Annotated in this window: 46 protein-coding genes and 2 pseudogenes; 15 read left to right on the top strand and 33 right to left on the bottom strand. The window is 74.1% G+C overall.

Annotated features, from left to right (window positions below; translation table 11 throughout):
• From AB0K92_RS28890 to AB0K92_RS28850, 9 genes are all read right to left on the bottom strand, one after another.
• Window positions 1-690: isochorismatase family protein (locus AB0K92_RS28890; RefSeq protein ID WP_365927666.1), on the bottom strand; the 690-nt coding region annotated here is incomplete at its 3' end.
• Window positions 691-751: 61 nt separating this feature from the next.
• A complete protein-coding gene (locus AB0K92_RS28885; protein WP_365927664.1) occupies window positions 752-1,522 on the bottom strand; it encodes a 2,3-dihydro-2,3-dihydroxybenzoate dehydrogenase in 771 nt (256 codons plus the stop codon).
• Entirely contained in the window at window positions 1,519-2,949 is a 1,431-nt protein-coding gene (locus AB0K92_RS28880; protein ID WP_365927662.1) for an FAD-dependent oxidoreductase, read from the bottom strand. Before AB0K92_RS28880 ends, AB0K92_RS28885 begins: the two co-directional genes overlap by 4 nt.
• Window positions 2,946-4,925 (bottom strand): squalene--hopene cyclase, encoded by a 1,980-nt coding sequence (shc, locus tag AB0K92_RS28875; protein ID WP_365927659.1) that lies wholly within the window; start codon window positions 4,923-4,925, stop codon window positions 2,946-2,948. The genes AB0K92_RS28880 and shc overlap by 4 nt, the downstream gene beginning before the upstream one ends.
• Window positions 4,922-5,368, bottom strand: a complete 447-nt coding sequence (locus tag AB0K92_RS28870; protein ID WP_365927656.1) for a DUF2834 domain-containing protein — start codon at window positions 5,366-5,368, stop codon at window positions 4,922-4,924. The genes shc and AB0K92_RS28870 overlap by 4 nt, the downstream gene beginning before the upstream one ends.
• Window positions 5,352-7,025, bottom strand: a complete 1,674-nt coding sequence (locus AB0K92_RS28865) for an NAD(P)/FAD-dependent oxidoreductase (RefSeq protein WP_365927654.1) — start codon at window positions 7,023-7,025, stop codon at window positions 5,352-5,354. The genes AB0K92_RS28870 and AB0K92_RS28865 overlap by 17 nt, the downstream gene beginning before the upstream one ends.
• Window positions 7,022-7,945 carry a 1,4-dihydroxy-2-naphthoate polyprenyltransferase gene (locus AB0K92_RS28860; RefSeq protein WP_365927652.1) on the bottom strand — a complete coding sequence of 308 codons (924 nt, stop codon included), beginning with the start codon at window positions 7,943-7,945 and terminating at the stop codon, window positions 7,022-7,024. The genes AB0K92_RS28865 and AB0K92_RS28860 overlap by 4 nt, the downstream gene beginning before the upstream one ends.
• Window positions 7,942-8,652: a methyltransferase domain-containing protein gene (locus AB0K92_RS28855; RefSeq protein WP_365927650.1), complete on the bottom strand. Its 711-nt coding sequence runs from the start codon at window positions 8,650-8,652 to the stop codon at window positions 7,942-7,944. Before AB0K92_RS28855 ends, AB0K92_RS28860 begins: the two co-directional genes overlap by 4 nt.
• A 131-nt stretch (window positions 8,653-8,783) precedes the next feature.
• Complete coding sequence (locus AB0K92_RS28850) at window positions 8,784-9,995, bottom strand: polyprenyl synthetase family protein (RefSeq protein WP_365927648.1); 1,212 nt, start codon at window positions 9,993-9,995, stop codon at window positions 8,784-8,786.
• A 460-nt stretch (window positions 9,996-10,455) separates the two neighbouring features.
• On the opposite strand from AB0K92_RS28850, the gene AB0K92_RS28845 reads away from it, so the two are divergent.
• Window positions 10,456-11,829, top strand: a complete 1,374-nt coding sequence (locus AB0K92_RS28845) for a cytochrome P450 (protein ID WP_365927646.1) — start codon at window positions 10,456-10,458, stop codon at window positions 11,827-11,829.
• Between the two features lie 162 nt (window positions 11,830-11,991).
• Here the strand turns inward: AB0K92_RS28845 and AB0K92_RS28840 are convergent, their stop codons facing one another.
• The 3 genes from AB0K92_RS28840 to AB0K92_RS28830 all read right to left on the bottom strand — a co-directional run bounded on the left by AB0K92_RS28840 (window position 11,992) and on the right by AB0K92_RS28830 (window position 15,590).
• A complete protein-coding gene (locus AB0K92_RS28840) occupies window positions 11,992-13,554 on the bottom strand; it encodes an FAD-dependent oxidoreductase (protein WP_365927644.1) in 1,563 nt (520 codons plus the stop codon).
• Window positions 13,551-14,282, bottom strand: coding sequence for a class I SAM-dependent methyltransferase (locus AB0K92_RS28835; RefSeq protein ID WP_365927642.1), 732 nt, complete (start codon window positions 14,280-14,282; stop codon window positions 13,551-13,553). Before AB0K92_RS28835 ends, AB0K92_RS28840 begins: the two co-directional genes overlap by 4 nt.
• A 120-nt stretch (window positions 14,283-14,402) precedes the next feature.
• Entirely contained in the window at window positions 14,403-15,590 is a 1,188-nt protein-coding gene (locus AB0K92_RS28830; RefSeq protein ID WP_365927640.1) for a lycopene cyclase family protein, read from the bottom strand.
• Between the two features lie 258 nt (window positions 15,591-15,848).
• Between AB0K92_RS28830 and AB0K92_RS28825 the strand changes: the two genes are divergently transcribed.
• The 5 genes from AB0K92_RS28825 to AB0K92_RS28805 all read left to right on the top strand — a co-directional run bounded on the left by AB0K92_RS28825 (window position 15,849) and on the right by AB0K92_RS28805 (window position 21,728).
• Entirely contained in the window at window positions 15,849-17,408 is a 1,560-nt protein-coding gene (locus AB0K92_RS28825) for a polyprenyl synthetase family protein (protein ID WP_365927638.1), read from the top strand.
• Window positions 17,405-18,931, top strand: a complete 1,527-nt coding sequence (locus tag AB0K92_RS28820) for a phytoene desaturase (RefSeq protein ID WP_365927636.1) — start codon at window positions 17,405-17,407, stop codon at window positions 18,929-18,931. Before AB0K92_RS28825 ends, AB0K92_RS28820 begins: the two co-directional genes overlap by 4 nt.
• The gene (locus AB0K92_RS28815) at window positions 18,928-19,980 is read left to right on the top strand and encodes a phytoene/squalene synthase family protein (protein WP_365927631.1); all 1,053 of its coding nucleotides are present in this window, start codon (window positions 18,928-18,930) and stop codon (window positions 19,978-19,980) included. The genes AB0K92_RS28820 and AB0K92_RS28815 overlap by 4 nt, the downstream gene beginning before the upstream one ends.
• Window positions 19,977-20,990 carry a DUF5914 domain-containing protein gene (locus tag AB0K92_RS28810; protein WP_365927629.1) on the top strand — a complete coding sequence of 338 codons (1,014 nt, stop codon included), beginning with the start codon at window positions 19,977-19,979 and terminating at the stop codon, window positions 20,988-20,990. Before AB0K92_RS28815 ends, AB0K92_RS28810 begins: the two co-directional genes overlap by 4 nt.
• Window positions 20,991-21,251: 261 nt before the next feature.
• Complete coding sequence (locus AB0K92_RS28805) at window positions 21,252-21,728, top strand: SRPBCC family protein (protein ID WP_365927627.1); 477 nt, start codon at window positions 21,252-21,254, stop codon at window positions 21,726-21,728.
• Between the two features lie 99 nt (window positions 21,729-21,827).
• On the opposite strand, the pseudogene AB0K92_RS28800 reads toward AB0K92_RS28805, so the two are convergent.
• Window positions 21,828-22,067, bottom strand: a pseudogene (locus AB0K92_RS28800) (hypothetical protein); the annotation flags it as partial.
• Window positions 22,068-22,139: 72 nt separating this feature from the next.
• Here AB0K92_RS28800 and AB0K92_RS28795 point away from each other — a divergent pair.
• Window positions 22,140-22,943 (top strand): hypothetical protein, encoded by an 804-nt coding sequence (locus AB0K92_RS28795; protein ID WP_365927625.1) that lies wholly within the window; start codon window positions 22,140-22,142, stop codon window positions 22,941-22,943.
• Window positions 22,944-23,139: 196 nt separating this feature from the next.
• Here AB0K92_RS28795 and AB0K92_RS28790 read toward each other — a convergent pair whose 3' ends face one another.
• The gene (locus AB0K92_RS28790) at window positions 23,140-23,343 is read right to left on the bottom strand and encodes a hypothetical protein (protein WP_365927623.1); all 204 of its coding nucleotides are present in this window, start codon (window positions 23,341-23,343) and stop codon (window positions 23,140-23,142) included.
• Window positions 23,344-23,470: 127 nt separating this feature from the next.
• Between AB0K92_RS28790 and AB0K92_RS28785 the strand changes: the two genes are divergently transcribed.
• A complete protein-coding gene (locus AB0K92_RS28785; protein WP_365927620.1) occupies window positions 23,471-24,091 on the top strand; it encodes an MBL fold metallo-hydrolase in 621 nt (206 codons plus the stop codon).
• A gap of 18 nt (window positions 24,092-24,109) precedes the next feature.
• Here AB0K92_RS28785 and AB0K92_RS28780 read toward each other — a convergent pair whose 3' ends face one another.
• Window positions 24,110-25,126 (bottom strand): winged helix-turn-helix domain-containing protein, encoded by a 1,017-nt coding sequence (locus tag AB0K92_RS28780; protein ID WP_365927618.1) that lies wholly within the window; start codon window positions 25,124-25,126, stop codon window positions 24,110-24,112.
• An 83-nt stretch (window positions 25,127-25,209) separates the two neighbouring features.
• Between AB0K92_RS28780 and AB0K92_RS28775 the strand changes: the two genes are divergently transcribed.
• Window positions 25,210-26,361: an alpha/beta fold hydrolase gene (locus tag AB0K92_RS28775; protein ID WP_365927616.1), complete on the top strand. Its 1,152-nt coding sequence runs from the start codon at window positions 25,210-25,212 to the stop codon at window positions 26,359-26,361.
• A gap of 17 nt (window positions 26,362-26,378) precedes the next feature.
• Here AB0K92_RS28775 and AB0K92_RS28770 read toward each other — a convergent pair whose 3' ends face one another.
• The gene (locus AB0K92_RS28770; protein ID WP_365927614.1) at window positions 26,379-27,086 is read right to left on the bottom strand and encodes a hypothetical protein; all 708 of its coding nucleotides are present in this window, start codon (window positions 27,084-27,086) and stop codon (window positions 26,379-26,381) included.
• A gap of 214 nt (window positions 27,087-27,300) precedes the next feature.
• On the opposite strand from AB0K92_RS28770, the gene AB0K92_RS28765 reads away from it, so the two are divergent.
• Entirely contained in the window at window positions 27,301-27,561 is a 261-nt protein-coding gene (locus AB0K92_RS28765) for a hypothetical protein (RefSeq protein WP_365927612.1), read from the top strand.
• A gap of 73 nt (window positions 27,562-27,634) precedes the next feature.
• On the opposite strand, the gene AB0K92_RS28760 is transcribed toward AB0K92_RS28765, so the two are convergent.
• The 12 genes from AB0K92_RS28760 to AB0K92_RS28705 all read right to left on the bottom strand — a co-directional run bounded on the left by AB0K92_RS28760 (window position 27,635) and on the right by AB0K92_RS28705 (window position 39,901).
• On the bottom strand, window positions 27,635-28,318 hold the full coding sequence (locus AB0K92_RS28760; RefSeq protein WP_365927610.1) for a LysE family translocator: 684 nt from the start codon (window positions 28,316-28,318) through the stop codon (window positions 27,635-27,637).
• Window positions 28,319-28,487: 169 nt separating this feature from the next.
• On the bottom strand, window positions 28,488-29,747 hold the full coding sequence (locus tag AB0K92_RS28755) for an aspartate aminotransferase family protein (protein ID WP_365927608.1): 1,260 nt from the start codon (window positions 29,745-29,747) through the stop codon (window positions 28,488-28,490).
• Window positions 29,748-29,814: 67 nt separating this feature from the next.
• Complete coding sequence (locus AB0K92_RS28750) at window positions 29,815-30,315, bottom strand: flavin reductase family protein (protein ID WP_365927606.1); 501 nt, start codon at window positions 30,313-30,315, stop codon at window positions 29,815-29,817.
• 1 nt (window position 30,316) lies between these two features.
• On the bottom strand, window positions 30,317-31,939 hold the full coding sequence (locus tag AB0K92_RS28745; protein WP_365927604.1) for an amino acid adenylation domain-containing protein: 1,623 nt from the start codon (window positions 31,937-31,939) through the stop codon (window positions 30,317-30,319).
• A 5-nt stretch (window positions 31,940-31,944) separates the two neighbouring features.
• Window positions 31,945-32,958: a hypothetical protein gene (locus AB0K92_RS28740; protein WP_365927602.1), complete on the bottom strand. Its 1,014-nt coding sequence runs from the start codon at window positions 32,956-32,958 to the stop codon at window positions 31,945-31,947.
• A 62-nt stretch (window positions 32,959-33,020) separates the two neighbouring features.
• Window positions 33,021-33,818, bottom strand: a complete 798-nt coding sequence (locus AB0K92_RS28735; protein ID WP_365927600.1) for a 4'-phosphopantetheinyl transferase superfamily protein — start codon at window positions 33,816-33,818, stop codon at window positions 33,021-33,023.
• Complete coding sequence (locus tag AB0K92_RS28730) at window positions 33,811-34,980, bottom strand: acyl-CoA dehydrogenase family protein (RefSeq protein ID WP_365927598.1); 1,170 nt, start codon at window positions 34,978-34,980, stop codon at window positions 33,811-33,813. The genes AB0K92_RS28735 and AB0K92_RS28730 overlap by 8 nt, the downstream gene beginning before the upstream one ends.
• Window positions 34,977-35,234, bottom strand: coding sequence for an acyl carrier protein (locus AB0K92_RS28725; protein WP_165995020.1), 258 nt, complete (start codon window positions 35,232-35,234; stop codon window positions 34,977-34,979). Before AB0K92_RS28725 ends, AB0K92_RS28730 begins: the two co-directional genes overlap by 4 nt.
• An 81-nt stretch (window positions 35,235-35,315) precedes the next feature.
• Window positions 35,316-36,710 (bottom strand): type III PLP-dependent enzyme, encoded by a 1,395-nt coding sequence (locus AB0K92_RS28720; protein ID WP_365927596.1) that lies wholly within the window; start codon window positions 36,708-36,710, stop codon window positions 35,316-35,318.
• The gene (locus AB0K92_RS28715; protein WP_365927594.1) at window positions 36,703-38,373 is read right to left on the bottom strand and encodes a class I adenylate-forming enzyme family protein; all 1,671 of its coding nucleotides are present in this window, start codon (window positions 38,371-38,373) and stop codon (window positions 36,703-36,705) included. The genes AB0K92_RS28720 and AB0K92_RS28715 overlap by 8 nt, the downstream gene beginning before the upstream one ends.
• Window positions 38,370-39,632, bottom strand: a complete 1,263-nt coding sequence (locus tag AB0K92_RS28710) for an acyl carrier protein (protein ID WP_365927592.1) — start codon at window positions 39,630-39,632, stop codon at window positions 38,370-38,372. Before AB0K92_RS28710 ends, AB0K92_RS28715 begins: the two co-directional genes overlap by 4 nt.
• Window positions 39,629-39,901, bottom strand: coding sequence for a phosphopantetheine-binding protein (locus tag AB0K92_RS28705; RefSeq protein WP_365927590.1), 273 nt, complete (start codon window positions 39,899-39,901; stop codon window positions 39,629-39,631). The genes AB0K92_RS28710 and AB0K92_RS28705 overlap by 4 nt, the downstream gene beginning before the upstream one ends.
• A gap of 1,003 nt (window positions 39,902-40,904) precedes the next feature.
• On the opposite strand from AB0K92_RS28705, the gene ectA reads away from it, so the two are divergent.
• From ectA to AB0K92_RS28690, 3 genes are all read left to right on the top strand, one after another.
• The gene (gene ectA / locus AB0K92_RS28700) at window positions 40,905-41,525 is read left to right on the top strand and encodes a diaminobutyrate acetyltransferase (RefSeq protein WP_365927588.1); all 621 of its coding nucleotides are present in this window, start codon (window positions 40,905-40,907) and stop codon (window positions 41,523-41,525) included.
• Window positions 41,522-42,352, top strand: a complete 831-nt coding sequence (locus AB0K92_RS28695) for an enoyl-CoA hydratase-related protein (protein ID WP_365927586.1) — start codon at window positions 41,522-41,524, stop codon at window positions 42,350-42,352. The genes ectA and AB0K92_RS28695 overlap by 4 nt, the downstream gene beginning before the upstream one ends.
• A gap of 98 nt (window positions 42,353-42,450) precedes the next feature.
• Entirely contained in the window at window positions 42,451-42,888 is a 438-nt protein-coding gene (locus AB0K92_RS28690) for a hypothetical protein (RefSeq protein ID WP_365927584.1), read from the top strand.
• Between the two features lie 213 nt (window positions 42,889-43,101).
• Here the strand turns inward: AB0K92_RS28690 and AB0K92_RS28685 are convergent.
• From AB0K92_RS28685 to AB0K92_RS28670, 4 genes and pseudogenes are all read right to left on the bottom strand, one after another.
• A pseudogene (locus tag AB0K92_RS28685) lies at window positions 43,102-43,221 on the bottom strand (hypothetical protein); the annotation flags it as partial.
• Between the two features lie 385 nt (window positions 43,222-43,606).
• Window positions 43,607-43,927, bottom strand: coding sequence for an STAS domain-containing protein (locus tag AB0K92_RS28680; protein ID WP_365927582.1), 321 nt, complete (start codon window positions 43,925-43,927; stop codon window positions 43,607-43,609).
• A gap of 466 nt (window positions 43,928-44,393) precedes the next feature.
• Window positions 44,394-44,570, bottom strand: coding sequence for a hypothetical protein (locus AB0K92_RS28675; protein WP_365927580.1), 177 nt, complete (start codon window positions 44,568-44,570; stop codon window positions 44,394-44,396).
• A 258-nt stretch (window positions 44,571-44,828) separates the two neighbouring features.
• Window positions 44,829-45,185: an STAS domain-containing protein gene (locus tag AB0K92_RS28670; RefSeq protein WP_365927578.1), complete on the bottom strand. Its 357-nt coding sequence runs from the start codon at window positions 45,183-45,185 to the stop codon at window positions 44,829-44,831.
• Between the two features lie 201 nt (window positions 45,186-45,386).
• Here AB0K92_RS28670 and AB0K92_RS28665 point away from each other — a divergent pair, with 201 nt between their 5' ends.
• Entirely contained in the window at window positions 45,387-45,860 is a 474-nt protein-coding gene (locus AB0K92_RS28665; RefSeq protein ID WP_365927576.1) for an ATP-binding protein, read from the top strand.
• Window positions 45,861-45,906: 46 nt separating this feature from the next.
• Here AB0K92_RS28665 and AB0K92_RS28660 read toward each other — a convergent pair whose 3' ends face one another.
• The gene (locus AB0K92_RS28660) at window positions 45,907-46,392 is read right to left on the bottom strand and encodes a hypothetical protein (RefSeq protein ID WP_365927574.1); all 486 of its coding nucleotides are present in this window, start codon (window positions 46,390-46,392) and stop codon (window positions 45,907-45,909) included.
• 290 nt (window positions 46,393-46,682) lie between these two features.
• Between AB0K92_RS28660 and AB0K92_RS28655 the strand changes: the two genes are divergently transcribed.
• Window positions 46,683-46,910 carry a DUF5133 domain-containing protein gene (locus AB0K92_RS28655; protein WP_165994965.1) on the top strand — a complete coding sequence of 76 codons (228 nt, stop codon included), beginning with the start codon at window positions 46,683-46,685 and terminating at the stop codon, window positions 46,908-46,910.
• Window positions 46,911-47,228 lie beyond the last annotated feature (318 nt).

Genomic DNA, 47,228 nt, shown 5'->3' with positions numbered 1-47,228 from the left:
GGTCGCCTCCGCCGCGGCCGCCTCCGCCGCGCGGCTACCGCCGCGACCCGCGGCTGCCAGCGTCTCGCACACCGTGTCCGTGGTGACGACCGCGGCACAGCGGGCCGCGGCGTAGGCCAGCGCCCCCCGGTGGTGGGCGGCGGAGAAGTCGGCCACGGCGTCGGCCACGAGGAAGGGCCGGATGTCGTGGCTGAAGGCGTCCACCGCCGTCGCGAGGACGCCGACATGGGCGTACACCCCGCAGACGACGAGCTGGTCCCGGCCGGCCGCGCGCATCCGGTCCAGCAGATCGGTGCGGTGGAACGCGCTGTACCGCCACTTGACCAGCTGCCAGTCGTCCGGCCCGGGGGCGAGGGGAGCGACGATCCGGCGGTGCTCGGGGCGGGTGCGCATGCCCGGCCCCCAGAAGTCGGCGAGCAGCCCCCGCTCCGCCGGGGACATCCCGCCGGGCTGCGCGGTGTACGCCACGGGGACACCCAGGGAGGCGCACTGCCGGCGGAGCCGGGCCGCGTTGCGGACCAGGCCGGTCACGGGATCGGTGCCGGGCGGGAACGCGGATAGGAAGAACTCCTGCATGTCGTGGACGAGGAGCACGGCGCGTTCCGGGTCGACCCGCCAGTCGACGACGGGGGCCGGCAGCTCGCCGGGCTCGGGGAGCCGGTGCGGTGCGATGGGAGGTATACCGGCCATGCCGGAACGGTCCTTTCGTGCGAGCGGGCTCGGCGGGCGGCCGGCGCGCGCGGCGTGGGGATCAGACGCCGAGGGTGGCGCCGCCGTCGACGGTGAGGTTGTGCAGCGTGATGTGCCCCGCTTCCTCGGACAGCAGGAACCGGACGGCCAGGGCGACGTCCGCCGGCTGCGCCACCTTGCCCAGCGGGATGCCGACCCGGTAGGCGCCGGGGTCCCCGGCCACCGAGGCGTCCGCCGCCGCGCCGGCGGGGTGCATGCCGTGCAGCATCGGCGTGTCCGTGGAACCGGGCGCGACCACGTTGCAGCGGACGCCGTACGGGGCGACCTCCAGCCCGAGGCACTTGGTGAAGGCGACCGCCGCCGCCTTGGAGGCGGCGTAGGCGGCCATCCCCGCGCGGGCGGTGCCGGCGGCGTTGGAGGCAACGGTGACCAGGGCACCCCGGCGGCGCGTCACCATCCGGTCGACGACCGTGCGGGACACGTGGAACACGCCCGTGGCGTTGACGGCGAGCGTGTCCGACCAGTCCCGGGCGGACAGCGACAGGGCCTGCGCCATCCTGAGCACGCCCGCCGCGTTCACCACCCGCTCGATCGGGCCCTCGGTCTCCTCCACCGCGTCGACCAGGGCGGTCACCTCGGCGGCGCGGGTGACGTCGGCGTGCCGTCCGTGGACGGCGAGTCCGTCGGCCCGCAGCGAGCCGACGAGGCCGGCGAGCCGGGCCCGGTCGGCGTCCACGGCCACGACCGTGTCCCCGCACTCGGCGAGCAGCCGGGTGACGGCGGCGCCGATCCCGCCGGCCGCGCCCGTCACCAGGGCGACCCCGGCGCTCATCGGGCCCGCTCCGCACGCCGGGCGGTCGGCCGGGCCGCGGCGGCCACCGGGGTGAGCACGGCCCGGACCACGCGGGCGAGGGTGGGGGCGACCGTGCGAATACGGCGGATGGGGACCGGGGGACCGCCGGGCCGCAGGACACGCCGGACGGACTCCGCCGCGGCCAGACCCGACCGCACCGCGCTCTCCATGCCGGCGACACCCGGCGGGGCGGCACAGAAGTCCCCGGCGATGTGCAGGTTGGCGAGCGCGGTCCCGGCGTGCGGGCGCAGCCGGTGGTGGCCGGGGCCCGGGGCGTAGAACGGGGCGGTGGTGTGGCGCTGGAGGCAGACGTGCTCGATGTCCTCGGGGGTGAGCGCCGGGAGGTAGTCGCGCAGTTCCTCGACGAGGACCTCGACGGCCTTCTCGTCGGACAGATGGGCCAGTCGGGAGACCCGGCCGACCACGCAGTTGAGGACGGACGAACGGCCCTCGTCCCAGGCCCGGCCGACGTCGACGAGGGTGAGGGCGTGCGGCGAGCCGACCAGCCTCATGTGCTCCTCGGGCAGGCCGGGAAGCCGGCGCCGCAGCCACAGGTGCAGGGCGCCCAGGGGGCGGGACGTGAGGCCGAGCACCCCGTCGGCGGGACGCAGCGCCGCGGTGACGGCCGGTCCGAGGGCGGCGAGCCGGCCGTGCGGGACGGCCAGGACCACATGGCCGGCGACCTCCTCGTGGACGGTGACGCGCTCGCCGTCGCCGCGCGTGCGGCGCAGCGTCAGACCGGTCAGCCGGTCGCCGGTCACGGTGACGTCCACAAGCTCGGTGCCGGTGCCGATCTCCACCCCGGCCGCCTCCAGCCGGCGGCGGAACGGCCCGATGAACCAGGTGTGCAGGTCACCGCGGGGCATCCGGACCCGGCCCGGATGCCGGGCGAACGCCGCGACACTGCCGCGGAATCCGGCCGCGGAGACGGCGGTGCTCTCCGCCGCGCTCGACGCCACGAACAGGTGCTCGATGTCGGCGGTCGCGGCCCGGGTGAGGTACCACCGGTCGCCGAGGAAGTCGTGCAGTGACCGGTCATCGTGGCCGAACCGCTGCGCGAGCAGGTCCACCACGCCGTACAGCAGGAGCAGCCGGTCGGCGAGGGACGGCCCGGCCGGGCGCACCCGGGTGCCGTCGGCGCTGGGCAGCAGCTGGGTGAACTCGCGTGTCTCCCGCAGGTTTCCGGCGATCCCCAGCTCGTCCACGAGCCGCAGCGTGTTGCGGTACCAGGCGGGGAAGATGTGTACGCCGTGGTCCTCGAGGCGGCCGTCGACGACCCGGGCGCCGGCCATGCCGCCGAGTTCCTCCGTCGCCTCCAGCAGCCGCACCCGCATGCCGCGGGAGCGCAGGGTCCAGGCGGCGGTCATGCCGGCCAGGCCGCCGCCGATCACGGTCACGTCGGTCATCGCGCACCCGTCCCTTCGGCGTCGCCATGGGCATCGTCATGGGCGGCGGTGTCGGCGCCGGTTGCGCCTGCGGCGCGGGCCGTCCACGCGGCCATGGCCATGGCGGGGTAGATCAGCCGGAGCAGGCTGTCGCGCCAGTACAGGCCGTCGTGATGGACCACCCAGGTGTGCTGCGGCTCGTCCCAGTCGCCGTCCTCGCGCTGGGTACGGACCAGGTACTCCAGCCCGCGCCGGACCGCCGGGGTGCCGGTGTGCCCCGCCGCGACCAGCGCGAGCAGTGCCCACCCGGTCTGCGAGGGGGTGCTCTCGCCGCGCCCGGCCCAGTCGGGGTCGCTCAGGGCGCGGATGTCCTCGCCCCAGCCGCCGTCGGGCTGCTGGTGGGCGGTGATCCAGTCGCAGGCCCGGACCACCGCGGGGTCGGAGCCGGGGACGCCGCAGGCGGTGAGTCCGGTGACGGCGGCGCTGGTCCCGTGCAGGTGGTAGCAGGCCCACCAGCCGGGCCAGGACCCGTCGGCCCGCTGGGTGCGGCGCAGCCAGGCGATGCCCCGGCGGGCGGCGGGCGTGTCCGCCCGCCCGTCGAGCCCGAGCGCTTCCAGGACGTGCCCGGTGATGTCGGCGGAGGGCGCCTCCAGGAAGCCGATACGGGCCAGGGCGTCACGGCCGGGCAGGTTCCAGCGCAGCGGCTCGAAGGCGGCCCAGCCGCCGTCCGCGCACTGCTGGGACTCCATCCAGCGCACGGCCTTGGCGATGGCCTCGTCGACGGTGGGGTCGGCGCCGCGCGGATGGAGCCGGCGCAGCGCGGCGACGGCCCAGGAGGTGTCGTCGCAGTCGGGGTTGGCGTTGTTGGTGAACTCGTACGGCCAGCCGCCGGGTTCGGGTTTCTCGGTGAGCACGGCCCAGTCGCCCGGCTCGGTGACCTGGTGGTCCAGCAGCCAGCGGACGGCCGGCCCGGTGGCGGACTCCGCGGCGGGCCCGCCCGCCATGACGGTGGCCGTCAGGGCCAGCGCGGTGTCCATGACCACGGAGGTCCACATCTCGATGCGGCGGTGCCCGCGCGCGTCCCGCTCCACCACGTACCGGTCCAGGCCGGCCAGCGCCGCCCGCACGACGGGGTGGTCGCGGCCCAGTCCGATGGCGTCGAGGCCCATGACCACGTTGGCGGTCTGCGGCCAGTTGCCGCCCCAGCTGCCGTCCGTCTCCTGGGTGCGCTCCAGCCAGCTCGCGGCCTTGTCCAGGGCGCGGCGGCGCAGGAACCCGACCGGGTGGCGGCCGTACCAGTGGCTGAGCGTGGTCGCGGCGCGGACCGCGCGAGAGCGGGGGAGCCGGCGGCGGGCCCGCGGGTCGGCGAACAGCTCCCGGATGTCGAAACCGGCCGGGACCACGGGACGCGTCGCCATGAAGAGGCTGTTGGCGACCACGATGCCGCGCGCGGCCGCGCCGAACTGGAAGATGTTGCCGGGGAAACGGCTGGGCAGCAGCACGATCTCGGCCGGGACGAGCGGGATGTCCCGCCACGGCCACAGCCCGATGACGGCCAGCCAGGCCAGCATGAGCAGGTTGTCGACGGACTCGACGCCGCCGAGCCGCCGGACGGCCGCGGCGGCGGCGAGCAGTTCGGGTTCGTCCTTGTCGTGTCCGGCCAGGCGCAGGGCGACGTAACAGAAGACGGAGAGCAGCAGTTCGTCGGGCCCGCCGTGGTACGAGGCCCAGCCGCCGTCCGGGGACTGCTCGGCGAGGATGGTCCGGGCCGCCTCGGCCCGCCGGCCGTCGTCCGGCAGCCGCAGGAAGTGGTGCAGGATGACCTCGCCGGACTCGCCGATCAGGCTGGTCTCGAATTCCCCCTTCCAGTGACCGGAGGGGTCCTGGCGGTCGCGCAGCGCGGCGGCGGCCAGGGCCAGGGAGCGGCGGACGGACGCCGGGAGCGCGTCGGCGGCCTCCGCGGTGGTTCCGGCGGGGTCGATGGCCTCGGTGGTCATGCCCGGCTGCCTTTCGTCGGGATGTGGTCGAAGGAGGGGACGGGTGCCGTGCGTTCCAGGTCCTCGCCCCGGGCGCGGGCGGCCACGATGTGCAGTTGGCGTACGTACATGAAGACGGCGAAGCTCACGCACAGGGCGAGCGCCGGGGCGCCGACGATGTACGCCCAGACGTGCCGGATCCCCCAGCGGCGGGACTCGGTCACCATCCACACGCCCAGGCCGGCCCAGATCAGGAAGAGGTCGGCGTAGACGAAGCGGCCGGCGAGGGTGTCCAGGGAGTCGTCGAGGAAGTTCCCGACGAGTCCGAGCGGTCCGGCGTCGGCGTTGCGGACGACGAAGGTGACCGCCATGGCCCCCATGACGAGGAAGCCGCCGAGGGCGAACAGGGCGTGGAACAGGCACAGCGACCGGTCGCGGCCGCGCAGTTCAGAGAAGGTCGGCACGGTGGTCTCCCGCCCGTCGGTACCGGTAGTCGTCGAGGTCGAAGGTGCGGGCCCGCCGCCCCGCGGTGCGGGTGCTGGCGGGCCGGACGGCCGGGGCGTCCCCGTGCTCGTCGAGGTAGTAGCTGTTGGTGCCCCGGCAGCTGGGGTCGAGGAAGACGGTGTCGCCCTGGCGGCGCAGGGTCCGCCGGAAGGACCGGTCGTGGCGGGCCGGGCGGACGGCCGCCTCGGTGGCCCCGCGGCGCCGGGCCTCGCCGATGACCCGCAGGATGTGGGTCAGCTGGTAGTCGATCATCCCGAACCAGGAACCGCCGGTGAACGAGTACGGGCCCACGATGAACCACAGGTTCGGATAGCCCTTCACGGCCGTGCCCTCGTACGTCTGGAAGCGCTCGGTACGCCAGAACTCCCGCAGGTCCCGGCCGCCCGCCCCGTGCGTGGGGAAGGGCGGCAGGTTGTCCAGCACGTGGAAGCCGGTGGCCAGCACCAGCACGTCCAGGTCGTGATGGACGCCGTCGGCGGTGCGCACGCCGGTCTCGGTGACCTCCGTGACGGACTCGGTGACCAGCTCGACGTTCGGGCGGGTGAACGCACGCCAGTAGCCGCTGCCGAACGACGGCCGCTTGCAGCCCAGCCGGTAACGGGGCGTCAGCCGGCGGATCAGATCCCGGTCGCCGCGGACCTGACGGCGCAGGTACAGACGGGACACCGCCTCGCCCGCCCGCACCAGGAAGGGGAACCTGCGGTAGTGGATCATGGCGAGGACGAAGCTCAGCTCGGTGACGGCGTCGGTGGCCCGGCTGATCGACCGCTGGGTCCACGGGGCGGCGGCGAAGACGCGGCGCACCGCCCGGGGGATGGGCACGTCCGGCTTGGGGAACACCCAGATCGGGGTGCGCTGGAACACGTCGAGCCGTGCGGCCTCGGGCGCGAGCCGGGGCACCAGCTGGACCGCGGAGGCACCCGTGCCGATCACCCCGACCCGCCGCCCGGCCGTTTCGACCCGCGGGTCCCAGCGCGCGGTGTGCACGACCGGGCCCCGGAACCGGTCCAGGCCGGGCAGGTCCGGCGTCTTCGGCTTGGTGAGCCAGCCGGTGGCGCAGACCACGAACCGGGCGGTCAGCGTGGCACCGCCGGCGAACCGCACCCTCCACAGGTGGGCGGTCTCGTCCCAGTCGGCCCGGGTCACCCGCGCGCCCGTCCGCAGCCGCGCCCGCAGGCCGTACGTGTCGACGCAGTGGTCCGCGTACGCCTTCAGCTCGGCTCCGGGCGGGAAGGCCCGCGACCAGTGCGGGTAGGGCTCGAAGGCGAAGGAGTAGGAGAAGGAGGTGATGTCGACGGCGATGCCGGGATACCGGTTGGCGTGCCAGCTCCCGCCGACGTCGTCCTGCTCGTCGACCACCAGGAAGTCCGTCACGCCCGCCTTCCGCAGCGCGATGGCGGTGCCGATGCCGGCGAAGCCCGCCCCGATGACCAGGACCTCATGGTCCGGGGCGGGGCCCGGGGTGGCGGGGTCTCCGCCGCCCTCGGGGGCGCGGTTCGGCAGGGCGCCGCTCTCGGGGGTGTCGCTCGGTAGGACGCCGCGGGCGGGGGCGGCCCGGTGGCCGGCGGGCGAGGGTCCGGCGCCCGGGTGGCCGGCGGCCCGCCGGGCGGCGCTCACAGCGCCACCCCGGCGGTGAGCAGGGCACCGAACACCAGCAGCAGCAGGCAGGTGTGCTCCAGTACGGGGATCAGGTCCCGGCCGCGTGCGCCGCGCACGACCCGGGCCACGGGCAGCACGGCGAACGGAAGCGCGCCCACGACCAGCCAGGCCCACGGCCGTACGGGGAGCAGCGCGGCGGCGGACGCGAACGCGGCGACCACGGTCGCGGTGTAGTACACGCGGGTACGCCGGTCGCCCAGCCGCACCGCCACGGTGATCTTGCCACCGGCCGCGTCGGTCGGCAGGTCCCGCAGGTTGTTCGTGGTGAGCAGGGCCACGGAGAGCAGGCCCACCGGCAGGGAGGCGGGCACCGCCGTCGCCGGGATCTCGCCGCACTGGATGAAGACCGTCGCGCACACCGCGATCACCCCGTGGAAGAGGAAGATGCCGAGGTCGCCGAGCCCCCGGTAGCCGTACGGGCGGCGGCCGCCGGTGTAGTACCAGCCGCCCAGGGCGCAGACGACGGCCAGGGCGAGCAGCCACCACGAGACAGTCGCGCCGAGCACCACGCCGCTCACGCCGCCGACGCCGTACAGGACCACACCGGAGCGGAAGACCCACCGCGGCGCGGCCTGGCCCGAGGCCACCAGGCGGGTCGGGCCGACCCGGCCCTCGTCCACCCCGCGGACCCCGTCGCTGTAGTCGTTGAAGAAGTTGGTGCCGAGCACGAAGCCCAGGGCGAACAGGACGGTCAGAACCGAACGCCAGAAGGAGACGGGCCCCAGGGAGGCGGCCACGCCGGTGCCGACGGCGATCGGGGCGGCGGTCACGGGCAGCGTCTTCGGCCGCGCCCCGACGATCCACGTGCGGACCGAGGGGCGCGCGCCGGCCGGCCGGAGCCGGGAGACGGGGCGCGCGGTCGTGGGCTGACTGGTCACGATTTCCTTCCGGCTGCGAGGAAGAGGACGGCGGTGGAGGACGTGGTCACCATGCGGACGTCGGCGCGGCGGCCCAACAGGTAGCCGAACCCGTCGCGGAGACCGGGCCGGAGGCCGGTCAGCCGCAGCGGCACCCCGTGGTCACGGGCGACCCCGACCAGGCGGGTCCGGTCGACGAACAGCCGGTGGTCGTGGGTGCCGCGCTCCGGCCGCCCCGGCAGCGGAAGGTTCTCGGCGAGCGTGATCGCGACGAACCGGGCCAGCCGGGTGTTCGCGACGGTGTCGACGACGAGCGTGCCGCCGGGGCGCAGGACCCGGCACAGCTCGGCGGTGACCGCGTACGGGTCCGGAACGTGTTCCAGGCACTGCCCGGCGGTGACCACGTCGAAGGAGGCGTCGGCGAGGGGAAGCCGGGAGATGTCGGCGCGCACCACGCTGTCGAAGCCGTGCCGCAGCGCCTCCCGCAGGGACAGCGCGGACAGATCCACGCCGTGCACCCGGTACCCCAGCTCCTTCAGGTACGGGCCGAACAGCCCGCCGCCGCAGGCCACATCGAGCGCCTGGCCGCCGCCCGGCCCGGCCGGGGGCACGAAGCGGGCGCGGGCCCGGGCGATCCAGCCAAGCGGGGCGAGGGGGCCGCGGGGGTCCCACCAGCGGTCGGCGAGACCGTCGTAGTCGGAGATGAACTGTGCTCGCAGCGCCGTCATGATCGCCTTCCGGTGCGGTGCGGTGCGGTGCGGTGCGGTGCGGTGCGGTGCGCGTGGGTGACGGGTCGGGCGGACCGGGGTCCGGGCAGGGTCTGAACGAGGACGGGCCGGCCGGGGCCACCGGACGGTGATCAGGTGCGGGCCATCGCCTCGAAGGCGTCCGGGGCGGTCGCGGCGGGGTCCGGGAGGGCGGCGGTGATCGCGGAGTCCGGGACGGCGGCGCTGACCACCGGGTCCGGGACGGCGGCGCTGACCGCCGAGTCCGGGACGGCGGCGCCGACCGTCGCCGCGTCGAGCACCCGCAGAGCCGGGTGCTGGGAGGCGAACGTGCCGACCAGGGAACGGAGTTGCTGCCGGATCGCGGGGGCGCGGCCGGCGAACGCGGCATGGGACTCGACCGCCCGCAGGGCATCCGCCATATGCCGTCGGGCCACCTCCGCGGCGCGGCCCACGGCTCCGCATTCCCACACCACCGCGATCAGTTCACGGCATGCCTCGGGTGTCGGTGGACCGTCGTCCAGCAGAGGCAGAAGACGCTCGGGACAGGCCCGGATCGCATCGATGACCGGAAGGGTGTAGACGCCGTTGGCGATATCCTGCCCCGGCTGTTTCCCGGTGCCCTGACCGGTGATGTCGAGAATGTCGTCCCAGATCTGGAACGCCATGCCGAGTTTTTCCCCGAAATACTCCAGGACCGCTGCGCTCTCGTCTGTCGCGCCGGGCGCCAACGCCCCCGTGGTGCACGCAGCTTTCAGCAGTCGGGCGGTCTTTCCCGCGATGGCGTCGAAGTAGTCCTCTTCGGTGCGCCGCGGATCGAACAATTGACGAGTCTCGATCATCTGGCCCGCGCATATGTCGATCAGCGTCTGCGCCATCTCGCTCAGCCGGTCCGCGCCCAGCGAGGCGGCTATGTGCATACAGCGGGCCAGCAGGTAATCGCCGCCGAGCAGTGCCAGGGAGTCCCCGTACCGCGCGTTGACGGTGGGCCGGCCGCGGCGCAGGGGGGCCCGGTCGATCACGTCGTCGTGGAACAGCGTGGCCAGATGCAGGATCTCCACCGCCGCCGCACCGTCGATCACCCGCTGCGAGGTGACGCCCGGCCGCTCCTCCAGCAGATACGAGGAGAGCAGGGCCAGGGCCGGCCGCAGCATCCGGCCGGAACGCTCCAGTCCGTGCGCGACGGGCGGGCGGATCCTTCGGTCCGGCGGCAGGGCGAGGGCCCGCATCCGTTCCCGGACGCGTTCCAGATCCGTTCGGAGCCGATTTCCCACCGTCGTCGCGGAATCGAGTTCCGGCGGCGAGGGCGGGGATTCGTTTTCGATCGGAGCAGAAGTCTCCGTCATCCGTACTTCCTCCCTCCGTGATCCCAGGCGGGACCGAGACGAGGATAGGAGCAGGCACCTGCAATATCGCCTGAACAACGGTCCAGGGATGGTGGAGGAGAGGTGCACCGGCACGGGAATGCGCCGAATAATGCGCGAACATCGGCGAGTTCGGCCCGGATGGCGGAAAAGGACGGTGGACGCCTTGTGAGGCGGTCCCTAGAGTGAGGAGCTCCCGAGCGCCGTGCCGAACCCTTTCGCTCCAGGCGTGCTCGCCGGTTCCCTCGCCACGCGGTCGCACTGCCCACTCCCGTCGACCGGCTTTGCCCCGTGAGCGCGCCCGCCGTCGCCGCCCGGTCACCCGTCCGCGCCCTGCCCGGCCGGTGCGGCGCCCGCCCGGCGCGCCACCACCCGACCACGCAGCCCGGTGCCGGCCGTTCGGCCCCGTCTCCCTGTGTCTCCCCGAGGAGGAACGATCACCGTGCCGACCCCGCAGCGAGTGTCCACCATCCCGGTGGCGCCCGGCGCGCTGCCCGTCCTGGGCCACCTGCCCGCCTTCCTGCGCGACCCGCTCGCCTTCCTGCGCACCCTGCCCGCCCACGGTTCCCTGGTGACGATCCGGCTCGGGTCCGTGCCCGTCGTCCTGGTCTGCGACCCCGAGCTGGTCCGCACGATGCTCGTCCACGACCGGGTCTTCGACAAGGGCGGCCCGCTCTTCGACCGGCTGCGCGAGGCCGGCGGCCAGGGCCTCGCCACCTGCCCCGCCCACGAGCACCGCCGGCAGCGCCGGCTCGTCCAGCCGGCGTTCCGCGCCGGCAGGTTCCCGGACTACGCGCGGATCATGAGCGAGCGCATGGACGCGATCATCAGCGGCTGGCGGGCCGGACAGACCCTCGACGTCACCACCGCCATCCGCGGCATCGCCGCCGACGTCGTGGTCTCCGCGATCTTCGGCTCCCGGCTCGACCCGGCCGACCACCACCGCCTGGTGACGGACTTCGACACCCTGCTGGCCGGTTTCAGCATGCACACCCTGCTGCCCAGAGCCCTGCGCGGTATCCGCACGCCCGGCAACGTCCGCTACCTGGAGGCCACCGACCGGGTCCGCCGGACCATGACCCGGCTGACCGCCGAGTACCGGCGACGCGGTACCCCCGACGGCGAGACCAACCTGCTGTCCCTGCTGATGGCCGCCCGCGACCCCGACAGCGACGCCCCCGCCCTGTCGGACGACGAACTGGTCGACCAGGCCGTCACCATGTACTCCGCCGGGACGGAGACCACCGCCGGCGCCATCAGCTGGGCCCTGTACCTGGCCGACGCACACCCCGAGGTGCGCGCCCGGCTCACCGAGGAGGCCCGCACCGTGCTGCCCGGGCGCGCGGCCGGCTGGGACGATGTGCCGCGGCTCCCGTACACCCGGCAGGTCCTCCTGGAGGCGATCCGGATGTACCCGCCGGGCTGGTTCCTCACCCGCCGCACGGAGACCGACACCCACCTGGGCCGGCACGCCGTCCACCAGGGCACCACCATCGCCTACAGCCCGTACCTCATCGGACGCCTGCCCGGACTGTACGAGCGCCCGGACCACTTCGACCCCGAGCGCTGGCGAACGGAGGACGGCCGCAAACCCCGCGTCCCCGCCACCGTGTTCGGCGGCGGCGCCCGCAAGTGCGTGGGCGACGAGTTCTCCCTGCTGGAGGGGACGCTCCTGCTGTCGACCCTCGTCGCCCGCTGGGACATGGAACTCGACCGCGACACCGTCACGGTCCCCAAGATCCCCCAGCTCACCCTCTCGCCAGGACGGTTGCGGGCCACCCTGCGGACTCCGGCCCGCCGGCCGGTCGCCGGCTGACACGGCACCACCACGGACTCACGGACTCCCCGCGCCGCTCAACGGGGCGGCACGGGGAGCCCGGCATCCGTCAGACCGGTGAAGGCGACGCTGACCCGGGAGCAGCCCGACACGACCGTTCTGCTCGACACCCCGCCGCAGCCCACCGGTTCGCGCCCGGACTCACCGTCCCGCCCACCCGGCCAGTCTCCGCAGCGCCGCCACGCGTCCGCGGTCCGGCACCGTCCACAGCGCCGGGCCCCGCACGCCCCACCGCTCCAGCAGCGCGTCGGCGGCCAGCAGCCCGGTCGTCGCCGCGCGTTCCATCAGTGCCACCGGCAGGTCGGTGCGCACCAGGTCGCCGGCCACCACCAGCCCGGGATCCGGGGTGCGGACCGTCGGCCGGTCGGCGTAGCCGCCCACCGGGAAGAGCGGACAGTCGTCGTGCCACACATGGCGGGCGTCGACGACCGAGGCCGCTCGCGTCTCCGGATACACCCGGTGCAGTTGGCCGGTCAGAAGCTTCTCCTCGACGTCCCGGGCCGCCTCCGGCCGTACCGCGTACGCGTGCAGCTCCACGACCGAACCCCCGGTGCGCGCGGCCCAGCGGGCCGCCTCGTCCTCCCAGCGCTCCAGCACGCTGACGTTGTCGAGGGTGCCGAATCCGCTGGTGCCGAGGAAGCCCGGCCGGTCGGCGGCGACGGGCCGGTCCAGCCACAGCCGGCTGACCAGGAACGGCGGGGCGGTGCGCAGCCGCCCGATCCGCTCGCGCCACGGGCCGTCGCCCAGCCGCCCGGAGCGGGCGACGAGAGAGCGCAGCCCCGCCGCGTCCAGGGCCAGTACGACGGTGTCGTGGCGCCGTTCCTCCCGGTCGGTGGCCACCTCGTAGCCGCCGTCCGGCCGCGGGGTGATCCCCTCGACGGCCGTACCGGTGCGCACCTCGGCCCCGTGCCGTCCCAGATAGGCGGCCAGCGGGTCCCACAATGCGGCCGGGAACGGGGAGCGGGGCACGTCGAACGGCAGGCCCTCGGCGGACCCGAGGAAGTAGATGTGGAACATCAGCGCCATCTCCGCCGCGGACAGGTGCCGCGGGTCGGCGAAGAAGCTCCGGGAGAACACCTCGAACGCCAGATGGCGGGCGCTCGCGGGGAACCGCACGGCGTCCAGGAAGTCGTACGCGCTGGTGCCGTCGAGGCGTTCGTACACCTCCGGGACGCGGACGTCGAGCAGCGGCAGCGCCGCGACCGGGTCCATGGCCCGCAGGTCCCGCAGGCGGAACGAGGGGCTGAGCGCGACGAAACCGAGCGCGCTCCACGGCGGGGTGCGCGGGACGTGCCGGAAACCGTCGCGCAGTCCGCCGGCGTGCAGCAGCGGATAGTCCGGCAGCGCGGTGAGCCGCTCCAGGCCCGGATCCGTACGGCGCAGCAGCCCCCGCAGGTTGTAGTACTGGCGGAAGAAGGCGTGGAAGCCCCGGCTCATCGTCACCGGGCTGCCGTCGCGCAGCCGGGTGGGCCAGCCGCCGACCCGGCCGCCGAGGTACGGCTGCCGCTCGTACAGCGTGACGGCCACCCCCCGCTCGGCGAGCGCGGTCGCGGCGGCGAGCCCGGCGATTCCGCCGCCGACCACGGCGGTGGTGGGACGGACGCCCTCGACGCGCGGGCTTCCCGGCCGGGCGGGCAGCACGCGGGCCCTCCGGTCCCGGCCTCTGCGGGCGTTGCCGGCGCGGTCCGTGCGGGTGCCGCTCATCGCGCCTCCCGCGGGCCGGTGTCCGCCCGGCGGGCCACGAACGTGTGGGCGATGCCCGTCTGCCAGCCCGGCAGCGGCAGGGCCCGCACCCGGTCGAAGCCGGCCGCGCGCAGCCGGCCCGCGAAGCGCGGGGCGGTGTCGAACTCCGCGACGCTGCGCCACAGGTGGCGGTAGAGCGCGGCGTCCCCGAGGAGGCCCGCGACGGGCTGGACGACACCGCGGCACACCAGCGTCCACACCACGCGGTCCACGCGGCGCCCGCCGAGCGTGTACTCGTGCACGCCCAGCCGTCCCCCCGGCCGCAGCAGCCCGCGCACGGTGGCCAGCACGGCGTCGGGGTCGGTGACGTTGCGGAAGAGGTAGGCCGCGAACACGGCGTCGAACGGTCCGCGCACCCCGGCCCGCGCCAGCCGTTCCACGGGCGCGTGCACGAAGGTCACCTCCCGCGCCCAAGGCTTGGCGGCGGCCCGTGCCAGCATGCCGGACGAGGCGTCCACGGCCGTGATGTCCGCGCCCGGCAGCACCGAGCGCAGGGCGGCGGTCGAGGCGCCGGTGCCGCAGCCGAGGTCCAGCAGGCGCAGTCCCGTGCCGTGCCCGGGCAGGCCGAGCCGGCGCACCGAGCGGCGCAGGTGCGCGTGGTAGCCGGGGTTGACGGCCACCAGCGCGTCGTAGGTGCGGGAGGCGTGGTCGAAGGCGGCGGCGAGGTCCTCGTCGCGCAGCAGGGTCATGCGGACTCCGTCGGGGGAAGGGGCGGGCGGACAGGGCGGGAAGGGCGGGTCGAGGTCGGGCGGACAGGACAGGAAGGGCAGGTCGAGGAGGACGGGTAGGCCGGGGCGGGGGAGGGCGGATCAGTCGAAGGGGCGACGCGGCAGCCAGAACAGCTCCGCCGCGGAACGCAGCATCGGCCCGGCCGGGGTGCGCAGGCCGACGGAGAGGTCCTCGTGCAGCCGGGTGCGGCCGTCGAGGAAACGCAGCAGCCGCTCCATGGGGACGCGCGCGAACAGCCGGGAGAACAGGGCCGGGCCGTCGACGCGGCCGCTGTCCAGGGCCCGCAGCAGGACGGCGTCCATGGCCCGCGCCCGCGCGGAGTGCGGGACGGGCGGCACCGGCCGCCGCCCGTGGCGCAGGGCCGCGGCGACGGCCCGGGTCTGGCGCTGCACACCGGCGAAGGTGTAGCCGGAGGCGGGCCGGGTGGCGCCACCGGCGGCACCGATCCGGAACACCGACGCGCCCACCTGACGCGGCATCGGCGCGTCCGTCATCGGGATGACCCCCGTCTCCGTCGCGACGATCCGTGCCTCGCCGAGCCGCAGCACCTCGTCGGCGTACTGCCGCACCGCCGACTCGTAACCGTCCCGCGTGAGGGTGCGCGGCGAGAACTCGGTGTACTCCACCAGCGCCTCGTGCGGGCCGAGCGGCAGGACGTAACCGAAGGACAGGCCGTCGGACGGCTGCGGCGTGCGGAAGTCCATCAGCTCCACGGCGCGGGCGTCGAAGACCGGCCGGGCCGTGCGGACGAACCAGCCGTGGAAGTGCTGCAGCAGGGTGGTCCGCGCGGCCGGCAGACTGCCGGGCGGGCGGGAGTCGAACACCCAGCGGGCGCGCACCACCTCGGTGCCGCCGCCGGCGGTCCGCACCCGGACGTGGGCACCCCCCGGCACGTCCTCCACCGTCTCGGCGGCCGCCTCCAGCCGCCGTACGTTCGGACTGCGCGCCAGGTCCCGCCCGACCAGGTACTCGAAGTCGTCGGAACGGATCATCTTGTAGCGCAGCGGGGTGATGTCCCCCTCGACCGGGGTGCCCGTGGGCGGACGCACCCGCAGCCGCCGCCAGTCGGCGCGCAGCGCCGCGTCGAACCGGCCACGGCCGCACTCCCAGAAGCACCAGGTGCGCGGCGGCGGCCGCAGCGGCCCCGGCGGCGCGTCCACCAGCAGCACGGAGGGCGTCCGGGCGCCCGGCACGTGCCCGGCCAGCCGGTGGGCGAGGGACAGCCCCGCGGCGCCCGCCCCCAGGACGGCGACGTCCGTCTCCAGCACGCCGGTCTCCTCCGTTCCGCTCGCTGCGCACGTTCCCGCCTCCACCCGTCACTTCCCGCATCCGGGCCCTGATGGATGCGTGGCGGGCGAGGACACGGCCGACACGCCACCCCGCAGGGCACGCGGCGCCGCCGAACGGAGGCATGGACAGGGAGCCGTACGGCCGGAACGGGCACGTCTGTGCCGCATCCGCAGCCGCCGCCCGGGCGGAAGGACGTGGGTGACGGAGCAACGACGAGCACGACGAGAGGAACCGGGATGCGCCCCACACAGGCGAAGGGTCACCACGCGGCCCCGCCGCCGCCCGTGCCACGCCTGGTCGCCCCGCCGGGATCCCCCGTCCGGACGCGGCCGGACGCCACGGCAGCGGCCGTCGGGGCCGGCGTGTCCCTCCTGGACAGCGCGGGGGACGCCAGTGGCGCGGGGGACGCCGACGGCGCGGGAGCAGCCAGCGGCGTGGGAGACGCGGGTCGTACGGGGAGCGCACCCGCACCGGACCAGGCCGCTGCCGACGCGGACGTGCCCGCCGATGCCGACGTGTCCGCCGATGTCGACGCGGACGTGTCCGCCGCCGTCGCCCGGACGCTCGACCGCGTGCTGGCCGACCGCCTCGCCCGTGCCCGTGCCGCCGACCCGCTGTTCGCGAAGGACCTGGCCGAACGGGTGGCGCGCTTCACCCGCGAAGGCGGCAAACGGACCCGGGCCCGGCTGCTCTGGTGGTCCCTGCGCGCGTGCGGCGCGTCCGACCCGGCAACCGCCGAGGCCGGGTTGCGGATCGGTGCCGCGCTCGAACTGCTGCAGACCTGCGCCCTCGTCCACGACGACGTCATGGACGGCGCGGTACGGCGCCGCGGACGGCCCGCCCTTCACGCGGACGTACGCGCCCAGTACGCCGGCCGAGCGGCGCCCGCCCGGGTCGGCCGCCTGGGGGAGTGCGCCGCGATCCTGGCCGGCGACCTGGCGCTCGTCTGGGCCGACGACCTGGTGGCCGAGACCCCGCTGCCCGCGTGGACCGCGACCGCGGTGCGCCGCCTGTGGAGCGACATGCGCACGGAGATGGTCGCCGGCCAGTACCTGGACGTCCACGGGCAGACCACGGCGGCACGGTCCCTGCCACGGGCACTGCGCGCCGCCTGCCTCAAGAGCGCCCTGTACTCGGTGGAACGGCCGCTCGCCCTGGGCGCCACCCTCGCGGGCGCGGACGACACCACCCTGCTCGCCCTGTGCTCGGCCGGCCGCCGGATCGGCATGGCGTTCCAGCTGCGGGACGACCTGAACGACGTCTTCGGCGACCCGCTGCGCACCGGCAAGCCCGGCGGCGGGGACATCCGCGAGGGCAAGGCGACCTACCTGACCGCCCTCGCCCGGGCCCGCGCCGAGGCCACCGGGGACCACGCCGCCCTGGCCGTGCTCGAACGGTCCCTGGGAGACGCGGAGCTGACCCCGGCAGGCCTCGACGAGGTGCGGGAGGTCCTCGTCGCGACGGGCGCCCGGGCCGCGGTCGAAACCAAGATCACCCGGCTCGTCACCCAGGGTCTGCGCCACTTCGACTGCGCTTTCCTGGTGCCGCAGAGCGCCCACCGGCTGCGGAGCCTGCTGCGCTCGGCGGCCGACGGGACGCCCTGCGACGCGCCGCCAGACGCGCCCTCCGCGCCCGCCGCGCCCAACGAGCCCAACGCGCCCGTCGCGCCCGACGCGCCCTCCGCGCCCGAAAACGCCGCGCCCTCGCCCACCCCGCTCCGGCCGCCCGCCCCCGCCCCGGGCCCCGACGGCACCGGAACCCCGACCACCTCCGGCACGAAGGAGACCGCCCGATGACGCGCCGCACCCTGCCCGGACGCACGGACCACGTCGTCGTGGTCGGCGCCGGACTCGCCGGACTCTCGGCCGCCCTGCACCTGCTCGGCGCCGGACGCCGCGTCACCCTCGTCGAACGCGACGCACAGCCCGGCGGCCGGGCCGGCCGTCACACCCTCGGCGGCTACCGGATCGACACCGGCCCCACCGTGCTGACCATGCCCGACCTCGCGGACGAGGCCTTCGCGGCCGTCGGCGACAGCCTGCGCCGCCGCGTCGACCTCATCCCCCTCCACCCCGCCTACCGGGCCCGCTTCGCCGACGGCAGCAGTCTCGACGTGCACACCGACGCGGACGCGATGGCCGACGAGGTCGAGCGGTTCGCCGGGCCCGCCGAGGCCATGGGCTACCGGCGGCTGCGCGACTGGCTGACCAGCCTCTACCGGGCCCAGATGCGCCACTTCATCGACGCCCACTTCGACTCCCCGCTCGACCTGCTCACCCCCGACCTCGCCCGGCTGGCCGCCCTCGGCGGCTTCGGCCGCCTCGACGCCCGGATCGGCCGCTTCCTCAAGGACGAACGGCTGCGCCGGGTGTTCTCCTTCCAGGCCCTGTACGCGGGCGTGCCACCGGCCCGGACCCTCGCCGCGTACGCCGTCATCGCCTACATGGACACCGTCGCCGGCGTGTACTTCCCCCGAGGCGGCATGCACGCCCTGCCCCGGGCCATGGCGGACGCCGCCGCCGAAGCCGGAGCCGAGCTGCGGTTCGGCCGGCGGGTCACCCGCCTCGAACGGTCCGGCGGCCGTGTCACCGCCGTCGTCACCGATCAGGACCGCATCCCGTGCGACGCGGTCGTCCTCACCCCCGACCTGCCCGTCGCCTACCGGCTGCTCGGCCACCGGCCGCGCAGACCGCTGCCGCTGCGGCACTCCCCGTCCGCCGTCGTGCTGCACGCCGGCACCGACCGCACCTGGGACCACCTCGCCCATCACACCCTGTCGTTCGGGGCGGCCTGGCACTCCACCTTCGACGAACTCACCCGCACCGGACGGTTGATGAGCGACCCCTCCCTGCTCATCACCCGGCCCACCGCCACCGACCCCTCGCTCGCACCCCCCGGCCGCCACCTGCACTACATCCTCGCCCCCTGCCCCAACACCGACATCGGGCCCGGCGCCGCCGCCTGGACCGACCTGGGCCCGCGCTACCGGGACACGCTGCTGCGCGAGCTGGAGCGGCGTGGCCTCGACGGCATCGAGGCCGCCGTCCAGGAGGAGTGCCTGGTCACCCCCGCCGACTGGCAGGCCCGCGGACACGCCGCCGGAACGCCCTTCTCGGTGGCCCACACCTTCACCCAGACCGGCCCCTTCCGGCCCCGCGACCTGGTCCGGGGCACCGAGAACGCCGTACTCGCCGGCTGCGGCACCACCCCCGGTGTCGGCGTCCCGACCGTGCTGCTGTCGGGGAAACTGGCCGCCGCGCGGATCACCGGCGGACGCACCACCCCGAAGTCGTCCGTCGTGAAGGAGAGCCTGGCATGACCGACCGAGAACTCGACGCGGCCGCAATCCACGACCCGGCGCTGCGCGCGGCGTACCGCCACTGCCGCGCGCTCAACGCCCGGCACGGCAGGACGTACTTCCTCGCCACCCGGCTGCTGCCGATCGAACGCAGGCCCGCCGTGCACGCCCTGTACGGCTTCGCCCGCTGGGCCGACGACATCGTCGACCGCCCGGCCCCCGGCGACGGCGCCGCCCGCCCCGGCGCGGCACTCGCCGAACTGCGGGAGAACCTCGCCCGAGGACTGCGGCAGGAGCACAGCGAGGAACCCGTGGTGCGGGCCGTCGCCGACACCGCGCGCCGCTACGCCATCGACCACGCGCACTTCCACGACTTCATGGCCGCGATGCACCAGGACCTGGTGGTGACCGACTATCCGACCTACGCGCACCTGAGGGGCTACACGCACGGCTCGGCGGCGGTCATCGGCCTGCAGATGCTGCCGGTGCTCGGCACGGTCGTCCCGCGCGCGCAGGCCGCACCGCACGCGGCCGCCCTGGGCGTGGCCTTCCAGCTGACCAACTTCCTGCGGGACGTCGGCGAGGACCTCGACCGCGGCCGGGTCTACCTGCCCGCCGACCTGCTGGCCGGCCACGGCGTCGACCGCGGCCTGCTGCGCTGGAGCAGGGACACCGGCCGCCACGACCGCCGCGTCACCGCCGCCCTCCGGGAGTTCGAGGCGCTCACCCGCGGCGTCTACCGCGAGGCGGCACCGGGCATCGCCATGCTGGACCCGGTCTCGCGGCCCTGCATCCGCACCGCGTACGTCCTGTACGGCGGCATCCTCGACGCCGTGGCCCGCGACGGCTACGCCGTGCTGCAGCGCCGCGCCGTCGTGCCCCGCCGCCGGCGGGCGACGGTCGCCGCCGACGGACTCGTCCGGGTGATCGCGGCCCGCCTCCGCCACCGCGCCGCCTCCGGACCACCCGACCCCGGCTCGGCCCGTGCAGCCCCTGCCCCCACCCCCGCCGCCCCCACGACCGCCGAGTCCGCCGCCACCCGCCCCACCGTCTCCGAGGAGATCGCGTGACCCCCGCGCCGTCCGCCCGACGGGGCCGCCTGCCCCTCTCCCTGCGCCGGCGCCCCGTCCCCTGGGAGCGCCAGCGCCCCACCTGGCGGGAGGCCAGGCCAGCGGTGATCGCCCAGGCACTGAAACGCGCCCAGGCCCGCCCGTCCGGCAACTGGTACGTCGTCGGCGCCTCCCACGCCCTGCGCGGCGACCGCCCGCTGGCCCGGACCGTGGCGGGACAGGAGGTGGTCGTCTGGCGCGGCGCCGACGGCCGCCCGCACGCCGGACCGGGGATCTGCCCCCACCTGGGCGCCCCGCTCGCCGACAGCCCCGTGCGCTGCGGCACCCTCGTCTGCCACTGGCACGGCCTCGCCCTGGACGGCGGCCCCTTCGCCGGCTGGGAGCCGCTGCCCGTCCACGACGACGGCGTCCTCGTGTGGGTACGGCTCGACGCGGCCGGTGGCGAACCACCACTGGACGCGCCCGTCGTGCCACGCCGGCCACCGACGGCGCGGGCCCTGACGGCCGTGTACGAGGGCACCGGGACCTGCGAGCCCGAGGACGTCGTGGCCAACCGCCTGGACCCCTGGCACGGGGCCTGGTACCACCCGTACTCCTTCGTCGACCTGACGGTGGCCGGCGCGCCCGGCGGGCGCGGGGACACGGACGACGGCTTCACCGTCGACGTGTCCTTCAAGGTGGCCGGGCGGCTCGTCGTCCCGGTCCGGGCCGTCTTCACCGCACCCGAACCCCGCACCGTCGTCATGCACATCACCGAGGGAGAGGGCGTGGGCTCGGTCGTCGAAACCCACGCCACCCCCCTGGGCCCGGACGAGCGGGGCCGCCCGCGCACCGCCGTGACCGAAGCGGTCGTGGCCGCCTCGGACCGCCCCGGCTTCGCCGCCGCCCGCCGCGCCGCACCCCTGCTGCGCCCGCTCATGCGCACCGCCGCGGCCCGCCTCTGGCGCGACGACCTCACCTACGCCGAACGCAGATGGCTGCTGCGCTCCACAGGCCGCTTCCCCGGCTGACACCGTCCGCTTCCCGTGCCGCCCGGCCCGTCGCCAGGCGACCGCCGCGGTGCTCTTCTCACCGGCCGAAGACCCGCGCCACGCGCGCGTCACCGTCCGTTACGTTCGGCAGGCGATGCGTGATCGACGGCCTGCTCTGCGCTGACCGGCTCCTGATCGAACTCTTTCACCCGCGGATATTCCGGGTACCCGATGCCTCGCACACCGGAGGCGGGTGCGTCGGCCCCGGCCGCGCCCCGCCAGGATCGGAGGAGGGTTCAGATGAGCACGGTGAAGGAATCGGTTGACGTAGAGGTTCCCCTGCGCCGCGCCTACGATCAGTGGACCCAGTTCGAGGAGTTCCCGAACTTCATGGAAGGGGTCGACGAGGTCACGCAGCTCGACGACCGGCACAACCACTGGTCCACGAGCATCGGTGGTGTGCACCGTGAGTTCGACACGGAGATCGTCGACCAGCTGCCGGACGACCGCATCACCTGGCGCACCGTCGGCGGCGACAGCCAGCAGCGCGGCACGGTCCGCTTCGAGCGGCTGGACGACGCGCACACCCGGGTGGAGCTCACGATGGACGTCGAGCCGACCGGTCTCGCCGAGAAGGGCGCCGACGCCCTGGGCATGATCGACCGGCGGGTGAAGGGCGACCTGCGCCGTTTCAAGGAATACGTCGAGGGCGGTGGCGGCGAGAGCGCCGGCTGGCGCGGACGTATCCGGCCGGAGGACCCGGGCACCAGCCTGTGAGTTCGCCGTTCGCGGCACGGTGAGCCCCGGCGGGCGGCGGACGCTGCCCGCCGGGGCTCACCGCTTGCGAAGGTGTGGTGTCCGCGCAGGGGCGGAGAGTCACTTCAGGTACGGCCCGGCGGCCCCGATCCTGCCAGGACTGTTCAGGACGAACACGCGCAGGGCCCCCTTGCCCGGCGCGGCGACGGCCAGCTTTCCGTCGGCGACAGTCCGGGTGTCACCGGTCACGGCGTCCTTGTACGTGCCGTCGGGGATGCCGGTGAAGGTGACGCCGTGGGTGACGGTGACAAACGCGAAACTGTCCGTGCCGGCGTCGGGGTAGCGGCGCTCGAACGCCAAGGGGTGAGACCGAGGACGCGGGCCGTTTTCAGGAGGAAGTGGCGTGACGCGGTGACGCTGTAGCCTCCGCCTGTGATCGACAGCCGCAGCCAGGCTTTGAGCCGGAAACTCGACGAGCTCCCCCACCATCAAGCTCTGCTGGACGGTACGGACTGGGCCTCGCTGGCCACCCCATACGGGACCGGCGCACCATTGCCGGCGATGCTGACGCGCCTGCTCGACCCCGACCCGGCCGTCAGGGCGGCCGCCGCCACGGACGCTTTCGATGAGGTGACTCACCAGAACACCATCTACGAAGCCACGGTGCCCGTTGCGCTGTACGTCGCAGCCATCCTCAACCACTCATCCACAGCGGCAGGAGAGCTCGCCCCCTACACCGGCCCGCCACCACGCCGGCCCACCCGCGCAAGGCTGCTCGACTGGCTCGAAACCACCGCCCACGACGCCGACGATCAGTCCTTCGCCACGCATGCCCGCATATGCGGCGTCGGCTTCCTCTGTGAATACCGGCCGATGCATGCGTTCCGGGACATGCGTCCAGCGATCTTTTCCGCCGTCCAGCCATCCCTCGATCACGACCACCGGGAAGTGCGCGACGCGGCCCTGGTCGCAGCGATCCCGCTCGCGGAGCACCCCGCCTTCACCACGTATCGGGCCGAGCTTGCCGATCATGCCCGTCGCCTGCTGGCCACCAGCACCGACCGCTCCAGACGGGGCCGTGTCCTGGACGCACTTGCGGCTTGGGGCCACGACATCAGCGGCGTCGAGACCACGAACGACATGGCAGCCCGCGAACTGCGGAACCGTCTGGCTGATCCTGACGACTGGTGGGCGAACAACGGCACGGACGCCTGCAGCGAAGCCCCGCCGTTCTGACGCCGGGGCCCGCTGCCTCCTGCTCATCGGGCTACCAGGGCAGGAATCGAGCCGGCATCACTCACTCTGTGCCCTGGGGGCGACCGCTTCACCGATCAGCCCTGTGGGACCTCACCGGTGTCCCCGGTGACCAGGTCGTCGCGGCCCCCACCGTCATGGGCTGCGAGCCCACCTCCGTCACCTACCCGGTCCCCTCTCACTCCTGGCCCGGACCGTCTCCCCGGCGGCGGGTCAGGAGTGCGGCGCCCACGGCGACGCTTCCGGCAGCGAGGACCTTCACGGCCCCGTAGTAGCCGGACCAGTCGTCGGCGACCGATCCTCCGGACAGGGTCAGCCACAGCAGCAGCCCGACGCCGACCACCAGGCAGATCACTCCGCCCACCGGTCCCATTCCCGCCATCCGAATCACGCCTCCCTCGATGCGACCACAGGCCAAGACGGGACCGGGCTCATGGGGGTTCCGTGTCGGTTCGGCTGATCGCGAACTCCGGTGCCGCGTGGGCGGGCCGGTTGGCAGGGTGAGGGCCATGAGGATCACCAAGTTCGGCCACGCGTGCGTACGGCTGGAGAAGGACGGCCGGGCGATCGTCATCGACCCGGGCGTCATGACGTCCGAACCCGGCGTGCTGACGGGAGCCGACGCGGTCCTCATCACGCACGAGCACTTCGACCACTTCGATCCGGAGCGCCTGCGCGAAATCCCGGCGGCCGTCTACACCTGCGCCGGGGTCGCCCGGCACCTCACTGGGTTCGGCGAGCGCGTGCAGGTGGTCCGCGACGGCGACAGCTTCTGCGTCGCGGGCTTCGAGGTGACGGTGGCGGGCGACAAGCACCACTTCAGCCACCCGGACGTGCCGCCCGTCGACAACGTCGGATTCCTGATCGACGCGGAGGTCTTCCACCCGGGGGACGCGTTGACCGTGGTGGACGCGCCGACACTGCTGGTGCCCGGCCAGGCACCGTGGCTGACGGTGCCCGACCTGATCGGCCACCTGCGCCGGACGGCACCCCGCCGTGCGTACGCCGTCCATGACGGACTCCTGAACGAGTGGGGTCTCAAGGTCCTGGACGACGTTCTCGCGATGGAGGCCAAGCGGGCAGGAGCTGATATCCGGCGGCTCCGGCCTGGTGAGAGCGTCGAGCTGTAGCCGTTCTGCTCCTCGTCCTCAGCTGTCGCCGGCGCCGTCACCGCCGGCGAGCAGCAGCTCCGCCAGGGCCGTTCGTGCGTGGCGCACCGAGCGGCCCGCGCGAGTGGTGGTGATCAGGCCGGCGGCCCGCAGGGCGGAAGCGTGCGCTGAGGCCGTCGCGTTGCTGACGCCGATACGGCGGGCCAGCCCCGTTGTCGTGCGCGCTCGGTCCAGGGAACGCAGGAGAGCGAGCCGGGTGCGCCCGAGGACTCCCGCGAGGGGATCGTCGGGCGCCCTGCTCCCAGCCGGGACGAGCGGCAGCCCTCGGCCCGCCGGGTAGGCGAGCGCCACCGGACGGTCCGGCCGGTCCTGGAGGAGCGGACCGTGCCGCCAGTGGAACGTCGGCCGGAGGATCAGCCCGCGACCGCGGAGCCGAATCTCCCGCACGTCCGCGCCGCCCGGGATGCCGGGGACGCCTTGGGTGCCCGGCGCTGACCACTCCCAGACTCCCTCGCGCAGCCGTGACCCCGGGACCAGGCCGGTCAGGGCGGCGCCGAGGCCCCGCTCGGCGACGACCACGGCATGGCGGGTGAACTCCGCCCGGTGCAGATCCTGCACCTGGGACCACACGGGTGCGAGGACCGTCTCGTAAGCCGCCCGCTGCGCCCGTTGGAGCCTGCGCCAGGCGTCGGCGTTCCCGCTGTGCAGGGCGCGGATCCACGGCGGAGGCGGCCGTCGCCCGTACAACTGCTCGATCCCTGCCCGTACTTCCTCCGGACGGGCGGCCCGGATCAGCGTGAAGCCCTCCTCCGGCGTATCGCCGAGGACATCGAGGAAGGCGGGGGCGGGGGCGACGCCGTCCGGCGCCAGGTCGGCGAGCGGCTCGGCCGCGCCCGGCAGGTTCCGCAGCAGCCGGCTCCGCCAGCGCCCGAAGAGCGGCGCCTCGTGGCCGGCGCCCAGCATCATCAGGGCCGCGTGCAGCTCGGGCACGGGCGACGGCCGCGGAGCGAGCCGTACCCGGACGAGATCGTCCGCCGTGAAATGGATCCGGATCACCACCTGCTCCTGCCCCGCGCCGGCCTTTCGCCCCCAGCCGTAAGCCTCGCCCCGGCCCGGCACCCGCCCCAAGGATGCCGTCCATGACCTCGTTCTCCGCACCCGGACGCCGCCACCTCGCCAAGGGCGCCCTCGCCGGGGCCGCCGCCCTGCTGGCCGGCGTCGCCCCGGCCTCCGCCGCCCACGACACCTCCCGCCCTTCCGGCCGCGAGGCGGCACCGCTGCTGCGCCTGCGGCTGCCGGCCCCCAGCGGACCCTGCGCCGTCGGCGCCAGGACGCTCCACCTCGTCGACTCCTCCCGCAACGATCCGTGGGCCCCGCGGATCGGCGTACGGGAACTGATGGTCACCGTCCTGCAACCAGCCCTCCGCAGCCGCGGCTTCCCGCGTGCCCCGCAGCAGACTCCGGGCGCCGCCGCCCTCTTCACCGACCTGTGCCGGCGGATCCACCCGCCGCTGCCGCACGCGGGCGTCGACTGGGCGGCCACCCTCACCCACGCCCGAACCGGCGCTCCGCCCCTTCCCGGCCGCCGTCCCGTGCTGCTCTACAGCCCCGGCGGCGGCGACGCCCGCACCATGGGCAGCGCCCTCGCGACGGACCTCGCCTCGCACGGCTGGACGGTCATCACCGTCGACCACCCCGGAGACGCCGGCGCGGTGGAGTTCCCCTGCGCCCGGCCGGGCCGGGAACGGGTCCGGCAGACAGTGCTGCTGGGCCCGCCCGACGCGGCGACGTTCCGCACCATGATCCGGACGCGGGTGGCCGACCTCCGCTTCGTCCTCGACGCTCTGGGCCTGGACCGCGTCGGGGTGTACGGGCACTCCGCCGGCGGCACCGCGGCCGCGCAGGCGCTCCACGAGGACCGGCGGATCACGGCCGCCGTCAACCTGGAGGGATATCTCGACCAGATGGACGGCGAACTCCTGCCGGTGGCCCGGCAGGGCACGGACCGTCCGCTGCTGCTGGCCGGCACGGACGGCTTTCGCGACGCCCGCCTGGACCGTTCCTGGGCCGCCCTCCTCGCCCACGCCGGCCCCGTCACCCGGTGGCAGCTCGACCACGCCCATCACGGGGTTTTCACCGACTACGCGGCCTTGGTTCCCCAGCTCCACAAGGCCGGCCTGATGACCGCCGCCGGGCGCGCGGCCATGGTCGGCCGGATCGACCCGCGCGTCAGCGTGCCCGCCGTTCACGACCTCGTACGGTCCTTCTTCGCCCGTTACCTGCCGAGCTGAGGTCCGCAGGCCGGGTGTCAGGGCGTGAAGATCTGCTCAAGGGAGTCGATCGCACCGTCGGCACCCACGTGGTACGTGAACACCAGGCCGCTGTTCGGGTGCGTTTCCAGCCAGTCGAGGAACTCCTGCACGCCGATCTCCTGGTTCTCGGTGCTCGCCACGATCGGATCGGTGACGGTGATGTGCGCCGCCTGGTTCAGGGGCAGGAAGGTCTCCTTGCCCACGGTGACGAAGGGCGGGCCGTCGGAATCGGGCGTCGGGCAGTCCCAGTTGCCGTGCTTGAAGATGAGGCTCGAAGAGCCCCCTTCGGGGGTGTAGCGCAGTACGGCGATCTCGTCGGGGGAGATGGGCATCTTGTGGTCGCAGTCCGTGCCGGTGCCTGCCGGGCCTTCGGCTGCCGGGCCTTCGGCCGCCGAGCCGCTGGACGCGGGTGCGGGGGAGCCCGCCGGGGCCGACGTCGCAGGTGCCGTGGGAGGGGCCGTAGGGGGCGCCGTGGCACCGCCCGTACCGGCCGTCGCCTTCCCGGACGGCGTGGCGCCGGCCTCCGCTCCCGCGCCGCCGCTCGCCGTCGCGGTGGCCGAAGGGGAGGAGCCGGGCGCGGCGGAGGAGCCGCCTTGGCCGCACGCCGTGAGCGTCAGCGTGAACACCCCCGCGGCTCCCAGCGCGGTAAGGGCCGTGCGGAACGGCGCGGGACCGCGACGGCCCTCGGGTCTGATGCCTGTCATGGTGGATGTCATGGTGGTTCCCCCCTGCTGATGGTTCGCGGCCTCATGGGGGCGCGCGAAGTGATGTCGTGGGGGACGATATTCGGCCATCCGCGGTTTCCCTGTCCCGGGGGCGCCCCCGGACCGTTGCAGCCCCGTGACACCGGCGGGACGCGCTCGGCGGAACGTCCCTGGGCAGAACACCGCCGTCAAACCGGCGGGCGGCCCGAACGCCATGCTGCTGCACCTGCCCACAAGGCAGCTCACCCCGAGGCACTTCCTCTCCACCGACCGAGCCCCCGCCGGCTGGGGCGCACCCGCCGACCACCCCGGCACCATGCGCCACAGCCTGCGGTCCTTCCTCCCCACCGCCGTGGTGGGCCGGTACTACGGCGAAGGGCAGACCCTGCCCAACGGCGACTTCACCAGCGGCCACCGCAGCCTCCTCGCCGGCGACCTCGACCGCATCGAGCGCGCGCGACCGGCTCCCCGCTGACAGCCGCAGTACCGCCAGGGAGGGGCGAGCCACATGCCGATCCGTGGGCACGGGAGCGTGCCGCGGGGAGGTCTCAGGAGGCGGCGGCGACGCCGATGCCGATGGCGATGAAGAGCCAGCCGGTCGTCAGCTCCCAGCGGTGGCGGACCTTCGGCCGGGCGAGGAAGGCCCGCAGCCGCGCGGCGACGGCGACGAGGGCGAACCAGTAGACGACGCCGATGAGGACGTCGAGGATGCCGAGGAAGAAGACCTGCCGCGCCGTCGAGCCGCCGCCGTGCACGAACTGCGGCAGGATGCTCAGGAAGAACAGCGCCGCCTTGGGGTTGAGCACATTGGTGAGGAAGCCCTGGGTGAAACCGGACCGCCACCGGGCACCGGCCGGCTCGTCCCGCTCGTCCGCGGCCGGGGCCCGCGGACCGGCCGGCCCCTGCGGGCCCTCTGCCGCCGCCGGTTCGGCGCTGCGCTCACGGGCGGCGCGCCGGGCGGCCAGGACCGCCCGGACGCCGAGGTAGACCAGGTAGGCCGCGCCGAGCAGCTTGATGGCGTCGTAGACCACGGGGGAGCGGGCGGCGATCAGCGACAGCCCTGTGGCGGCGGCGAGCATGTGCACGCACAGCCCGGTCTGGGCGCCCAGCGCCGCGGCCCGCCCCTTGGCGGGGTGCTCGGCCGCCGAGCGGACGACCACCAGGAAGTCCGGGCCGGGGACCAGGTAGGCCACCAGAACGACACCGAGGAAACCCGCCAGGTCGGCCGACATCCGCTTCTCCCCTTCGCTCGCCCCGTGGCCCGTTCGCCGCCGAGGGTTCCGTCATGGACGTGCTGGACGTCTTGGACGTCATGGACGGTCATGGGCGGGACCTGACCTGTCCCGTCCGGCGCTGATCTGCCGGGCCCGCTTCGACCCGCTCAGGCCTGCCCAGGCCCGCTCAGGCCGCGAGCGTGCGCCCGCCGACCACCGAGGCGACGGCTTCGTCGAGTATTCCAAGGCCCTGCTCCACGTGCTCGTCCGCCACGGTCAGCGGCGGAAGGACCTTGGCCACCTCGTCGTGGGGCCCGGCGGTCTCCAGCAACAGGCCGCCCCGGTACGCGGCGTCGCACACCTCGCGGGCCGCACCGGGGCGGTCGAAGGGCAGCCCCCAGGCCAGACCGCGTCCGCGCGGGGCGGCCAGGCCGTGCCGGCGGGCGGTCTCGGTGAGGGCGCGGTGCACCCGTTCCCCCAGGGCCGTGGTCCGGTTCTCCAGCGCGCGGTCGGACCAGAACAGCTCCAGCGCGCGGGCGCCGGTGACGAACGCGGGGTTGTACCCGCGGAACGTGCCGTTGTGCTCGCCGGGCTTCCACACGTCGTACTCGGGGCGCATGAGGGTCAGGGCCATGGGCGTCCCGTACCCGCTGATGGACTTGGACAGGCAGACGATGTCGGGAACGATTCCGGCCGTTTCGAAGGAGAAGAACGGCCCGGTGCGTCCGCAGCCCATCTGGATGTCGTCCACCACCAGGAGGGCACCGTGCTCGCGGACCCAGGCGGCCAGGGCGCGCAGCCAGACCGGGCGGGCCGGGTTGACGCCGCCCTCGCCCTGGACGGTCTCCACCACGACCGCCGCGAGCGGCCCGTCCGCGGCGGCACCGTCCAGTGACCGGACGAGGCGCGCCACCGACTCCCCGTCGTCGTCCGCCGGGTGGTCGAAGGGCACGGGGACGGTGTGCGGCAGCGGTACGCCGGCTCCGGCGCGCTTCGCCGGGTTGGCGGTGACGGCAAGGGCGCCGAGCGTCATGCCGTGGAAGCCGCGCTCGAAGTAGGCCACGGTGTGCCGGCCGGTGACCTTTCGGGCGAGCTTGAGCGCGGCCTCGACGGCGTTGGTGCCGCCGGGGCCGGGGAACTGGACGCGGTAATCCAGGCCGCGCGGGGTGAGCACCAGGTCGCGCAGGCGTTCCAGGAAGAGCCGCTTGGCGGTGGTGTGCATGTCGAGTCCGTGGGTGACGCCGTCGCCGGAGAGGTAGTCGAGCAGCGCGGCCTTCAGCTCGGGCGGGTTGTGCCCGTAATTGAGCGCGCCGGCGCCGGCGAAGAAGTCGATGAAGGACCGTCCGGCCTCGTCGCGCAGCACGGCGCCGCGTCCTGTGCTGAACACGGTGGGCCAGGCCCTGCTGTAGCTGCGGACCTCTGATTCCATGGTGCCGAAGACGCTCATGCTCGATTCCTGTCCTGAGTGCGTGCCTGCGGGTGGGGCGGGGGTGGGGCGGGCGTCGCGGCCGGGATCAACTGGCCACGGCGTGCTGGTGGCGCTGGTAGAGCACCAGGGCCGGAGCGGTGGGGTCCTGCGCGGTCCACAGGACCCGCCCGATCAGGAGGGTGTGGTCGAGCACGGTGGGCGCCTGGTCGAGGCGGCACACCACGGTCGCGGCGGTGGCCGCGAGGACCGGGCAGCCCTCCTCGTCGCGGTAGGGGACGCCGTCGAAACGTTCCGCCGCGGGCAGCCTGGCGAAACGGTGCATCAGGTCCCGCTGCTGCCAGCTGAGGATGTTGACCGCGAAACCGCCGTGCGCGCGGGCGTGCCGCACGGTGCGGCCGCTGGTGGCGAGGGAGACGAGCACCGAGGGCGGTTCGGTGGACAGGGAGAGCACGGCGTTGGCGGTGCAGCCGACCGGGCCGTCCGGCCCGGCGGTCGTGATGACCGCGACGCCGGTGGCGAGCTGCGCCATGGCGGAGCAGAACTCCTCACGGCCGGGCAGCGTGGTGGGTGTGGTGGGCGCGGTCACGTCACCGGGTTCCTTCCGGGAGGCGGGTGCGATGGGCGAGGGCCGCGGGCCGGTCCGCGGGAGTCGAGCGGTGCGGGCCGGACGCGGCCGGGCGGGCCCCGTCCAGGGCGGCCCGGACGGCCTTGCGGTCGGTCTTGCCGTTGAGGTTGAGGGGCAGTTCGGGCAGGCGCAGCAGGGTGCGGGGCACCATGTAGGCGGGCAGCCGCTCCTGCAGGGCCGCGAGCAGCGGCGCGGGGTCGGGGGCGTCTCCCGTATAGACGGCCTCCAGGACGGGGGTGGACCGCTCGGTACGGGCCACGACCACGGTGTCGGCGACACCGGGGCACGAGCGCAGGGCCTCCTCGACCTCACCCAGTTCGACCCGGTAGCCGCTGATCTTCACCTGGTTGTCGAGGCGGCCGAGGTGGACGAGGGCGTCGCCGTCGCGGGCCACCCGGTCCCCGGTCCGGTACCAGTGGGAGCTGGTCAGCGGACCGCCCTCGTAGGGGGTGAGTCCCGCGTCCGGCTCGCCGGTGGCGAACCGCCCCGGGTCGTCCGCCGGGTCCAGATAGCCGGGGAACCGCTGCGCGCCGCGTACGAGGAGTTCGCCCTGGCCGGCGGGGCGCATCCGCTCGTCGACGACGACGATCTCGGCGCCGGGGTGGGCGGTGCCGATGGGCACGGTGCCGTTCGCGGTGTGCGGCCAGGCCGCCGGGTCCGCCGGCAGCCGGTAGCCGGTGCAGGTGACGGTCAGTTCGGTGGGGCCGTACAGGTTCTCCAGCCGGGCCGCCGGTGCGGCCTCGGCGAAGGCGCGGGCCTGCCGCACGGTGAGGGGTTCGCCCGCGAAGGCCGCGTACCGCAGCGTCGGCATGGAGGCGGCCGGGAGCCGGCGCAGCCGGGCCGCGAGCGAGACGACCGAGGGCACGGAGAACCAGTGGGTCAGCCGGTGGCGCCGGACGAACCCGGCCGGGTCCATCAAGTCGTCCGCGTCGGCGACGACGAGGGCCGCGCCGGTGCTCCAGGCCACGAACATGTCGAACACGGAAGGGTCGAAGGTGAGGCCGAAGGTCTGTGAGAGCCGGCTGTCCGGCCCGGCGCCGCTGCGTTCGACCGCGTGCCGCAGATAGGCGTCGGTGTTGGCGTGCCGGATCACCACCCCCTTGGGCCGGCCGGTGGAACCGGAGGTGAACAGGATGTAGGCGGTGTCGTGCGGGCCGGGGCCGGGCAGCCGGCGCAGGTCGGGTGCGTCGGCCGGGTCCGTCAGGGCGACCGGGTGAAGCGGTGCGGCCCGTCCCGCCGGGCCGCTGTCGGCGGCCGCGTCGGCCAGGACCAGTGCCGCGCCGGACTGCCGTACGACGGACTCGTTACGGCCCGGTGGAACCGCCGGGTTGAGCGGCACCACCGCGCCACCGAGGCGTTGCACCGCCAGGTAGGCCGCGTAGGTGACGGGTGTGCGCTCCGCCAGCAGGGCGACGCGACGGGGCGGGGGCGCGCCGGCGGCGAGCCGGGCGGCCAGGGACTCGGCGTGGGCTCGCAGCCGCGCGTAGGTGAGGGTGGTGCTCCCGGCGACGAGTGCGGGGCGGTCCGGGTGGCGGTCGGCCGTGCGGGCGAAGCGGTCCCAGAGGGTGAGGGCGGATGTCGGCACCGCGATCAGCTCCCCTGGCCGGCGGGTGACGCAACGTCCGCGAGTGCCGTGGGCACGCCGTAGCCGTGGGCCGCGTGCAGCGGCGAGGCCGCCGCCTCCAGCTCCGCGAGGACGGCGAACGCGCCGGTGACCAGGGACGGCCGGGGACGGCCCCGGCGAGCCGAGTTGGCCGCGAAGCGCAGCAGGCGCGGCAGTTCGCGCCACTTCGCGGTCGTGGCGTCGACGGTCCGGCGCTCCTGCGGGGACAGCGCGCCGTCAGCGGCCAGCAGGTGTGCGTCGCGGAACATGTGGTGCTGCGCCGCCGCCCACACGTCCTCCAGCACGCCCCGCTCGCCGTCGCCCCGCAGGTCCGCCAGCACCAGCCGCGCGGTCTCCTCCAGCGCGGCGGCCCCGGTCAGCCAGGTCCCGCCGGGCAGGTGTTCCGCGGTCGTGCCCTCTTCCTCGGCCAGCCACTGATACGTCTCCTGCGCAGGGGTGGCCACGGGGAAGCCGAAGGCCAGGGCGTTGCGCGCGCGGTGCACCTCCGACAGGCCCCGGGGAAAGGCCAGCAGGGCCGTCAGCTCTGCCCCGGACAGCTCTCCGGCGAACGGCTCCTGGTGTCCGCCGCCGCTGAACAGGGCGGTGAAGCCGTCCACCACGTGCCACCCCCCGTCGGGCGTACGGCCGTCCACGAGGATCAGGTGGGGCGCGTGGGCGTCCGCCGCGCCGGACAGCCAGGGCAGGGAGCCGCTGTCGGCGACCACCAGCACCCGGCCGTGGGCGGCCAGTTCGGCGGCGATGCCCCTGAGCGCCGCTTCGGCGTCGGGCGCGCCCCGGTACGCGAGCCTGCGCCCGCCGGGCAGGTTGTCCAGGGCGCGGTCGTGATGGGAGAAACGGCCGGTGGCCGGGTCGACCGCGAGCCGCACGGCGCGGGCCACCAGACCGGCGCGGGCGGGGGCCCGCGCGGCCAGGTAGCCGGCGAGGTTCTCCGTGTAGCAGCTCAGTCCCCGGCTGAGGGGACGGGTGACATCGGTACGCATCGGTCCTCCGCGGGACGGGATGGGGGTCAGGACGTGCGGGGCGCCGGGATCCGGTGGCCCGGTCAGGACGAGCGGGGCGCCGGGATCCGGTGGCCGCGGGGGGCGTCCGCCGGCGGCGCGGGGTGTGCCTCGGGCGGCCCGAAGGCGCAGGCCAGGGCGACCGGTCCGGCGCCCGCGCCGGGCCAGGGCGCTCGCCTCCACCGCAGCGTCCCCCAGGTGCCGGCCCGGCCGCCCGGCCCGGCGCGCACCCGCCACGGCGCGCCGGCCAGACCGGTGCCGCGCGCCTTCACGCACGCCTCCTGCACGGTCCAGATCCGGGCGAAGGCGAGGGCGGCCCGCTCGGGCGGCAGGCTCGCCAGGCGTGCCGCGGTGCCGGGTGCGCAGCAGCGGCGCAGCAGGGCGGCCGAGGGTTCCCTCGGCACTTGGACGTCGACGCCGACGTCCAGTCCCGCGGCCACGGCGGCGGCCGCGTAGGGGCCGCTGTGCGAGACGCTCACTCCGGTGTCCGGGGAACCGGGCAGCCGGGGGCGGCCGGCCGGTTCGGGGATCACGGGGGCGCAGGCGTCCTTTTCGCCGGCCACGTCGGCGAGCAGCAGCCGCAGCAGTGCCCGGCCGGCCAGGTGCTCGCGGGCTCGCCAACCGGCCATGCCGGCGGCCGAGCGGTACTCCTCCGGGCGCAGCCGCCGCACGGCGTCCGGTGTGCCCAGCACGGCGTCCGCGGGTGCCAGGGCGACGACGACGCCGGGAGCCGGTGCCCACAGGCGGACCCCGGGCACACCGGGCGGACCGGCCGCCTCGGCGGGCGGCCGGCGCCGGGCGGGGAGCGCGACGGCCGACGGGAGGGGAACGGTGTCAGGCAAGGGTGGTCTCCTGGTCCAGCAGACTGAGCGAGCCGTTCGCCAGGTGCAGCCGGTCGTTGCCGTAGTTCAGCGAGGCGGACCTCAGATCGCGCAGGGCGCGCTCCAGGCCGAGCGGCTGGTGGCGGAGGTAGCCGTGGCGCAGCCCCACCAGCTCGATCAGCTCGTCCACGGCGGCCGGGCACTGCTCGGAGGCCGTCACCTTCAGGGCGTTGACGAGCAACTGCCAGGGGGCGCCGCCCCGTTCCCGCTCGGGCAGGGAGACGTACACGTCGGCGGCGTGGCTGAGCATGGCCTGGACCGTGTCGACGCGCTGGCGGGCCCGGGACAGCCGGGTCAGCAGCAGCTCGCTCTTCAGGTCGCGGCGGCGGCGTTCCTCCGGGCTGCGCAGAAGCCGCAGGGTCCGGGAGAGGGCTCCGGCCGCGGTGCCCAGCCAGCAGGCGCTCCAGCCGAGGTGGGCCAGAGGGGCGAAGACGTCGACCATGACCCGGCGGAATTCGCCGTGCGCGCCCACGACCTGGTCGTGCGGCACCGCTCCGGTGAGGCGCATCGGCACACTGTGCGTTCCGCGCATGCCCAGCGGGTCCCAGCCGCCGAGGACCTGCACGTCCAGTTGCTCCCGCTCGGCGTAGACCAGCGACACCTGGCTGTCCGAGGTGGCGCCGGGCGCGAGGACGGTGATCAGGAAGGCGTCGGCGTGGGGGCCGCCGGTGACGATCGGCGCCATCCGGTCCAGTTCGACGAGGTCACCCGCGCGCCGGGTGTCCGTGCCGGAACTGAGCAGATGGCCGCCCTTGCCGGCCTCGGTGGTCACCGACCCCAGGTACAGGTCTCCCCGGGCGACGCGGGGCAGGACCCGTTCGCGCAGTTCCTCGGAGGCGTGGTGGACCAGCGCCGCGACCTGCTGGCCGTGCATGGCGAACACCATGGCGGCCGACATGTCGTGACGGGCGATCAGCTGTGAGGCGGCGAGCAGATCGGACACCGAGCCGTCCAGACCGCCGTAGCGGGCCGGGACCAGCAGTCCGAGGAACCCGGAGGTGCGCATCGCGGTCAGCCCGTCCAGCGGGAAGGCCGCCTTCTCGTCGCTCTCCGCGGCATGCCGCTCCACCGCGTGCAGCACGGGCGTCAGCCGCTCGGCGAGTGCCTGGTCGAGCGCTTTCACCGGGCGTCCTGCAAGGAGGCGGAGCGGGCGCTCTCCACGGCGGCCCACAGACTGCCGGCAGTCTCGAAGTTGGCGTCGGTGAGCTGGTCGTCGGGGAGGGTCACCCCGCAGTTGTCCTCCAGGTCGAAGACGAGATCGATGGCCTGCATGGAGTTGAGCCCCAGGTCGCGCAGCCGGTCCTCGGGGCGCAGCTCCTGCTCGGGAGTGAGGTAGCGCAGGTGGGGACGGAGAGTGTCGACGAAAGCCTGGTCCATGGTGGGTCTCCTGAGGGTGAGTGAGTGGGTGCGTGGGGGAGGGGTGCGGTCCTCGTACGGGCGCCGGGAGGCGGTCGCCGGTCAGCCGTCGCGGCGGACGAAGGCCAGCCGGTCGCTGCGCAGCACGACGCCGTCGTCGGTGACGACCTCCAGCGGGGCCGGGTGGCCCAGGAAGAGCGCGAGGCTGGCGTGCAGGCCGTACGCGCCGGTGTTGGGTACGGCCAGCAGGTCGCCGGGGACGACGGCGGGCAGCGGGTGTGAGCGCGCCCAGGTGTCGAGCGGGGTGCACAGCGGGCCGCAGATCATGGCGGGGCCGGGGGACGCGGTGGGGTCCGCCGGGTCCGGGGCCGGGTCCGGATGCGGGCCCGGGGCCGGATGCGGGGTCGGGTCGTTGGTGCTGGTGCTGGCGGTGGTGCTGTCGGTGGCGGTGCCGGCGTCGGGTGCCGGGGTGTCGTCCGGCCGGACCACATCGGGGTGCAGCGGTGGCACCCGGCGCAGTCCGGCCATGCCGCCGAGGTGGTTGATGCCCGCGTCCAGCACCACGACCCGCTGGCCGTGGGAGGTCTTCACGTCCAGCACGCGGGTCAGCAGCCGCCCGCAGGTGGCCGTGAGGTAGCGGCCCGACTCGAAGGCCACCGTGGGCGCGTTCCGCCGCCAGCCGGGCAGGGCCGCGTCCAGCTCGCGCGTCAGGCGCTCGGCGAGCCCCGGGTAGGCGGGCAGGTCCCCGGCGCGCGCGTAGGGGGCGGCGAAACCGCCACCGAGGTCGACGGTGCGCAGCGGTACCGGCAGTGCCTCGCACAGGGCGCGGGCCACCCCGATCGCCTCGCCGAAGGAGTCGGCGAGCGCCTCCTCGTCGGCGATGTTGGTGGCCAGATAGAGGTGGAGACCGGCGATGCGCGCGTGTTCGCCGCCCGTGTACCGCTCGGGCCGAGCGGCGATGTCCTCGGCGTCGGCGCCGAACGCCGACGGGCTCCCGGTCATGCGCAGTCCGGCTCCGCGGCTGCCGCCGCCGGGGTTGACCCGCAGCAGGTAGGTGACGTTCGCGCCGTGCCGGGCGGCGGCCCCGTCCAGCTGGGCGATGCCGTACTCGGAGTCCACGGCGAAGTCGCGGACCCCCGCGCCCAGCGCCTTGTCCAGGTCCTCGTCGCGCTTGCCGGGTCCGGTGTAGAGGATGTCGGCGGGCGGCACCCCGGCCTCCAGGGCGGCGTCCAGCTCGCCCGGCGAGCTGACCTCGGCCCGGCAGCCGAGGGCGTACAGCGCGGACACCACGGCCGGATGCGGGTTGGCCTTCAGGGAGTAGTACAGCTCGCTCGGCCGCGGCAGCCAGGTCCGCAGCCGGTCGTGGGCGAAGCGCACCGCGGACAGGTCGTAGTGGTACGCCGGTGTCGTGGTGCCGGGCGCGGCGGGGGCCTCGGACGGGCGGAGCGCCGAGGTACGGCCGGTCACCGGGCCGCCGTCCAGTGCGAGGTCAGTCACGGCCGGCCTCCGCGAGCCGCCCGGCCAGGACGGCCTTCGCGGTCTTGCCGTTGGCGTTGACGGGCAGCGCGTCGACCGCGTGGCAGGTCCGGGGCACCTTGTAGTCCTCCAGGTGCTCCCGCAGCCGGGGCAGGACGGTGGCGGGGTCGGCCGTGCCGGTGACGACCAGGACCGCCTCGGGGCGGGTGGCGTCGGGCGGCAGGACGGCCGCGGTGTCCACGTCCGGCAGCCGGCGGGCGGCGGCCTCGACCTCGATGGCGCTCACCCGGAAGCCGTCCTGCTTGTAGATGTCGTCGCGCCGGCCGGCGAAGTACAGCCGCCCGTCCTCGTCGGTCCAGCCGTAGTCGCCGGTGCGCAGTTCGGGGAAGAGCCCGTCGCGACGGGGGAAGCGGGTGGCGGTGAGTTCGGGGCGGCGCCAGTAGCCGGCCATCACGTTCGCCCCGCGCACGGTGATCTCGCCGACCTCGCCGGCCGGGAGCCGCCGCCCCTCCTCGTCCACCACGAACACCTCGGTGCCGGTCAGCGGCAGCCCGCAGCTGCCGGGGCGGATCACGTCCTCGTCCGGTTCGGAGATGGTGAGCCGCTTGCACTCGGTGAGACCGAACATCAACCGCACGCTCAGTCCGGGCAGTTCCTCGCGCAGGGCGTGCGGGATGTCGGCGGGCAGCGCGGCGCCGGTGTTGGTGAGCAGCCGCAGCGGCGGCCGTTGCGCGTCGCGTCGGCGGCGCAGCAGACGCACCAGCGCGGCGGAGACCGGCGGTACCGCCGGCAGGACGGTCGCCTGGCTGCGCACCAGGTTGGCCAGGAGCGCGGGGCCGGACTCGGTGGCCGATCCGAGCCATACGTGACTGCCCGCGAGCGCGCCGAGGAAGACCTGGTAGAGGCCGTAGTCGAAGGACAGCGGCAGCGGGCAGTAGACGACGTCGTCGGCGCGGTACTCGAGCCGCTCGGCGATGGCGTGCACCGCGAACATCATCTGCTGGTGGGTGGAGACCACGGCCTTGGGCATCGCGGTGGTGCCCGACGTGTAGATGAGGCACACCGGGTCGACGGGCAGCGGGCCGTCGTCGGCAGCGGGGCCGGTGCCGGAGGCGGCGCCGGCAGCGGAGTCGGTCTCCGAGGCGGCATCGGCAGCGGGTTCGCTTTCCGAGGTGTCGCCAGCGGTGGGGTCGGTGTCCGAGGCGTGGCCGGCGGCGGGGTCGGTGTCCGAGGGGTCACCGGTGGCGGCGGCGGCCGGGCCCGTGGCGGCGGCCGGTGACAGGTCGTCGATGTCCTCGGGAGCCACCACGGCGACGCCCGCCTCGCGCACGGCTGCCCGGGTGGCGGGCGACGCGGCGACCGCGAGGGCAGGCTCACAGTCGGCGAGCACATGGCGCAGGACGTCACCGCGGACCTGCTCGTGCAGAACGGAGAAGACGACACCGAGCCGGGACGCCCCGAACAGCAGCGGCACCAGGACGGGACCGCTGTCGCTGGTCACCACCAGCCGGTCGCCGCGCCGCAGTCCCCGGGCGCGCAGCGCCGCCGCGCAGCGGTGGGCGGCCCGGACCAGCTCGGCGCGGGTGAGGGTCACCTCGCCGCAGGTGACCGCCGGGGCGTCGGCGCCGGCACCGGGCAGATCGAGCAGCTCGTGCAGCACGGTGGCGTGGGAGCGAGTGTTCACGCGTGCGCCACCTCCGCTCCCGCGGTGGTGCGCAGCACGAGACCGACCAGCCCCTCGACGCTGCGCAGAACGGCCGCGTCGAGGTCTTCGGGCGCGAACTCCACGCCGTACATCTCCTCCAGACGTTCCACCGTCTCCACCATCTGGAAGGAGGCGAAGCCCTCGAGGCGGCTCAGGTCTTCGGTGGCGGCGACCGCCTCGGGGCTGGCGCTCAGGATGTCGGCGACGGTGTGCACCACCGTCTGGCGTACGTGTGCGGGCTCGTGGGGCATGGCCTCTCCTGGATGCTCGGTGGCCGCGCGCACGGCGGACTCCGCGTCCGCGCGCAGCAGTTCGGCGAGGGCGGGGTGGATCTGCGGAGGTACGGGACGGCCGCGTTGCACGCGACGCGCGGCCAGGTAGCACTGGCCGGCCAGGGTCTCCCAGGCGGCGGCCCGCTCGGCGGCGGCGCTCGCCACGGGGGACCCGGGCAGGTGGTGAGCGGCCCAGGCCGCGTGCAGCCGCCGTGACCGGCTCAGCAGCCAGGTCTCCAGCAGCAGGGCCGCGCACGCCTCCTGCTGGTCCGGGTGGTCGCGGAAGGCAGCCGCATAGCGCTCGGGAGCGTCACCGGCCAGCAGCCGCCGGCCGTCCTCGGCGTTACGGGCCAGGATCTCGGACACCGGCGACCGGGCGGGCGGCGCGCCGCGCACCGGCACCGGGAGGGTGGGCGAGCCGTCGAACAGCGCGGCCGCCTGGGCGCGGTCGTACGAGCACACCACCGGCTCGGCCCGGCCGTAGGGCGTCTCGTTGTCGTAGGCGTCCACCGCCTCGACGCGGGCGCCCCCGTCCACGGCCCGCAGCAGCAGGCTGTGTTCCATGTGCTGGTGGCCGTGGTAGGGCAGCCACGGCATGCGGAACGCGTCGCCGACGACGTAGAGCGGACTGCCGTCCTCGGGCAGCAGGTCCAGCAGCGCCCGGCCGTCCGACACGGGCCGCCCGGTGACCAGGCTCAGGCCGAGGACGTCGCCCATCGGCTCGATCCGCTCGGCGGCAGGCTCCTCGACGGTGGGGAGGGCTCCGCCGGCTCCGGCGCGCGGCGCGAACGCCGCCCGGCCGCCGAGGGCGAGGTGGGTGCCCGGTCCGTGTCGTGCGTCGGCCAGCACGGCGGCGTTCACCTGTACGCAGTCCAGTGCCGTGGTGTCGATGCCGCGGATGGCCTCGACGAGCGGATCGCCGTCGTGGTCGGAGGCCTTCGCGCAAGGCCCCGCAGGCGCGCTCACGCGACCCGCTCCGGCGCCTCGGACGTGGCCCGCACGATGTCCACGAGGTCGCCGACCGTGTAGACGCCGGCGAGTCGCTCGTCGGGTATGGCGAAGCCGAAGGTGTCCTCGATGTCCTCCAGGACGTGCACGATCGCCATCGAGTCCATGCGCAGGTCCTGCTCCAGTCGGGTGTCGGCGGTCAGCGCGGACGAGGCGGTGGCGGGAAGGTGTTGGGCGTGCGCGCTGATCAGGGGCGTCAGGGCGCGCAGGACGTCGTTCGTGGTCATCAGGTGGGATCTCCTCCGCGTAGGGCAGCGGAAAGGGGGAGGCTCAGGTGGGGGGCGAGGGCGCACACCGGCGCCAGGTGAGCGGGTGGTACGGCTCAGGGGCACCCGTCGTGAGGGTTCTGGTGAGGGAATGTGGGCGGCGGTACGGACCGCCGGTGCGGGTAACGGGACGCCGGACGACGGTCACCAGCCGGTGTTTTCATCCGGTCCGGTCCGGTCCGGTCCGCAGGGGGAATTACCGCGAACCACTCAAGAGGCGGCGGTGCGGCGAGGACAAGGACAAGGACACGCCGAAGGCACGTCCTCGGCGTCGGAGGTCCGGTACCCCGAAGTCCACTTCATATTGCTCTCGTTCCGTCGGCGTTCCCGCGAGGCGGGATCGTGCAGGGAGATTGCGTGAGCGACGTACGACTAGCCAGTCTGCCTCGCTCCATGCGGATCAATTCCGGAGTGTCTGAAAAGCGATACAGGCGAGGCGTCTCCGTTTCGCGGGCGGCACGTGAAGATCATTTACGCCGTATTCCCAGGACCTACTGATCAAGACCTTGATCACCCCTGCCGCACGCCACCGAACCATGCTGCGAAGCATGGCCGGCACGAGCCGAAAAGTGCTTCCCGGAGCGGAGATCAAGCCAGGAAGCCGACGCTTCCCCTTGTGGCCTTGCGCCGACTAGTGGGGTCGTGCAAGTGTTTTGAGGGTTCTGGCGCGCCCCCCACCCATCGCGCCGGAGCAGATTGCGCACGGCCCTTCCGTGGCAGGTTCACGCGGTTGTTCCATCGTCACCGGTCGTGCCTTTTTCAAAGCAGCGGCAAAGCGCCGGAAAAGAAACAGGCGCCTTCCCCGCGGAAAGCGGCATGTGTCACGTGGCCGAGAAAACCGTGCCGAGAAATCCATCGAAGCCGGTTCGACGCTTCCCTCATTCTTCAGGAGGCCCCTTGAGGTCCCTTGAGGCCCCTCGGAACAACCGAAACGACCGGACGGCCGAACAACCGAAAGGCCCGCATGAACGACCCCCGCACGCCCCACGCCACCCTGCGAACCCCGCGTCCCGCGGACGCTCCGGCGGTCTGGCGACTGGTGCGCGACTCCGACATCCTCGACACGAACAGCCTGTACTACTACCACCTCTGGTTCCGTGACTTCGCCGCGACGTCCGTGGTCGCCGAGACGGACGACGGCCAGGTCATCGGCTTCGTCACCGCCTACATCCGCCCGTCGCGCCCCGACACCCTGATGGCCTGGCAGTCGGCTGTCGATCCCGCTCACCGCGCCCCGGGCCTGGCCACGCGGATGATGCACGAGCTGGCCGACCGGGCCGCCGGCCTGGGGGCCACCTGCGTGGAGACCACGGTCAACCCCGGCAACCGCGCCGTCGCCCTCATGCTGCGCAGGTTCGCCCACGAACGCGGCCTCGACATCCACACCGAAGTCCTCTTCACCGCGGAGGACTTCGCCGGCGACGAGGGACACGAGGCCCATCCTCCGGAGGTGCTGTACCGCATGACCCCCGCCGTACCGGCCCCGGTCGCCTCCGCTTCCGCCTCCGACTCCGCCTCTGCTACGGCCTCCGACTCCGCTTCCGCCCCCGCCCCCGCTCCCGCCGTCGCGGCGCACGCGCGATGAGCGACGCGCCCTTCCACATCACGGTGGAGGACGGCCTCGCCCTCCTCACCGTGGCCGGCAGCGGCACGGGGAACGCGCTCGGCGGCTCCTTCTGGGAGGAGCTGCACGCCTTCATGGAAGGCGCCCGCCGACGCGACGACATCCGCGCCATCGCCCTCACCGGCGCTGGTGGCACGTTCTCCGTGGGCATGGACTTACGGTGGTACGTCGTACGACTGCGCAGGGCCCAGCGCTCGGGGAACCCCGCCTTCATGGACGAGGACGTGCGTTCCCTCCAGCGAGCGGTGAGCGCCGTCGCCGACTGCCCCAAACCCGTCGTCGCGCTCATCGAGGGCGAGTGCACCGGGGCCGCCCTCGAACTGGCCGCCGCCTGCGACATCCGCTACGCCACCCGCACCGCCCGGTTCGCCCTGCCGGAGGCCGAACTGGGCATCGTCGCCGACCTCGGCGGACTGCAACGGCTGCCGCTGCTGATCAACCAGGGACACCTGCGGGAGCTGGCGTTCACCGGCCGTACCGTCGACGCGGCCCGGGCACTGCGCATCGGCCTGGTCAACGACCTGTACCAGGACGCGGCGGCCCTGCGCCGGGCGGCCCGGGAACTGACCGACGACCTGCGCCGGCATCCCGCGCACGTCATGGAGGGCATCAAGCGCACCCTCGACCTCGTCCACCAGGACGGTACGCGACGCGGTCTCGACCACTGCGCGCACTGGAACGGCGTCCATACGGGACCCGACGGCCTGAGCGAGGCCATGGCCGCCCGGCTGCGGCGCCCGGCCGTCTCCGGCGCAGACACTCCCCTCCGGAGCACGGCCGCCCCCTGAAACAACCCGACCCGCCGACTGGCCCCGGCGTCCCTCGGCATCCCTCGGCGTCCCCCGACAGGATTCCCAACGGCACCGAACCTCGAGGAGGAAGGCACATGAACGAATCCGTCGCAGGGCGGTCGCGGCCGCGCCCCGCCCTGGTCCGCGGACTGGCCCCGCGCTTCGCACTCATGATGTGCGATCCGCGCGTCGCCCCCGCCCTGCGCGTGTCCTGTGTGGAGGACACGATCGAGGTGCACTACCCCGAGAGCCGCATCCAGTGCCGCCTGCTGCGCCTGCCCGCTCGCGGTCTCCTGTGCTCCTTCCGGGTCACCCACCTCGCACCGGACGGCTCGCCCGAGGAGCGGCACCGTATGGACCTCGTACTCGACGGCCCGGTCGGGTCCGCCGCGCAGCGCGAAGCCGTCCTGCACCGGTTCCACGCCTTCCGGTGCGCGGCCGCCGCCACCCGCCTCCGGCTCGCCACCCGCGTCCTGCGGCCCGCCGACTCCGGGCACCGCCCGACCGCACGGAACCACATGATCGCGGCCTGAGCGAAGCCACGGTTCCACCTGATCGCGGCCGGCGGCGGTCGACCAGGGCCCCGGACGCACCCGGAGCCACCGTGAGGTCGTCTCCTCCGACGACGCGTCCCAGGCAACGACCCGCCCAGGAACCTGCTCAGGGCCGGCCGCAATCATGAGCTGAGCAGGGGTGTCGGCGACGTCCGTGTCACCGTGGCCCGCTGCCGTGCAGAACTGCCGGGCCCAGTGCCGGGAGAGACCGATGGGGCCGTCGGCCTGGTTGAGCGCGGGGTGCGGCTGGTAACGCTTGTGGTGCCAGACCGGCTGGTCCACCAGGGTGTCGTGGAAGAACCAGGCGACCATCAGCCGGCTCAGGGTCCGCGTGATCAGGCGTCCGACGGCCCGGTCCAGACGCGACAGCGCTCCGACAGTGGCGACCGTGGCGACCATCCGATAGCGGACACCGCCTTGCCGCCCCCTCTCCCTCACCATGCCCCAGCCGAGCCGACGGCTCCACGGTCCCAACGGGAGCGTCTCGTCCCAACGGGAGCGTCTCGTGTACGGCAACGGAGACGTATATGCGACCACCCGCTTGACCCGGTTGCAGTGCCATCGGTTCGGGCTCCTGGTAGCCCACCCCGCACGGAGGCGGTGCCGGCCGGGGGGAGGAGAGCCGCCGTCGGATCGGATTGGATGGGATCGGGTCGGGTTGGGTCGGGTCGCCGAGCAGGCGGCGGCGTGCGGGCTGTCAGGCGTGGGCGACGTCGGGAGTCAGCAGCGTGTCGGCCTCGGTCACACGCAGCACGCTGGCGGGCTGATCCCGAAGGCCGGTGACGAGGAGCCGGCCGCCTTCGGCCATGAGGCGGCGGCGCAGCTTGAGCAGCAGGTTCAGGCCGGTGGAGTCCATGAAGGACACCCCGGACATCTCTACGTGCAGGGTCTTGCCGTCGAGGGGAATGATCAGGGTCGCCTCTTCGAGAGTGTGGCACGAGGCGAGATCCATCTCCCCGGCCACGGCGATGACGGTGCGGTCGGCGTGCTGGTGCGTGGTGACGGTGAGGTCGTTCATGGTTCGCCCCTCGTTTCCGTGGGTCGAGCCCATCGACACCCCCTCGGCTGGGGATATCAAGCGCGTGACGTGGGGCCACGCACAGTCGAGCAAGACAACCCGTACCGCGTCCCGGCCACTCGAGGTGACCTTCGGGGCGGCGCGGGGCCTCCTACCGAACCAGGCTGGTTGTCCGTCCAACGTCGCACAGATGGGGCACCGACCGCCATCAAGCCCTTGCAAAGGCGGCATTCCGGCACGCCGGCGATGATCTCCAGCGGCGAGGCGGCGAGGCGGCGAGGCGGCGGAAGAAGGCGGAGGAGCGGCAGGTACTACGGCGCGCGGATCACCTGGGCGGGGCGGTCGAAGGCAGACCTCAGCCAGACCGCGCCCGCGCGGAGCGGTCAGGTCGTGTCGGCGGGCGGTCCCGGTGAGGGTGCGGCGTCCGCGGTCGGACGGGGCGCGCCGCCTGGTCAGTACCGCCTGGTCAGCGCCTGCGGCCGAAGGTCGACCTCCCCGAGCCCAGTCCCGCGACGTGAAGGGCCAGCAAGGTGAGGCCCAGCAGCATGAGGTTGGTGGCGCTGAGGAGGTCGACGGTCTCGATGTCCGCTGCGCCGAGGATGAAAGCGATGAGGAAAAGAATCGCGGAGATGATCGCCAGCATGGTCGTCCCTCCCCGGGGAGGAGCCGTATGTTCCGCTGTCCGAATGCCCCGGATGAGCCACCCCATACGATGGCAAAACGGGCACTGCCGGCGGAGGCGCTCGGGCGACGGATGCCGGCTGTCGCAGAGGGCGACCCGTCGCACGCGTCGCCCCCGTCACTTTTCGCCGGCCGACTATGTGCGCCGTGCCCAGGAGCCTTCGGTCGCGCGTAGCGCCGAGCGGTGGGCAGGGGCGAGCCCGGCGGGTGAGGTGTGGGCTCAGACGGTGGAAGGGGGTGCCAGGGCGTCTTCGAGGGTGGGATGGAGGGGGAGGAGCGTGTCGAGGCCGACGATGTGCAGCAGATCGAGGACGCGCCTGGGGGCGGCGGCCAGGCGCAGTGATCCGCCGCGGGCGCGGGCGGTGTTGTTGGCGGCGACGAGGACGTTGATGCCGCTGGAGTCCATGAAGGTGACGCGGTGGAAGTCGATGACCGCGTGGGGGGCGGAGTCGGGCGGCAGGGTCAGGGCCTCATGGAAGACACCGGCCGTGGTGTGGTCGATGGCCCCGGCCAGGGCGACGACGTGCACGCCGTCGGCGGTGGTGCGCTGGGAGACGGACAGGCGGACCTCGCTCATGGGCGTCTCCGTCGGGGTCGTCGGTGCCACCTTCACTGCTGCGAGGCCGCTGCTCCACGCAAGCGCATGCCGCCCCCTGATGTCAACCGGGTCGGCTCGGGCTGAAATCACCTGGACCGGGGCAGCCGGGAAGGGACCGTGCGATGCTTTCGGGACACACGGTGGAGTTCGTGTGACGATCACGTGAGACAGGGCGGGCGCATGGAGCAGGCCGCGGGGGACGAAGGACGGAAAACACAGGACGTGCTGTCGGTGTCGGCTGCCTATGACGGCGACCCTTCGTGCATCGGGGCCGCCCGGCATCTCGCCACCGGCTTCCTCGCCGAGGTGCAGGCCGTGCACGGCCTGCCGGTGTCCGAGCGGGCGATGGGCATGACCCAGCTGGTGGTCAGCGAGCTGGTCACCAACGCGGTGAAGTACGCGCCCGGCCCCCTCATGCTCGACCTGCAGATCATCCAGGGCGCGGTACGGGTGTCCGTGTGGGACAGCGACCCGGTGCTGCCGGACATCGCCGCCACCGACCCGCAGCGCATCGGCCGCCACGGACTGGAGATCACCCTCGCGGTCAGCCAGGCGTACGAGGTACGCCGGGAACCGGTCGGCAAACGTGTCACCGTTCTGATCGCGCTGGCCGACGACCCCGGCGCAGACATCGCCGGCCGCACCACGCCCTGACGACTCCGCCCCCGCGGCCGGTGAGGGCCATCCTTCTGGCTGAAGTTCAGTCGGGCAGCTTCTCGAGCGTCAGCCCCAGTGCGGCTGCCAGTTCGATTGTCCTGCCCGGTGTCGGGCACTGCCTGGCCAGACCGGTCCGGTCGAGGCGTCCGTCACGGGCTTGGAAAAGAACCTTCGCAACAGGATGCCCGCGCATCGCGTCTGCGGAGAGTTCGTCGGCGAGTCGGCGGGCTGTGGCGACCAGGGTGGGGATCGTCGCCCGCAGCCCCCCGGCCCACTCCTGGACCTCCTGCAGCCAGCGGCGCGCCGCTGGGTCAGACATCGAGGAGTACCGCTCCACCGCATGGGCCAGCTCCGGCCAGGTGGCGTCGTGCCAGGGCCTGGTCTTCAGGACGGGCAACTGCCACTGGCGCTTCATCGCCGACCAGTGGTCCGCTCGCGCCTTCACCGAATGGACACCGGTGTCGAGACCGAAAATCCTGCCGTCGCGGATCATCGGTTCCCGGCCGGTGACGTGATGGCCGAACACCACCGGCTTGGCATCGGTGTAGTGCTCGTACCAGTGGCTGTCCGGAAGATCATAGGAGGGCAGCGATGCGGCAGACGAAGGATTATGTGTGCGAGGAAACGGCCCTCTTGGGGAGCCGCGACGGCAGAGCAGCAGAGCGGCAGAGCGGCCGGGCACAGCCCGACGACTGACTCCGCTTCCAGCCTCGAGTCCCGGCTGGCCAACCCGGAGGAAGCAGGGATAGGTGCCCGGACTCGGGGCACATGATCGCCTGAACGACTCGTGTAAATGGCAGTGACAAGGGAGACTCCCCGATGCTGATGGCACACCCGGCCGTGCTGGAGAACCTGATCGAGCAGTACGAGACGCTGCGCGCGCTGCACGCCGAGAACGGCAGCCCGGAGGCGCGTCGGCGTCTGGAGGACGTCACCTACACCCTGTGTGTGGCCACCGGTACCCGCGACATCGACTCCGCCCTCGTCGCCGCGCGCTACCGGCTGCCCGGCGCCCGCCCCACGGACGACTCACTCCTCACTGCCTGAAGGCCGTACAGCCGCCGGCCACTTCGCCACCCGGAAACAGCAACGCCGCGCCCTGGCCGACTTCTCCGACGGCTGGGCGCGGCGGGTGGAACGATCCCTTGAGGATGAGGGCGCGGGGGAGGGCTTCGGGGGAATCCAGTTCGGTGATGGGCATACCAGACGGGCTTGCGCCTTTCCTCGGAATGGCGGAGGCCCCTTTTTTATGCGCTGCCGAGGTCGGTGGCGGTGTGTGTTTATTGGGCGAGGATGAGGGTGGTGGGGGTGTGGGTGGGGTGGTGGGTGATGGTGGTGTAGCCGGCTTGGGTGAGCCAGGTGGTG

This window comes from Streptomyces sp. NPDC052687, assembly GCF_040678395.1.
In the GTDB taxonomy this organism is placed as follows: Bacteria; Actinomycetota; Actinomycetes; order Streptomycetales; family Streptomycetaceae; genus Streptomyces.
This window is presented reverse-complemented; position numbering and strand designations above follow the sequence as displayed.

What these genes read in the sequence shown, in the direction of transcription:
- AB0K92_RS28885 (WP_365927664.1), bottom strand. Translation starts at nt 1,522, where the DNA reads ATGAGCGCCGGGGTCGCCCTGGTGACGGGCGCGGCCGGCGGGATCGGC.
- AB0K92_RS28880 (WP_365927662.1), bottom strand. Translation starts at nt 2,949, where the DNA reads ATGACCGACGTGACCGTGATCGGCGGCGGCCTGGCCGGCATGACCGCC.
- shc (WP_365927659.1), bottom strand. Translation starts at nt 4,925, where the DNA reads ATGACCACCGAGGCCATCGACCCCGCCGGAACCACCGCGGAGGCCGCC.
- AB0K92_RS28855 (WP_365927650.1), bottom strand. Translation starts at nt 8,652, where the DNA reads ATGACGGCGCTGCGAGCACAGTTCATCTCCGACTACGACGGTCTCGCC.
- AB0K92_RS28850 (WP_365927648.1), bottom strand. Translation starts at nt 9,995, where the DNA reads ATGACGGAGACTTCTGCTCCGATCGAAAACGAATCCCCGCCCTCGCCG.
- AB0K92_RS28840 (WP_365927644.1), bottom strand. Translation starts at nt 13,554, where the DNA reads ATGAGCGGCACCCGCACGGACCGCGCCGGCAACGCCCGCAGAGGCCGG.
- AB0K92_RS28835 (WP_365927642.1), bottom strand. Translation starts at nt 14,282, where the DNA reads ATGACCCTGCTGCGCGACGAGGACCTCGCCGCCGCCTTCGACCACGCC.
- AB0K92_RS28825 (WP_365927638.1), top strand. Translation starts at nt 15,849, where the DNA reads ATGCGCCCCACACAGGCGAAGGGTCACCACGCGGCCCCGCCGCCGCCC.
- AB0K92_RS28820 (WP_365927636.1), top strand. Translation starts at nt 17,405, where the DNA reads ATGACGCGCCGCACCCTGCCCGGACGCACGGACCACGTCGTCGTGGTC.
- AB0K92_RS28815 (WP_365927631.1), top strand. Translation starts at nt 18,928, where the DNA reads ATGACCGACCGAGAACTCGACGCGGCCGCAATCCACGACCCGGCGCTG.
- AB0K92_RS28805 (WP_365927627.1), top strand. Translation starts at nt 21,252, where the DNA reads ATGAGCACGGTGAAGGAATCGGTTGACGTAGAGGTTCCCCTGCGCCGC.
- AB0K92_RS28790 (WP_365927623.1), bottom strand. Translation starts at nt 23,343, where the DNA reads ATGGCGGGAATGGGACCGGTGGGCGGAGTGATCTGCCTGGTGGTCGGC.
- AB0K92_RS28785 (WP_365927620.1), top strand. Translation starts at nt 23,471, where the DNA reads ATGAGGATCACCAAGTTCGGCCACGCGTGCGTACGGCTGGAGAAGGAC.
- AB0K92_RS28775 (WP_365927616.1), top strand. Translation starts at nt 25,210, where the DNA reads ATGACCTCGTTCTCCGCACCCGGACGCCGCCACCTCGCCAAGGGCGCC.
- AB0K92_RS28770 (WP_365927614.1), bottom strand. Translation starts at nt 27,086, where the DNA reads ATGACAGGCATCAGACCCGAGGGCCGTCGCGGTCCCGCGCCGTTCCGC.
- AB0K92_RS28765 (WP_365927612.1), top strand. Translation starts at nt 27,301, where the DNA reads ATGCTGCTGCACCTGCCCACAAGGCAGCTCACCCCGAGGCACTTCCTC.
- AB0K92_RS28760 (WP_365927610.1), bottom strand. Translation starts at nt 28,318, where the DNA reads ATGTCGGCCGACCTGGCGGGTTTCCTCGGTGTCGTTCTGGTGGCCTAC.
- AB0K92_RS28755 (WP_365927608.1), bottom strand. Translation starts at nt 29,747, where the DNA reads ATGAGCGTCTTCGGCACCATGGAATCAGAGGTCCGCAGCTACAGCAGG.
- AB0K92_RS28740 (WP_365927602.1), bottom strand. Translation starts at nt 32,958, where the DNA reads ATGCGTACCGATGTCACCCGTCCCCTCAGCCGGGGACTGAGCTGCTAC.
- AB0K92_RS28725 (WP_165995020.1), bottom strand. Translation starts at nt 35,234, where the DNA reads ATGGACCAGGCTTTCGTCGACACTCTCCGTCCCCACCTGCGCTACCTC.
- AB0K92_RS28705 (WP_365927590.1), bottom strand. Translation starts at nt 39,901, where the DNA reads ATGACCACGAACGACGTCCTGCGCGCCCTGACGCCCCTGATCAGCGCG.
- ectA (WP_365927588.1), top strand. Translation starts at nt 40,905, where the DNA reads ATGAACGACCCCCGCACGCCCCACGCCACCCTGCGAACCCCGCGTCCC.
- AB0K92_RS28695 (WP_365927586.1), top strand. Translation starts at nt 41,522, where the DNA reads ATGAGCGACGCGCCCTTCCACATCACGGTGGAGGACGGCCTCGCCCTC.
- AB0K92_RS28690 (WP_365927584.1), top strand. Translation starts at nt 42,451, where the DNA reads ATGAACGAATCCGTCGCAGGGCGGTCGCGGCCGCGCCCCGCCCTGGTC.
- AB0K92_RS28680 (WP_365927582.1), bottom strand. Translation starts at nt 43,927, where the DNA reads ATGAACGACCTCACCGTCACCACGCACCAGCACGCCGACCGCACCGTC.
- AB0K92_RS28675 (WP_365927580.1), bottom strand. Translation starts at nt 44,570, where the DNA reads ATGCTGGCGATCATCTCCGCGATTCTTTTCCTCATCGCTTTCATCCTC.
- AB0K92_RS28670 (WP_365927578.1), bottom strand. Translation starts at nt 45,185, where the DNA reads ATGAGCGAGGTCCGCCTGTCCGTCTCCCAGCGCACCACCGCCGACGGC.
- AB0K92_RS28665 (WP_365927576.1), top strand. Translation starts at nt 45,387, where the DNA reads ATGGAGCAGGCCGCGGGGGACGAAGGACGGAAAACACAGGACGTGCTG.
- AB0K92_RS28655 (WP_165994965.1), top strand. Translation starts at nt 46,683, where the DNA reads ATGCTGATGGCACACCCGGCCGTGCTGGAGAACCTGATCGAGCAGTAC.